46 protein-coding genes and 1 riboswitch (2 of these 47 only partly in view) are annotated in these 57,671 nt (G+C 45.5%); of the genes, 20 read left to right on the forward strand and 26 right to left on the reverse strand.

Annotated elements, in window-relative coordinates; genetic code table 11:
• The 3 genes in view from ONT18_RS08870 to ONT18_RS08880 are tightly spaced (at most 35 nt apart) and all read left to right on the forward strand, a layout consistent with a single transcriptional unit that may run on beyond the window.
• Positions 1–520: the 3' portion of an electron transfer flavoprotein subunit beta/FixA family protein gene (locus tag ONT18_RS08870; protein ID WP_006847063.1), read on the forward strand. It extends 350 nt beyond the left edge of the window; 520 of the gene's 870 nt are visible here — the last part of the coding sequence; its start codon lies beyond the left edge, outside the window; the stop codon is at positions 518–520.
• Positions 521–533: 13 nt separating this feature from the next.
• Positions 534–1,556, forward strand: coding sequence for an electron transfer flavoprotein subunit alpha/FixB family protein (locus ONT18_RS08875; protein ID WP_006847062.1), 1,023 nt, complete (start codon positions 534–536; stop codon positions 1,554–1,556).
• Between the two features lie 35 nt (positions 1,557–1,591).
• Positions 1,592–3,295, forward strand: a complete 1,704-nt coding sequence (locus ONT18_RS08880; RefSeq protein ID WP_118190113.1) for an acyl-CoA dehydrogenase family protein — start codon at positions 1,592–1,594, stop codon at positions 3,293–3,295.
• A 759-nt stretch (positions 3,296–4,054) separates the two neighbouring features.
• Here ONT18_RS08880 and ONT18_RS08885 read toward each other — a convergent pair.
• On the reverse strand, positions 4,055–5,101 hold the full coding sequence (locus ONT18_RS08885) for an IS110 family transposase (protein WP_007896893.1): 1,047 nt from the start codon (positions 5,099–5,101) through the stop codon (positions 4,055–4,057).
• A 266-nt stretch (positions 5,102–5,367) separates the two neighbouring features.
• Complete coding sequence (locus ONT18_RS08890) at positions 5,368–6,420, reverse strand: IS110 family transposase (RefSeq protein WP_007896891.1); 1,053 nt, start codon at positions 6,418–6,420, stop codon at positions 5,368–5,370.
• Positions 6,421–6,715: 295 nt separating this feature from the next.
• On the opposite strand from ONT18_RS08890, the gene ONT18_RS08895 reads away from it, so the two are divergent.
• The 7 genes from ONT18_RS08895 (at position 6,716) to ONT18_RS08925 (ending at position 14,180) form a co-directional block, all read left to right on the forward strand.
• On the forward strand, positions 6,716–7,378 hold the full coding sequence (locus ONT18_RS08895; protein WP_264905030.1) for a DUF4476 domain-containing protein: 663 nt from the start codon (positions 6,716–6,718) through the stop codon (positions 7,376–7,378).
• Between the two features lie 86 nt (positions 7,379–7,464).
• A complete protein-coding gene (locus tag ONT18_RS08900) occupies positions 7,465–7,902 on the forward strand; it encodes a transposase (protein ID WP_089543290.1) in 438 nt (145 codons plus the stop codon).
• Positions 7,903–7,904: 2 nt separating this feature from the next.
• Complete coding sequence (locus tag ONT18_RS08905) at positions 7,905–8,807, forward strand: IS3 family transposase (RefSeq protein ID WP_264905033.1); 903 nt, start codon at positions 7,905–7,907, stop codon at positions 8,805–8,807.
• Positions 8,808–9,126: 319 nt separating this feature from the next.
• Positions 9,127–10,407: an ATP-binding protein gene (locus ONT18_RS08910; RefSeq protein WP_264905034.1), complete on the forward strand. Its 1,281-nt coding sequence runs from the start codon at positions 9,127–9,129 to the stop codon at positions 10,405–10,407.
• Positions 10,408–11,133, forward strand: a complete 726-nt coding sequence (locus ONT18_RS08915; protein WP_264905036.1) for a class I SAM-dependent methyltransferase — start codon at positions 10,408–10,410, stop codon at positions 11,131–11,133.
• A gap of 409 nt (positions 11,134–11,542) precedes the next feature.
• A complete protein-coding gene (locus ONT18_RS08920) occupies positions 11,543–13,636 on the forward strand; it encodes an outer membrane beta-barrel protein (protein ID WP_264905037.1) in 2,094 nt (697 codons plus the stop codon).
• A gap of 10 nt (positions 13,637–13,646) precedes the next feature.
• A complete protein-coding gene (locus tag ONT18_RS08925; RefSeq protein ID WP_264905038.1) occupies positions 13,647–14,180 on the forward strand; it encodes a hypothetical protein in 534 nt (177 codons plus the stop codon).
• A gap of 672 nt (positions 14,181–14,852) precedes the next feature.
• On the opposite strand, the gene ONT18_RS08930 is transcribed toward ONT18_RS08925, so the two are convergent.
• The 5 genes from ONT18_RS08930 to ONT18_RS08950 form a co-directional block, all read right to left on the reverse strand.
• Positions 14,853–15,899 (reverse strand): IS110 family transposase, encoded by a 1,047-nt coding sequence (locus ONT18_RS08930; protein ID WP_007896893.1) that lies wholly within the window; start codon positions 15,897–15,899, stop codon positions 14,853–14,855.
• 266 nt (positions 15,900–16,165) lie between these two features.
• The gene (locus ONT18_RS08935; RefSeq protein ID WP_007896891.1) at positions 16,166–17,218 is read right to left on the reverse strand and encodes an IS110 family transposase; all 1,053 of its coding nucleotides are present in this window, start codon (positions 17,216–17,218) and stop codon (positions 16,166–16,168) included.
• 672 nt (positions 17,219–17,890) lie between these two features.
• Complete coding sequence (locus tag ONT18_RS08940; RefSeq protein ID WP_038606222.1) at positions 17,891–18,265, reverse strand: hypothetical protein; 375 nt, start codon at positions 18,263–18,265, stop codon at positions 17,891–17,893.
• Positions 18,262–19,485, reverse strand: a complete 1,224-nt coding sequence (locus ONT18_RS08945) for a site-specific integrase (RefSeq protein WP_022459668.1) — start codon at positions 19,483–19,485, stop codon at positions 18,262–18,264. The genes ONT18_RS08940 and ONT18_RS08945 overlap by 4 nt, the downstream gene beginning before the upstream one ends.
• A gap of 353 nt (positions 19,486–19,838) precedes the next feature.
• A complete protein-coding gene (locus tag ONT18_RS08950) occupies positions 19,839–20,492 on the reverse strand; it encodes an MgtC/SapB family protein (RefSeq protein ID WP_118154115.1) in 654 nt (217 codons plus the stop codon).
• Positions 20,493–20,654: 162 nt separating this feature from the next.
• On the opposite strand from ONT18_RS08950, the gene ettA reads away from it, so the two are divergent.
• Positions 20,655–22,352 (forward strand): energy-dependent translational throttle protein EttA, encoded by a 1,698-nt coding sequence (gene ettA / locus ONT18_RS08955; RefSeq protein WP_022120190.1) that lies wholly within the window; start codon positions 20,655–20,657, stop codon positions 22,350–22,352.
• A gap of 586 nt (positions 22,353–22,938) precedes the next feature.
• On the opposite strand, the gene ONT18_RS08960 is transcribed toward ettA, so the two are convergent.
• The 7 genes from ONT18_RS08960 to xyl3A form a co-directional block, all read right to left on the reverse strand.
• Complete coding sequence (locus ONT18_RS08960; protein WP_264905039.1) at positions 22,939–24,096, reverse strand: YncE family protein; 1,158 nt, start codon at positions 24,094–24,096, stop codon at positions 22,939–22,941.
• A gap of 40 nt (positions 24,097–24,136) precedes the next feature.
• Positions 24,137–26,182, reverse strand: coding sequence for a TonB-dependent receptor plug domain-containing protein (locus ONT18_RS08965; RefSeq protein WP_264905040.1), 2,046 nt, complete (start codon positions 26,180–26,182; stop codon positions 24,137–24,139).
• A 166-nt stretch (positions 26,183–26,348) separates the two neighbouring features.
• Positions 26,349–26,568: riboswitch (cobalamin riboswitch) on the reverse strand.
• 85 nt (positions 26,569–26,653) lie between these two features.
• Positions 26,654–27,292, reverse strand: a complete 639-nt coding sequence (locus ONT18_RS08970) for an HAD family hydrolase (RefSeq protein WP_264905041.1) — start codon at positions 27,290–27,292, stop codon at positions 26,654–26,656.
• A gap of 51 nt (positions 27,293–27,343) precedes the next feature.
• The gene (locus ONT18_RS08975) at positions 27,344–28,432 is read right to left on the reverse strand and encodes a glycerate kinase family protein (protein WP_264905043.1); all 1,089 of its coding nucleotides are present in this window, start codon (positions 28,430–28,432) and stop codon (positions 27,344–27,346) included.
• 172 nt (positions 28,433–28,604) lie between these two features.
• Positions 28,605–30,287 carry a RagB/SusD family nutrient uptake outer membrane protein gene (locus tag ONT18_RS08980; RefSeq protein WP_264905045.1) on the reverse strand — a complete coding sequence of 561 codons (1,683 nt, stop codon included), beginning with the start codon at positions 30,285–30,287 and terminating at the stop codon, positions 28,605–28,607.
• A 12-nt stretch (positions 30,288–30,299) separates the two neighbouring features.
• Positions 30,300–32,954 carry a SusC/RagA family TonB-linked outer membrane protein gene (locus ONT18_RS08985; protein WP_264906843.1) on the reverse strand — a complete coding sequence of 885 codons (2,655 nt, stop codon included), beginning with the start codon at positions 32,952–32,954 and terminating at the stop codon, positions 30,300–30,302.
• Positions 32,955–33,182: 228 nt separating this feature from the next.
• Positions 33,183–35,849: a xylan 1,4-beta-xylosidase gene (gene xyl3A / locus ONT18_RS08990; RefSeq protein ID WP_264905047.1), complete on the reverse strand. Its 2,667-nt coding sequence runs from the start codon at positions 35,847–35,849 to the stop codon at positions 33,183–33,185.
• Positions 35,850–36,173: 324 nt separating this feature from the next.
• Here xyl3A and ONT18_RS08995 point away from each other — a divergent pair, with 324 nt between their 5' ends.
• Positions 36,174–36,611, forward strand: a complete 438-nt coding sequence (locus ONT18_RS08995; protein WP_264905049.1) for an Hsp20/alpha crystallin family protein — start codon at positions 36,174–36,176, stop codon at positions 36,609–36,611.
• Here the strand turns inward: ONT18_RS08995 and ONT18_RS09000 are convergent, their stop codons facing one another.
• Positions 36,612–36,767, reverse strand: a complete 156-nt coding sequence (locus tag ONT18_RS09000; RefSeq protein WP_264905051.1) for a hypothetical protein — start codon at positions 36,765–36,767, stop codon at positions 36,612–36,614.
• Positions 36,768–36,849: 82 nt separating this feature from the next.
• Between ONT18_RS09000 and ONT18_RS09005 the strand changes: the two genes are divergently transcribed.
• Both ONT18_RS09005 and ONT18_RS09010 read left to right on the forward strand, forming a co-directional pair.
• The gene (locus tag ONT18_RS09005) at positions 36,850–38,835 is read left to right on the forward strand and encodes a heavy metal translocating P-type ATPase (protein WP_264905053.1); all 1,986 of its coding nucleotides are present in this window, start codon (positions 36,850–36,852) and stop codon (positions 38,833–38,835) included.
• A gap of 1,074 nt (positions 38,836–39,909) precedes the next feature.
• Positions 39,910–40,749, forward strand: a complete 840-nt coding sequence (locus ONT18_RS09010) for a CPBP family intramembrane glutamic endopeptidase (RefSeq protein ID WP_264905055.1) — start codon at positions 39,910–39,912, stop codon at positions 40,747–40,749.
• 69 nt (positions 40,750–40,818) lie between these two features.
• On the opposite strand, the gene ONT18_RS09015 is transcribed toward ONT18_RS09010, so the two are convergent.
• On the reverse strand, positions 40,819–41,292 hold the full coding sequence (locus ONT18_RS09015; RefSeq protein WP_006848268.1) for a PaaI family thioesterase: 474 nt from the start codon (positions 41,290–41,292) through the stop codon (positions 40,819–40,821).
• Between the two features lie 311 nt (positions 41,293–41,603).
• Here ONT18_RS09015 and ONT18_RS09020 point away from each other — a divergent pair, with 311 nt between their 5' ends.
• On the forward strand, positions 41,604–42,644 hold the full coding sequence (locus ONT18_RS09020) for a carbohydrate porin (RefSeq protein ID WP_264905058.1): 1,041 nt from the start codon (positions 41,604–41,606) through the stop codon (positions 42,642–42,644).
• Here ONT18_RS09020 and ONT18_RS09025 read toward each other — a convergent pair.
• Entirely contained in the window at positions 42,634–43,659 is a 1,026-nt protein-coding gene (locus ONT18_RS09025) for a lysylphosphatidylglycerol synthase transmembrane domain-containing protein (protein ID WP_153113373.1), read from the reverse strand. The genes ONT18_RS09020 and ONT18_RS09025 overlap by 11 nt on opposite strands.
• A gap of 434 nt (positions 43,660–44,093) precedes the next feature.
• Between ONT18_RS09025 and ONT18_RS09030 the strand changes: the two genes are divergently transcribed.
• The 4 genes from ONT18_RS09030 (at position 44,094) to ONT18_RS09045 (ending at position 47,998) form a co-directional block, all read left to right on the forward strand.
• Positions 44,094–45,749, forward strand: a complete 1,656-nt coding sequence (locus ONT18_RS09030; RefSeq protein ID WP_264905060.1) for a carboxylesterase/lipase family protein — start codon at positions 44,094–44,096, stop codon at positions 45,747–45,749.
• A gap of 34 nt (positions 45,750–45,783) precedes the next feature.
• Complete coding sequence (locus tag ONT18_RS09035; protein WP_264905062.1) at positions 45,784–46,038, forward strand: hypothetical protein; 255 nt, start codon at positions 45,784–45,786, stop codon at positions 46,036–46,038.
• Between the two features lie 188 nt (positions 46,039–46,226).
• Complete coding sequence (locus tag ONT18_RS09040; RefSeq protein ID WP_006848274.1) at positions 46,227–46,691, forward strand: copper resistance protein NlpE; 465 nt, start codon at positions 46,227–46,229, stop codon at positions 46,689–46,691.
• A gap of 302 nt (positions 46,692–46,993) precedes the next feature.
• The gene (locus tag ONT18_RS09045) at positions 46,994–47,998 is read left to right on the forward strand and encodes a TerC family protein (RefSeq protein ID WP_006848275.1); all 1,005 of its coding nucleotides are present in this window, start codon (positions 46,994–46,996) and stop codon (positions 47,996–47,998) included.
• A gap of 168 nt (positions 47,999–48,166) precedes the next feature.
• Here the strand turns inward: ONT18_RS09045 and ONT18_RS09050 are convergent, their stop codons facing one another.
• From ONT18_RS09050 to ONT18_RS09085, 8 genes are all read right to left on the reverse strand, one after another.
• Positions 48,167–49,645 (reverse strand): L-fucose/L-arabinose isomerase family protein, encoded by a 1,479-nt coding sequence (locus ONT18_RS09050; protein ID WP_264905065.1) that lies wholly within the window; start codon positions 49,643–49,645, stop codon positions 48,167–48,169.
• A 267-nt stretch (positions 49,646–49,912) separates the two neighbouring features.
• Complete coding sequence (locus tag ONT18_RS09055; protein WP_264905067.1) at positions 49,913–51,562, reverse strand: vWA domain-containing protein; 1,650 nt, start codon at positions 51,560–51,562, stop codon at positions 49,913–49,915.
• A gap of 12 nt (positions 51,563–51,574) precedes the next feature.
• Entirely contained in the window at positions 51,575–52,069 is a 495-nt protein-coding gene (locus ONT18_RS09060) for a C-GCAxxG-C-C family protein (RefSeq protein ID WP_264905069.1), read from the reverse strand.
• Between the two features lie 40 nt (positions 52,070–52,109).
• Positions 52,110–53,318: an AAA family ATPase gene (locus tag ONT18_RS09065; RefSeq protein WP_264905071.1), complete on the reverse strand. Its 1,209-nt coding sequence runs from the start codon at positions 53,316–53,318 to the stop codon at positions 52,110–52,112.
• A gap of 106 nt (positions 53,319–53,424) precedes the next feature.
• Positions 53,425–54,438, reverse strand: coding sequence for an aspartate-semialdehyde dehydrogenase (locus ONT18_RS09070; protein ID WP_006848280.1), 1,014 nt, complete (start codon positions 54,436–54,438; stop codon positions 53,425–53,427).
• A 413-nt stretch (positions 54,439–54,851) separates the two neighbouring features.
• The gene (locus tag ONT18_RS09075; RefSeq protein WP_264905075.1) at positions 54,852–55,538 is read right to left on the reverse strand and encodes a hypothetical protein; all 687 of its coding nucleotides are present in this window, start codon (positions 55,536–55,538) and stop codon (positions 54,852–54,854) included.
• Positions 55,539–55,550: 12 nt separating this feature from the next.
• Positions 55,551–56,201, reverse strand: a complete 651-nt coding sequence (locus ONT18_RS09080) for a murein L,D-transpeptidase catalytic domain-containing protein (RefSeq protein WP_118080578.1) — start codon at positions 56,199–56,201, stop codon at positions 55,551–55,553.
• 95 nt (positions 56,202–56,296) lie between these two features.
• Positions 56,297–57,079: a glycoside hydrolase family 25 protein gene (locus ONT18_RS09085; protein WP_264905078.1), complete on the reverse strand. Its 783-nt coding sequence runs from the start codon at positions 57,077–57,079 to the stop codon at positions 56,297–56,299.
• Positions 57,080–57,302: 223 nt separating this feature from the next.
• Here ONT18_RS09085 and ONT18_RS09090 point away from each other — a divergent pair, with 223 nt between their 5' ends.
• Positions 57,303–57,581, forward strand: coding sequence for a hypothetical protein (locus ONT18_RS09090; protein ID WP_147381980.1), 279 nt, complete (start codon positions 57,303–57,305; stop codon positions 57,579–57,581).
• A 20-nt stretch (positions 57,582–57,601) separates the two neighbouring features.
• Here the strand turns inward: ONT18_RS09090 and ONT18_RS09095 are convergent, their stop codons facing one another.
• Positions 57,602–57,671: the end of a caspase family protein gene (locus tag ONT18_RS09095; RefSeq protein ID WP_264905081.1), read on the reverse strand. 650 nt of this gene lie beyond the right edge of the window; the window shows 70 of its 720 coding nt (coding positions 651–720); the start codon falls outside the window, past its right edge; the stop codon is at positions 57,602–57,604.

A 57,671-nucleotide genomic window follows, 5' to 3' on the forward strand; every position in this document is an offset into this window, starting at 1 on the left:
CATCGTGATCGGTGGTCGCCAGGCTATCGATGGTGATACAGCCCAGGTAGGTCCGCAGGTGGCTCAGAAGTTGGGATTGAACCAGGTAACCTACGCAGAGGAAATCCTCAAGGTAGAGGATGGCAAGGCTACTATACGCCGCCTCATTGATGGTGGTGTGGAGACTGTTGAGGCTCCATTGCCATTGGTTATCACCGTAAACGGAAGTGCTGCTCCATGTCGCCCATGCAACGTGAAGCTCGTAATGAAATATAAATACGCTACCTGCCCTATGGAGCGCAAGGGTGATGAACCTTGGGCCAACCTCTATGAGGAGCGCCCTTACCTCACTCTGAACCAGTGGAGCGTTGCCGATGTTGACGGCGACCCTGCACAGTGCGGTTTGAGTGGTTCACCTACCAAGGTGAAGGCCGTGAAGAACATCGTGTTCCAGGCTAAGGAAAGCAAGACCTTGACCAGCAGCGATGAAGACATCGACGGACTGATGAAGGAATTGTTGAACGAAAGTATTATCGGATAATTTTGAAAAGACAATGAACAACGTATTTGTATATTGCGAGGTAGAAGGCACAACCGTTGCCGAAGTATCTCAGGAATTGCTCACCAAGGGTCGTAAGCTCGCTAACCAGCAGGGCGTGGAGCTCCATGCCATCGTGGCTGGTACCGGCATCAAGGGTCAGGTAGAGGATCAGATTCTCCCTTATGGTGTAGATAAATTATTTGTTTTCGATGCTGAGGGATTGTTCCCATACACTTCAGCTCCTCATACAGACATTCTCGTCAACCTCTTCAAGGAGGAGAAGCCTCAGATTGCGCTGATGGGTGCTACCGTTATCGGTCGCGACCTCGGTCCTCGTGTTTCTTCTTCATTGACCAGCGGTCTTACCGCCGACTGTACAGAACTTGAGATTGGTGATTACGACGACAAGAAGAGCGGCAAGCACTATGAGGGTCTGCTCTATCAGATTCGTCCTGCCTTCGGTGGTAACATCGTGGCTACTATCGTAAACCCAGACCACCGTCCACAGATGGCTACAGTCCGCTCTGGCGTGATGCAGAAGAGCATCTACGAGGGTGAGTGCAAGAAGGAAGTAGTTTACCCTGAGGTAAGCAAGTATGTTCCTGCTGAGGACTTCGTTGTAAAGGTACTCGACCACCACGTAGAGGCTGCAAAGCACAACCTGAAGGGTTCTGCCATCGTCGTAGCCGGCGGTTATGGCGTAGGAAGCAAGGAAGGCTTCGACCAGCTCTTCGAATTGGCTCATCTCCTCCATGGTGAGGTAGGTGCTTCTCGTGCTGCAGTAGATGCAGGTTGGGTAGATCACGATCGTCAGATTGGTCAGACTGGTGTTACCGTTCATCCTAAGGTATATATCGCCTGCGGAATCTCTGGTCAGATTCAGCACATCGCCGGTATGCAGGATTCAGGCATCATCATCTCTGTAAACAATGATCCTGATGCTCCAATCAACAAGATTGCCGACTACGTTATCAACGGCAATGTTGAGGATGTGGTTCCTAAACTCATCAAGTACTACAAGCAGAATTCCAAGTAATCTGCATTACACATTATTTAAATAAGAAAAGCAAAATGGCTAATTATTATACAGACCATCCTGAAATAGAGTTCCACTTGAATCATCCGCTTATGAAGCGTGTTGTGGACTTGAAGGAAAGAAATTATGTAGAAAAAGACCAGTTTGAAGATGCTCCTGTCAACTACGAGGATGCCATCGAGAACTACAAGCGATTGCTGGATATTACCGGCGATGTAGCTGCTAACATCATCGAACCAAACTCTGAGGATGTTGACCTCGAAGGTCCACACCTGGAGAACGGCCGCATGATTTATGCCAGCAAGACATTCGAGAACCTCGATGCTACCCGCAAGGCTGGCCTCTGGGGCTTGTCAATGCCTCGTCGTTACGGCGGCTTGAACTTGCCTAACGCCATCTTCTCTATGGCTTCTGAAATCATAGCTGCTGCCGATGCCGGTTTCCAGAACATCTGGTCGCTCCAGAGCTGTATCGATACACTCTATGAGTTCGGTTCTGAGGAGCAGCGCCAGAAGTACATCCCTCGCATCTGCGCAGGCGAGACCATGAGTATGGACTTGACTGAGCCTGATGCAGGTTCTGACTTGCAGCGCGTAATGCTGAAGGCTACACAGGATGAGGACGGCACATGGCGTCTGAATGGTGTGAAGCGTTTCATCACCAATGGTGACTCAGACATCCACCTGGTTCTGGCTCGTTCTGAAGAAGGCACCAAGGATGGTCGTGGTCTTTCTATGTTCATCTACGACAAGCGTGATGGTGGCGTAACCGTTCGTCACATCGAGCACAAGTTGGGTATTCATGGTTCTCCAACCTGCGAGTTGGTTTACAAGAATGCCAAGGCTGAGCTTTGCGGTAACACCCGTCTCGGTTTGATTAAGTACGTGATGGCTCTGATGAACGGTGCCCGTCTGGGTATTGCAGCTCAGAGTGTAGGTGTTGAGCAGGAGGCTTACAACGAGGGTTTGGCTTATGCCAAGGAGCGTGCTCAGTTTGGTGAGAAGATCATCAACTTCCCAGCCGTTTACGACATGCTTTCTAGAATGAAGGCTAAGTTGGATGCAGGCCGTTCACTCCTCTACTGCTGTGCTCGCTACGTAGATATCTACAAGGCGTTGGAAGACATCGCCCGCGACACTAAGCTCACTCCAGAGGAGCGTCAGGAGATGAAGAAATACACCCGCTTGGCTGATGCGTTCACTCCATTGGCAAAGGGTATGAACTCAGAGTATGCCAACCAGAATGCATACGATGCCATCAGCATTCACGGTGGTTCTGGTTTCATCATGGAGTACAAGTGCCAGCGCCTGTTCCGTGATGCCCGCATCTTCTCTATCTACGAGGGAACCACCCAGCTTCAGGTAGTAGCAGCTATCCGCTACATCACCAACGGCACTTATCTCAGCATCATCAAGGAGATGTTGGAGAATGAGGTATCAGATGACTTGAAGCCATTGAAGGAGCGTGTAGCTAAGCTCGTAGAACTTTACGAGGCAGCCATCAACAAGGTGAAGGAGGCTAACGATCAGGCTGTTCACGACTTCCTGGCTCGCCGTCTCTACAACATGACTGGCGACATCGTGATGTCTCTCCTCATCCTCGACGATGCAACCAAGGCACCAGAGATGTTTGCCAAGAGTGCAAATGTTTATGTACGCATGGCAGAGGAGGAAGTTCTCGGCCATTCAGCATACATCCAGAACTTCAAGGCAGAAGACTTGGAGAGCTTCAAGGCATAAGACATTTATAAAAATCAGATAATTTAAAAAGTCCGTGGGCAATGAATGCTCACGGACTTTTTTTATTACAAACTTTCTTCTTTACTTACCTGATATACTCCCAAAAATTTTGGGGGAATCGGATATTATTAGGGTAAGAAATTCGGGGGAATCGGATACCACATATCTATCTTTCTCATTTTCTTTGAATTAGCAAAAATATCAAGTTTTGTACAGCAAAGCACAAGATTAAAAGGAACTTTCTGCAAAAAAATGCAACAAGCATCTACCTCAATCGGAGCAAAAGAAGTGTACACCTCATAAATATACTTTATAAGCAGATTTCTTCGTAATTACTCAGTCCCCATTGAAGCCCCCTATGGACATGAGTAGTTACCTATAATCTTATTGACGTATACTTAATATATTAGTTCATTGAATCTGATTAAACGCCTTTCGTTACTTACCCAGTCGTCTCGGTGCGTTTATTCAGTCATATTAGGCTTTAGCAGTAAATAATAATCTCTTTTTATAATCACAGCCATTCCCGATTCCTAAGACATCACCAAATTTTTGAGAGCTTTTTTGTGTTAAAATAAGCAAAATAGCCCCCAGAAAGCATATAGTCATACCTACCCCTGTAGCAGAAGAAGACATTTTTTGACTTTTCTGTTACAAAAAAAACGATACGGAACTCTTTCTTTTAATAGCTTTTTGCTCGATTCCTAATTAGTTATCCGTATCTGTCCTCACAAGACTATAAGAGACAATGGTACATTGTCATAGTTCACTTGCTTTGGACTTTTCAATATGTAAGTTCTTTCTGTCGTCAGAGGTGTTCAACACTTCCCATTTTCTCTTTTGCTTGCCTATGGCAAACATTCTGCAAATGAGCTTAAACTTGACGGCATTCAATGCCTTACGCTTAGTATCAGAATCTTTTCTGCCTCCTAACTTTCGATTATAAAACATTTGCATTTCCACATCGTACTCAACAGCTCTCAATGCCGCCATAGACAGGTCAGCTTTCACTTGACCGTTACAGTGTGCGGAAGGTCGGGCACGCCATTTCACACTGGTACCAGAAGTGTGACTGCATGGAGCTACGCCAACATATCTCGCATATTGCCGAGCTGTGTCAAAAGCGGTAAAGTTTCGTGTGATGGCAATTATGTTTGTTGCATTGACAAAACCAATTCCTGGTATCGTCAACAGATTCTGAAAAGTGTCAAAGACATCTTCCTCCTTGGACATTAATTCACACTCTTCCTGATCTATCTTCTCAATGTCATGATTGAGCTTTTTAATGTAGCTCTCATACATGGCAGAATCCTCTTTCGTTTCAAACATCTGCATTCGGTTCATAAAGTTTGTCCGTTGCTCCACAAGGAACTTACGCTCATTGACAAGTTGCTTCAATTGTTGCATAGCCTTGCTTGGCAACTTGTATGGCTTGGCACATTCCGTGCCATCATAACGATAGAGGAAGTCAGCTATCTTTGCAGAGTCATTCTTGTCTCGCTTATCTATTGTCCCCATAGGATGATGTTTTACTATACGTGTACTAAGCATACAGAAAGAGTAATTCTTGGACGTGAGGAATTTTTCCAAGTCCAAGGAGTAGCAACCTGTAAATTCCATGCCAAACAGGGCTTGGGAAAGTACCACACGGCTCTTTTTGAGCCATGAGCACATATCGCCAAATCCCTTGCGAGTGTTGTTGAACACCTCATGAGGGAACATTTTGATGTTGGTGTCCTCACGAAATATAGATACATCTATGACATTTTTAGAGATGTCAATGCCTACAAATGATTTATTTTTCATATCTTTGCACCGCTTTACGAAAGGAACTCTCTATGTCAGGATAAGCCAAATCTTTTAAAAGCTGGGACGGACAGCTAATTCCCTAAAAGGCACTGAGTCTGACATTTCGGGCAGAGGAGACTATATCAAGGGAAAGGGCTTTGCCTAAGATTAAAAAGTTCACTACCTCTGTCTGGAGTTCCTTCCTTTTGAGGATTCCTCGCAAAGGTAGTGCCAAAAGCAACCAAGAGACTCTATCATGGTATAGTGATGGTCTTAAAACACTGTTAGTTCACTCCTGGTTGCTTGTTTTTCCCATTTCGATAATTGTCCGTCTCCACATACGGAGTACCTCGTTTTATAACGGCAAACATACGGAGTATCATCTTAAACTTGATTGCATTAAACACTATTCCACTGCATTTCTCCTTTCTCTTGCGTTCCCAGTAATCTCTGATGTTCGGAATGTGCTGCATGCAAACCAAACAGGCAATGGACAAATCTGCCTTTGCCTGTTTAAAACCTTTCTTAGAGACTGACGAGCCTTTTCTCACAGATGTACCAGATTCTTTCTTGAAAGGAGCGACACCAATATAGCAAGCGTATTTACGTGGGTTATCTATTGCCATGAAGTTTTCGGTCAAGACAATGGTTTCAAGTGCGACAACACGCCCAATACCAGGTATTGATGTCAGCAGGGAAAAGTTCTTGCTGATGTCCGCATCTTCTTTTATGTACATGTCAATTTCATTGTCTATGCCTTTAAGTGCATCATTGAGCGTTTTAAGTTGCCCATTCTTACGTTCCACAGACAAATCTGTGTCATACGCACATATATCATGAAGCTGCTGCTTGTAAAGGACTGACTGCTTGACTGTCTGCTTGCGTTCCGCCAAAAGCCTCTTCAACTTAAAATATACAGGAGAAGGAAGTTTTGATGGGTTGCGAAGAATCTTTCTGTGGTTCTGCTCACAGTAAATGGCTATGCGGAAAGAATCAAGCTCGTCAGTCTTGATGCGGTCGAGCGAACGCAGTCCATCATCCAAGTCTGGCTCAAAGCGATGCATCTTGCGAGGTTCCACCATCCTATAAATATAATGTTTCTCTTCCAACCACAGTCTAAAGTTTTGGGTGTAAAGTCCTGTATATTCCATACAGAACAAGACTATATCAAACCCCTTGCTTACCTTTGCCACCCATGAACCAATTTTCTTGAAACCTGCATTGTTGTTGCTCACCTTTATATGGGCTTTCTTCCAATCAATGCTTTCTCCGTCATAATAAGCAAGGTCGAGAGTCTGCTTTGAGACATCCACGCCTATGTAAAGTTCTTTATCCATAATTTTGACATTTAATAGTTAAATGGAATCAAGAAAGTTGGCTGGATTATATAAGGACTATGACATGAGAAAGGGCATACCTTGAAAGAAAGATAGTTCACCTTAACACCCATTAACCAAATATCCTAACTTGATTCCTGGGTGCAAAGGTAAAAGAAAAGTGAAACAAATAACAAAAATCAGGAATAGGGATTTTCCCTTCTACTTTAGGGAATCCTTCTCTTTTTATTTCAAAAGAAAGCTGTACTTTTGCAACCATAAAACAATATAATAACTTATAAAAACAGTTTAGCTTATGAAAAGAAATGATTGGATGGCGCTCATCGCCACAACCATATTGATGTTTGCCGTATGCCTCTCGGCTTCGGCTAAAGGAAAAAGAAACGTGGAGCGAGGAATGACCAAGCAGGAAGTAATAGCCATTCTTGGAGAACCTAAGCTCACCAGTTTCGACATGTATGGGGACAAATGGGAATATGCCAAATATAATAATCTGTTTGGAGATTCCAAGTACATCACGGTCTTCTTCGACAGAAACGGAAAGGTTGTGCAGTACGATACAAGAATCATAGAACCCAACAGCCAGACGTCGAATGTACAGCAACCACACCCAACTCCACCCATCTACGATGGAAGATGTGAACCAGATGGCAGAATGGATTACGGCTATTGTCTCGATGATGCTTCCTTCTCCAAACTATATAATAAGGTGAAGAAGGCAAGCTTTGATGACAACAAGTTCGATCTGATAGAAGTGGCCAGCCTCGGCTGTTACTATTCTTGTGCCCAAGCCGTCAGCATGATGAATATATTCACTTTTGGTGACAGCAAACTGAAAGCCCTCAGACTGATGGCTCCTCATATCATAGATTTGCAGAATGCCATTATCATCTATCAGCAATTCAGTTTTGAAAGCGAAAAGCAAAAGGTAGGAGAAATATTAAGAAGCAGCAGATAATTATCTGGTATCTTTAAAAAATGATATCATCTATGATATGTACTTCCCTGAAAAAGGTTGTCACTTAGGAACAAACAGAAGTGACAATGAAACGTAAGACAAGAATTGAACGTGTGTATAATGAGGACACTGGTTGGTTTGAGACCCGTGAGGTAGAGTTGAATAGCTACTCTTTTACAGATGATGATCGTATCATGATAGTTCGAGAGTATATGGAGAGTGGGCTCCCAGCAGAAGAAATCATCAAGAAATACTATATAAGCAGTCGTACAGTGCTATTTTCTTGGATGGATAAGTTCTTAAATGAAAAAGATTTGTTATCTTTGCCGCCAGAAGACCAAAACCGTGACGATATGGCAAAGACAACAAATGAACAGTTGAAAGAGAAAGATGCAGAGATTAAGCGTCTCCGCAAGGCTTTGGAGTTAGAGAAGCTTCGCTCTAAGGCATTCTCCACCATGATTGACCTCGCAGAAGAAACCTTCAATATTCCTGTGAGAAAAAAATCTGGTACCAAACAGTAAGCTTGCTCCGCACAGAGTGCCAGAGCCAAGGTTTAGGCACTCTATGTGGGCTGTTTGGTTTCACCCGGCAAGCATATAATAAGCGCAATGTCTCTGACGGCTTTGCTGAAGATGTCATTGAGTCTATCATCATTGAAAAGGCACGTGAGTATCGTAAGTCAAATCCTGGCTTAGGAGCTGTAAAGTTGCATGCCATATTGAAACAGATGTTTGAGGATACAGGCTGTTTCCCTGGTCGTGACGCATTTATTGAGATGCTGCGTAAGCATGGGCTCATGGTGCGTATAAAGCGCCGTAGGCGCTATAAGACAACAGATTCCGACCATAATTACCGCAAATATCCAAACTTGATTAAGGGAGTAGTTCCTACCCGTCCGAACCAGATTTGGGCAAGTGACATCACCTATGTTGAAACCAATGAAGGTGTGTGCTACCTCTCGCTTATAACAGACCTGTATTCCCATAAAATCGTTGGATGGGCTGTTGGTCCAACATTAGAAACTGTATATCCATTAGAAGCGCTTAAAATGGCATATAAAAGCATTGATGAAGAAACTGCAAAAGGACTCATCCATCACTCTGACAGAGGAAGCCAGTATTGCAGTCAGAATTATGTGTCTATCCTAAAAAGTCATGGCTCACAAATAAGTATGACTCAAACAGGAGATCCTTTGGAGAATGCCATAGCAGAACGTGCAAACGGCATTTTAAAAACGGAATGGCTTTATAGGATGACAATTCCTACTCGTAAAGTATGTAAGAAGGAACTGACCAGGATTATTGCGTTTTATAACGACGAAAGACCGCATATGAGTATCGGTAATCAAACACCATCTGTTGCACATACTCAAGCGGGGCCACAGCAGAAAATGTGGAAAAATCCTTGGGAAAATTCTTCTAATTAGTTGAAAATGTGTATCTTTGCATTTGAAAGAATATCATCACCGTAACCTTTCTAGGGATAGCTCCTTAAAAAGAGTAACCTAGTTAGGTATAATGGGGATTCGCTGACAACCCATATAGTGATAAAATTAAAAATGCGTAACTCATTTAGTGATAAGAAAAATAGATAGTAACATATTTAGTTTAACCATCCTAAAGGTGACAACTTTTTCACGTATAAGACAATATAAAGAGAACTTTTTATGTTAAATTATACATATTGTTTAGTCGATTTAACAAAATAATTGTATTTTTGCAAAGTCAATTAAACAATATTGAGCTATGATACAAAAAGAAGTAATCAGAGAAATACTCTTGGAGAACAGAAAAGAAGTAGAATTACAACATGTCGTTCCAAGAAACTTTCAGATGGAAGATTTTGCCAACTATGTTCTGATTGGCGTCAGACGAGCTGGCAAATCTTTCATGCTCTATCAGCAGATTCAACAAAACCTGAAACGGGGAATCACCTGGGACTCCATGCTCTACATCAATTTTGAGGATGAACGTCTGATGGGGATGACTGCACAAGAACTTAATCTTATCCTTGAAGTTCATGGTATGATGTCAAAAGAACGTCCTATTCTATTTCTTGATGAAATACAAAACATCAACGGTTGGGAAAAATTCGCACGCCGATTGGCAGACAACAAATACAGAGTCTATATTACAGGCAGCAATGCAAAGATGCTTGGCAGTGATGTAGCAACAACTTTAGGAGGACGCTATATCACCAAACACATCATGCCATATAGTTTTCCCGAATTTCTCCAAGCCAATGAAGTGTCTTATGATTCAAATACTCTCGCAACCACCTTTGGAAGAGCTGAAGTACAACGACATTTTACTAATTATTTCCGTTTTGGCGGTTTCCCAGAAGGAGCAAGACTAGCATCAAAAAGAGATTATATCAATAGTGTATATCAAAAGATTTACCTAGGAGACATTGCTTCTCGTAACAAAATTGAAAATCAATTTTCTCTTCGAGTTCTATTCAGAAAATTGGCAGAAAGTGTAAAGCAACCGATTTCTTTTACACGTCTCACAAATATAATAGCATCTACAGGTGCAAAACTAAGCAAACCTACACTCATTAACTATCTTGAGTACTCTAAAGATGCATTCTTGGTTTATCCCATCAAGAATATTGCCGACAATCTCACTCAACGTGAGACCAATCCCAAATACTATTTTGTGGACAACGGCATCATCAGTATACTTGCCATGGATGTTGACACATCATTATTGGAGAATATGGTTGCGATGGAGCTACTTCGAAGATATGGACTGGAAGAGCAAGTGTTCTTTTACAACAAGAACGTGGAAGTAGATTTTTACATACCAGATGCCGCAACTGCCATACAGGTAAGCTACAACCCCAAAAAGTCTGTTGAAACTTGGGAAAGAGAATCAACTGCACTTATCAAACTATCAAAAGTACTTGATTGCAAAAGACTTATCATTCTTACATATGAATTAGAAGAAAATATAGAACTAAAAGGATTGAATATCGAAGTAATACCTGTATGGAAATGGTTACTCGATACAAAAATTGCAAAATAAATGAATACAAAGATATTATCAAAAGACAAAGACCCGATGGGTGCCGCTATCCTTGATTATCAGAAATCGGGAAGAGCAGGAAGATTACGTGTGCTCTCTTCTATGTTCGAAGAGGACGAAATGCCGGTGAAACATCTCTTCAGAAAAGTTGAGGAGATGCCGATGCTGGAGCAGAAGGCCTTGCAACTCACAAAAGGACGTGTACTGGATATCGGAGCCGGCAGCGGCTGCCATACGCTCGCCTTGCAGGAGAAGGGCTTGGAGGTAAAAGCCATTGATATTTCTCCTCTGAGCTGCGAAGCGATGGAACTGAGAGGAGTAAAGGATGCGGAATGCATCAATCTTTTCGATGAACATCTGGAAACAGGGTTCGATACCATCCTCCTCCTGATGAACGGAACGGGTATCGCCGGAAAGATAGAACATCTCCCTGCCCTCTTCCAGCGCCTGAAGGCGTTGCTGAATCCAGGCGGACAGATTCTTATCGATTCCTCCGACCTCAAATATATCTACGAAAATGAAGACGGAAGTTTCGACATCAATCTGAATGGTGCCTACTATGGTGAAGTGGATTATCAGATGATTTACAAAGACATTAAGGGAGACTGTTTCGACTGGCTCTACGTAGATTTTCCATTGCTCAAATCCATCGCCGAAACCTGCGGTATGCATGGCGAACTCGTGGCAGAAGGCGAACACTACGACTATCTGGCGAGGTTTTTCTAAAAAATTCTGCTAAAATCTTCTGAATAGCTTAAAATGAGCGATTTATGAGTGTCTTTCCTCAATAGAGGTAATGACTTGGCAATAGTTTTAACTTCTACATTCTACATAAGTTTGCCTTGCTTGCCAAACAACTCTTTTCGGATGCAAAGTTAAACCTAAAATCTGAAAAACGACACTTTTTGCTTTGTTTTTATAGATTATTAATTTTGGGTTGGAAGTGTGCTTATTCCAAATGTAGCAACACATTGTCTATGCAGCATAGATAAATTTCATATACGGCATTAAAAGTAAGAGAAATGTTAAATGTCGTCCTCATTCCTACAATACAAAGCAAAACGTTCTCGTTTATGGATTTTTTTTCGTACTTTTGAAAGTTATAGAAAGAGAATGTAGATTAGAAAGGTAAAATATGGACAATAAAGTATTCCTTTTAGGATTATTTCTGCTTTCAGTTGCTAACGTGAAAGCTCAAACTCAGACGCAGAATGATTCGCTCACAATGGAGAACATGATGCACAACCTTCCCGAAATAATGGTCAAAGGTTCGCGCCCTATCGTCAAGGCTGAGCGAGGTATGTTATCCTATAACATGCCGTTACTCATGAAGCAACTACCTGCCGACAATGCCTATGAGGCTCTTACACGTATTCCTGGTGTTAGTGATGCTGATGGTGGCATCAAGTTTTCCGGCAACGAGGTGACGCTTATCATCAACGGACAGGCGACCACTTTAACGCAAGAACAGCTTGCAGACAGATTGAAAGCGATGCCTGCTGCACAGTTGGCTAAAGCAGAGGTGATGCTTGCTGCTCCTGCACGTTATCATGTTCGTGGCATGGCTATAAATATCGTCACGAAAGATTATGCAGGGAAAAATCAGTTGTCGGGACAGATAAATGGAGGATTACAGCAAAACAAATATTCCAGAGAGTTTGGAGATTTCTATCTTTCCATGCAGAGGGGCAAATTTGGAATGGATGCACAATATCAATTTATTGACGGCAATTCATATGGTGAATCTTCACGCATAGCCAACCATCCATTGGATAACGGGCGTATTCACTACAACGATGAAACGTGGCAGAAATCATTTGGTATTGCTCATGACTACCGACTTGGTATGAATTATGCATTTAGCAAGAACCATCGACTTGACATTGCCTATACGGGAAAATGGCAAAAGTCTTGCTCCAACAATCACACTACAGGTTCAAGTGTAAGCGGAATGCATTACGACACTCATGTGTATCTGCACAATGTTGATGTAAACTACTCACTTCCTTTTGGACTTAACATTAGTGGTTCGTACACTAACTATCGTACCCCTCAACAACAAAAACTTGACGGTACGATGTATGCAGATGAAAATACGACAGAAACGGAACGCAACCTTACAAGTGGCAGTGAACAGACTATCAGCAAATGGATGTTCGCAGCCGACCAAAACCATTCTTTTACACATGGTTGGGGATTGTCGTATGGTGTAAAGGGACAATTCACAAGCAACAAGAGTTATCAGAACACCATCGACAAAGAGGGTAACATTCTGCCTAATGCAACAAGCAGTGTGGACATCAACGAACGTATTTGGAATATATACGCAGGTTTCAGCAAACAGATAAACAAGGCAATTAGTCTTGAAGTATCCGCAGCAGCCGAACAATACCATTCACCGATATGGGACAAATGGCGCATATATCCGTCACTCAATGCCCTGTGGAATATCAACGAGAACCATTTACTCAACTTGTCATTCAGTTCCAATTCTGAATTTCCGAGCTATTGGTCAACAATGAGCAGTGTATTTTACTCATCGGCATATACCGAGATACATGGCAATCCTGATTTGAAACCATACTCTTATTACAATGTCAACCTTATGTGGCAGATTAAAAGACGTTATACGCTGATGGCTTTTGCAAGTCTGAAACCTGATTATTCTGTGCAGTTACCGTACCAACCAACAGACCGTATGGCGGTAATATTGAAGGAAACCAACTTCAACTATGAGAATAGCTTTGGATTGCAAGCCTCTGCAATATTCAGTGCTGGCAAATGGCTCAACGGTAATGTGTTTGCTGTAGGAATCTATAAACATGCCAAAAGTGACCATTTCTTCGATTTGCCATTCAACCGCAAGAAGCTGACGGCAGCACTTGGAGGTACTGCATCTATAAAACTTTGCAGCACACAAGACTTACGCCTTATACTCAACCCTTTCTTTCAGTCAAAAGTAATACAAGGTGTTTATGATGTAAGTCCTATCTTTAGAATGAATGCCAAGTTACAATGGACTTCACATGATGGGAAATGGGGATTGCGCATAAATGGCAGCAACATCTTCAACAACAAGGCAGACACTCGTTCCGTACAAGGTAATCAAGATTACCGTATGAAAATTAACAACAATTGGGCTACTGCTACTTTTGCTGTTATTTATAAGTTCGGTGGCTATAAAGAAAAAAAAGTAAAAGCAGTTGATACATCAAGAATGGGACACTAAGCCGCATGATATGAAACAAAAACTAATTGGTAGAATTAGCATGGATAACATCCATGAGCTATGCTTTCTCACCCAAGGCGAAGAGAACAATCACCGAAAGGAAGAACTCTATCGGCTCACTTTCGATGAGGACAACCGAGTAGCATTCAATGCACTGCATGTTCTATCAAATTTCGACTTAGCCAATAATGAGTGGCTTTATTGCAAACATGACGAGCTGATTGACCGAGTGATGAAGGAAGAGCATGTTGGGAAACGCCGTCTAATGCTCAATCTTCTCTTACGCCAACCGTTTGAAGAAGAATTCCTCCGCTCGGATTTCATAGACTTCTGTGTAAGCAAGATTACCGCTTGCGCTCAACCCTATGCTATACGAGCCTATTGCATGAAGCTTGCTTATGGGCAAATGAAGTATTATCCCGAACTTCTCAGCGAGTTAAAGATGGCATTGGACATGTTGGAACAAGAGGCCCTATCCCCAGGATTAGCTTCCGCAAAAAGGCAGATATTGATGAAAATAAAAAGGAAGCATTCTTTGTCTTAATGTAGCATTTCCGCAAAGAATAGTCTTGTTTCTGTATGTTTGCCATTCGATATACTGCTTACAGTTGGTACACTCACTTTCTGCGACCATCGGGAGCAAAATTTCTCCGCCCTCATGGTGGAGCGAGGAGTTTTGGGGTTTCCAAAACATAACCTCGCTCCCTCCTCTAAGAACAAAAGACGAGATATTTGCCTTTCGGCTTTCCATGCCCAAGGTTGCAGACCTTAATTCTCTCAATTTACGCCAAACATCAAAGCTGCCACATTGAAAGAACAAGGTCACAGACACAAGCTACTTTGTACATGGAGTTTGCAAAGGAAAAGGTGATATTTTCAGTGTGAAACTTGCCAAGTGTTTCAGTTGTGTGTTGTTGATTTCCTTTGTGAACTATGCCGAGTGTGCTGTGTGTCCTCGGTATAGTCTGCATAAATCTAATGCCATGATTCCTAAGACATCACCAAATTTTTGAGAGCTTTTTTGTGTTAAAATAAGCAAAATAGCCCCCAGAAAGCATATAGTCATACCTACCCCTGTAGCAGAAGAAGACATTTTTTGACTTTTCTGTTACAAAAAAAACGATACGGAACTCTTTCTTTTAATAGCTTTTTGCTCGATTCCTAATTAGTTATCCGTATCTGTCCTCACAAGACTATAAGAGACAATGGTACATTGTCATAGTTCACTTGCTTTGGACTTTTCAATATGTAAGTTCTTTCTGTCGTCAGAGGTGTTCAACACTTCCCATTTTCTCTTTTGCTTGCCTATGGCAAACATTCTGCAAATGAGCTTAAACTTGACGGCATTCAATGCCTTACGCTTAGTATCAGAATCTTTTCTGCCTCCTAACTTTCGATTATAAAACATTTGCATTTCCACATCGTACTCAACAGCTCTCAATGCCGCCATAGACAGGTCAGCTTTCACTTGACCGTTACAGTGTGCGGAAGGTCGGGCACGCCATTTCACACTGGTACCAGAAGTGTGACTGCATGGAGCTACGCCAACATATCTCGCATATTGCCGAGCTGTGTCAAAAGCGGTAAAGTTTCGTGTGATGGCAATTATGTTTGTTGCATTGACAAAACCAATTCCTGGTATCGTCAACAGATTCTGAAAAGTGTCAAAGACATCTTCCTCCTTGGACATTAATTCACACTCTTCCTGATCTATCTTCTCAATGTCATGATTGAGCTTTTTAATGTAGCTCTCATACATGGCAGAATCCTCTTTCGTTTCAAACATCTGCATTCGGTTCATAAAGTTTGTCCGTTGCTCCACAAGGAACTTACGCTCATTGACAAGTTGCTTCAATTGTTGCATAGCCTTGCTTGGCAACTTGTATGGCTTGGCACATTCCGTGCCATCATAACGATAGAGGAAGTCAGCTATCTTTGCAGAGTCATTCTTGTCTCGCTTATCTATTGTCCCCATAGGATGATGTTTTACTATACGTGTACTAAGCATACAGAAAGAGTAATTCTTGGACGTGAGGAATTTTTCCAAGTCCAAGGAGTAGCAACCTGTAAATTCCATGCCAAACAGGGCTTGGGAAAGTACCACACGGCTCTTTTTGAGCCATGAGCACATATCGCCAAATCCCTTGCGAGTGTTGTTGAACACCTCATGAGGGAACATTTTGATGTTGGTGTCCTCACGAAATATAGATACATCTATGACATTTTTAGAGATGTCAATGCCTACAAATGATTTATTTTTCATATCTTTGCACCGCTTTACGAAAGGAACTCTCTATGTCAGGATAAGCCAAATCTTTTAAAAGCTGGGACGGACAGCTAATTCCCTAAAAGGCACTGAGTCTGACATTTCGGGCAGAGGAGACTATATCAAGGGAAAGGGCTTTGCCTAAGATTAAAAAGTTCACTACCTCTGTCTGGAGTTCCTTCCTTTTGAGGATTCCTCGCAAAGGTAGTGCCAAAAGCAACCAAGAGACTCTATCATGGTATAGTGATGGTCTTAAAACACTGTTAGTTCACTCCTGGTTGCTTGTTTTTCCCATTTCGATAATTGTCCGTCTCCACATACGGAGTACCTCGTTTTATAACGGCAAACATACGGAGTATCATCTTAAACTTGATTGCATTAAACACTATTCCACTGCATTTCTCCTTTCTCTTGCGTTCCCAGTAATCTCTGATGTTCGGAATGTGCTGCATGCAAACCAAACAGGCAATGGACAAATCTGCCTTTGCCTGTTTAAAACCTTTCTTAGAGACTGACGAGCCTTTTCTCACAGATGTACCAGATTCTTTCTTGAAAGGAGCGACACCAATATAGCAAGCGTATTTACGTGGGTTATCTATTGCCATGAAGTTTTCGGTCAAGACAATGGTTTCAAGTGCGACAACACGCCCAATACCAGGTATTGATGTCAGCAGGGAAAAGTTCTTGCTGATGTCCGCATCTTCTTTTATGTACATGTCAATTTCATTGTCTATGCCTTTAAGTGCATCATTGAGCGTTTTAAGTTGCCCATTCTTACGTTCCACAGACAAATCTGTGTCATACGCACATATATCATGAAGCTGCTGCTTGTAAAGGACTGACTGCTTGACTGTCTGCTTGCGTTCCGCCAAAAGCCTCTTCAACTTAAAATATACAGGAGAAGGAAGTTTTGATGGGTTGCGAAGAATCTTTCTGTGGTTCTGCTCACAGTAAATGGCTATGCGGAAAGAATCAAGCTCGTCAGTCTTGATGCGGTCGAGCGAACGCAGTCCATCATCCAAGTCTGGCTCAAAGCGATGCATCTTGCGAGGTTCCACCATCCTATAAATATAATGTTTCTCTTCCAACCACAGTCTAAAGTTTTGGGTGTAAAGTCCTGTATATTCCATACAGAACAAGACTATATCAAACCCCTTGCTTACCTTTGCCACCCATGAACCAATTTTCTTGAAACCTGCATTGTTGTTGCTCACCTTTATATGGGCTTTCTTCCAATCAATGCTTTCTCCGTCATAATAAGCAAGGTCGAGAGTCTGCTTTGAGACATCCACGCCTATGTAAAGTTCTTTATCCATAATTTTGACATTTAATAGTTAAATGGAATCAAGAAAGTTGGCTGGATTATATAAGGACTATGACATGAGAAAGGGCATACCTTGAAAGAAAGATAGTTCACCTTAACACCCATTAACCAAATATCCTAACTTGATTCCTGGGTGCAAAGGTAAAAGCTAAAACACTGCGGAGGTTCGCCCAAGTGGCTGGAGGCGCAAAGCCTCCAAGAAACGTTGCTGCAACCATTTCGGAGAATAGAGCGGTTGCCAATTAATCCACAAGCACATTTTACAGCGTACCAAGTGAGGGCATGTAAAACGTTGAATTGTTGAAGATAGGTGTTATCTTTATGAGAACCAACCACTTATACCCTCAACAAACTCTCAACAAATAGCTCTACACAACAAATTACTGGGCAAAAAAGAAAGAAAGGAATGGTGTTCATGGTTTTCTCTTTTCAACATTATCTTTCTTTTGTTGAGAGATTTGTTGAGAATATGTTGAGCCGTAAATGCCTGATGTTCAATACTTCTTTCATCATATTCAACAATTCAACAAAAATAAGGGGTGTTTTGTCCGTCATTTTTATGAACAGAACTCATCCCCCTACAAGTAAGAATGTCATGCTTATGCTTCAGTACTTATTCACGACAGTACGACAGCGCCAAGCCAACAAACAAGCAAGAGGACATTCAACTAAAGGCGGTTGTTCTTCTATTGAGTTGTAGGATAATGACACTACTTTTCTCTTTTGCCCCGTACAATCTCTTGAAGATGGTGGCACGAAACCGAGCTGCCCCGTATGAGTTTATACGGAAGCAAAGGGCAACAATCATCGGAAAGCCATACAACGTTTGCCAAATGCCATTGGAAGTTTCCTGTTTCTGTTGGACTTCCGACACCGTCAATAAACCATCCTTGTATATTGACCTTATCACAGCATGGAGTTTCATGGCGGTGACATGAAGCATATCAACCAATTCACCCTCACTCATCCACAAGTCTTGCAAGTTGGACGGAATGGATAACATTCCATTTCCGTCCACGGTGATTACAGTCCTTTTCATGCCATTCCCCCCATTGTCGGCATATGCCCCTTGATTCGACTTTCAAAAGCTGATATGTCATGCTCCAATTTAGTACTTGTCACCTTTGCGTAAATTTGTGTTGTGGCGATGTCCGTATGTCCCAGTATCTTGCTTACACTCTCTATCGGCATACCGTAGTTTAAAGCCAAAACTGCGAACGAATGCCGGGAGACATGAAATGAAATTCGCTTCTTGATGCCACACATTTTTGCCACTTTCTTTATACGCTTGTTTACCATGTCAAGTGAGCCAATATTAAACAAGTGCATATCTTTTCTCAATGGCTTGTAACGTTCAATTATCTGTATGGCTGCATCTATCAGTTTAATTTTGAATGGTACGCCTGTCTTTTGACGCTGAGAAACTATCCATGGAGACCCACTTATAATGGCAACATTGTCCTCTGTAAGATTCTTGATGTCAACGAAAGAGATACCTGTCCAACAACCAAACATAAACAAGTCTCTCGCAAAAGCAAAGTTGGGATTTTCCAACTCTATTCCTGCAAATATGTCCAATTCTTCCTCTGTCAAGAACTCACGCTCCTTGTGGTCTGGGTCAACGTGGTACATGGCAAACGGATTTCTCTGTATCTTGCCGTTGTAGTGTGCTGCCGTGACGATATGCTTCAATGGTATGGAGTATATCCAAATGGTAGATTGCGTGAGTCCAATGACATTCTTCAAATACAGACAAAAATCACGGATGAACTCCTCGGTAAGCTCATTCATGGACATATCGCTGCGCTTGTACTGAAATTTGATGAACTCGGCAACGTACTTTCTTACCGTCAGATACTTGCGGTAGGTTCGGACAGCTCGGTCTTTTCCCACGCGTTGGGCAAAGGCTGCGTTCTCCTTGTCAAAAGCTCTGAGTAATGTCTCATACTCCGTACCTATGCCTTGATATGCGTTTCTCACCATTTCAGCGGTAACGAACGCCTCACGGTCGGAAAGCCGTTGGTAATGCTTAGCGATTTGAGCCTTGATGTTATCAAGCGCAAAGTTCACCTCATTGGCTTCCTTGCTTCTGCCTTTGGCTCTGTTGCCCTTGGCATCCCATATCGCCTTGGTCACGCTCAGCTTGCAACTGAACTGTGCGATAGTTCCGTTGATTGTCACACGTCCCATGATAGGGACAATTCCGTTTCTCTCCTTGCTTCCGTTTACATAGAAGACTGTCTTGAATGTACTTCTCATAATTCCTTGCTTTTTGTTCTGTGCAAAATTAAATCATGAGAGTTGCATGGCAAATTCACAACCTGTGCAGAATTGAGAAGTAAAAACCGAAGCCGTTAAAAATGCTTATTAGAGCGTTTCTTTGAGGTAATGACTTGAAAGCGTTTCTACTTCTCAAATCCGCCATTTTCGCATTTCCTCACGAATGCCACAAAAAGCCAACGACTGCCACAACCACTTGAAACTCAAAACAAAAGCTCAAATCTGCTATTTTTTGCTTTTTTAGTCATTCTTTTTCCGAAAAACATCATAAAAAAGTGAAGGAGCTAAGACAAATGTTCTTGGCTCCTTCACTTTTTTCCTCCTAACCTATTTTATCTTATCGTTGAAATCGTGACATCTGAGAACTCGTTCATGTAATCAAGAATCTCCATGGTGTGGAAATCGCGCTTCGCCTTGATTTCTATGTTCGCTTCCAGGAATTCCTCCTTCGAGTAGCGGCGCTCTTTCAACTCATAGGAATGAACTTCCAGACCTTTCTGCTTGATTTGCCTGATAAATTCCTTCACGCTTTCACGAGATGGCGCGGTGAAGGTCAAGTCGATGGTAGTTGTTCCCAACTGTGGAATCCAGTAGTTCAATACTTCCAGTCCCAGCAACACCATCGCCGTGGTAATAGCTGCAGCCACATACATTCCCGTACCGCACGCCAGACCGATGGCTGCCGTCACCCACAAGCCTGCAGCAGTAGTCAATCCTCTCACCACGTTCTTCTGGAAGATAATCGTTCCGGCGCCCAGAAATCCAATGCCCGAAACCACCTGCGCAGCCACACGCGAAGAATCCTTTAAGTCAATTCCGAATCCATACTGGGAAACGACACAGAAAAGCGCACTTCCCAATGCCACGAGAAAGTGAGTACGGAAACCTGCCTCCTTGGCACGATATTCTCGCTCAATGCCTATCGCACCTCCTAAAAGCAGGGCGAGAGACAGACGAATGGTAAGATCAATATAGGTTGCATCCATATTATTGTCCTTTCTTTAATTAATCAACAAAAAAATCATTTAATTGCAAATATACAACTTTTCTTGGAAAGAAAGGCGAGAATTTCAAAAAAATAATGTATCTTTGCAACTGTTAGTGCCTATTTCGGCAATTTATTCACAAATACACATTTATTTATATACATGGCAACAGTTGACGACAAGAAGATCATCTTCTCAATGGTGGGCGTATCTAAGATTATCCCACAAAACCAGAAGCAGATTCTGAAGAACATCTACCTATCGTTCTTCTACGGAGCAAAAATCGGTATCATCGGTTTGAACGGTGCCGGTAAATCTACGTTGATGAAAATCATCGCAGGACTTGAGCAACCTACCCAGGGTGAGGTGGTTTGGAGCCCAGGCTACTCTGTGGGCTACTTGCCTCAGGATCCTCCGCTCGACGAGAACAAGACCGTGAAGGAAAACGTGATGGAGGGTGTGCAGAAAATCTATGATGCACTCGCTGAATACGAGGACATCAACAACAAATTCGGTCTCGAAGAATATTACGGAGACCCTGATAAGATGGACAAGCTGATGCAGCGTCAGGCAGAGGTGCAGGATATCATTGATGCAACCGATGCCTGGAACATCGACTCCAAGCTGGAGCGTGCGATGGCTGCCCTGCATTGTCCTCCTGGTGATTGGTCTGTTACCAATCTCTCGGGTGGTGAGCGCCGCCGCGTGGCTCTCTGCCGCCTGCTCCTGCAGAAGCCGGATGTACTCCTGCTCGATGAGCCTACCAACCACCTGGATGCTGAGAGCATCGACTGGCTGGAGCAGCACCTGCAGCAGTATGAGGGTACCGTAATCGCCGTAACCCACGACCGCTACTTCCTCGACGACGTGAGCGAGTGGATTCTGGAGTTGGACCGTGGCGAGGGTATTCCATGGAAGGGCAACTATTCTTCATGGCTCGACCAGAAGACCAAGCGAATGATTCAGGAGGAGAAGACTGCCTCTAAGCGCCGCAAGACATTGGAGCGCGAGTTGGAATGGGTTCGCATGGCACCTAAGGCCCGTCAGGCTAAGGGTAAGGCTCGTCTGAACTCTTACGAGCAGATGCTCAACCAGGAGCAGAAGGAGCGCGAGGAGAAGCTGGAAATCTTCATCCCTAACGGTCCTCGTCTGGGTAACAAGGTGATTGAGGCTCAGCATGTGAAGAAGGCGTTCGGCGAGAAAGTTCTCTTCAACGATCTCAACTTCATGCTTCCTCCTAACGGCATCGTAGGTGTGATTGGTCCTAACGGAGCCGGCAAGACTACCCTCTTCCGCCTCATTATGGGCTTGGATCAGGCTGATGGCGGTACATTCGAGGTTGGTGAGACCGTGAAGCTGGCTTATGTTGACCAGCAGCACAAGGACATCGACCCACAAAAGACCGTTTACGAGGTGATTTCTCAGGGCAACGAGACCTTGCGTCTGGGTGGCAGAGATGTGAATGCACGTGCTTACATCAGCCGCTTCAATTTCTCGGGCACCGACCAGAGCAAGCTCTGCAGCGTACTCTCGGGTGGTGAGCGCAACCGTCTGCAGTTGGCATTGGCATTGAAGCAGGAAGGCAACGTATTGCTCCTCGATGAGCCTACCAACGATATCGACGTGAACACGCTGCGTGCCTTGGAGGAAGGTTTGGAGGCATTTGCCGGTTGTGCGGTGGTTATCAGCCACGACCGCTGGTTCCTCGACCGTATCTGTACCCACATTCTTGCCTTCGAGGGCAATGGGGAGGTCTTCTTCTTTGAGGGCAGCTATTCTGAGTATGAAATCAACAAGGCGCGCCGTCTTGGAGATACAGAGATCAAGAAGGGTCGCTATCGCAAGTTGATGGAGGAATAAAGTTTCGAAAAAGATAAGAAGGACTCGGTTCTGAAACAATAAAAAACAAAAGAAAAGGTGTGTCTTTGCCTTAAGACACACCTTTTTTGTTTCTATGCAGCCGTTTTCAAAAGCTTTACCAGATGCAACCAGGACGTTCAGAAAACTGCGTCGCGACGTATCTGGCTGTACGTCGGGACATAACGATTATTACGTCGGGACGTATCAGATGCTACGTCGGGACGTAATTTCTTCTATGTCGTCAGTTAAATTGCAAAAAAACAAATGAAAAAGCCAAGCATTGAACCGAAAAAAAGGATTTTTGCTCAATGCTCTCTTAGTTTTCACCCCAAAATCCCTCTAAGACACCTATATTTCGCTGGTTTTTATGGCAATATATGGCAGATAAAACCGAAGAACAGAGAATTGCCATACACATAACACATTCGTAATCAAAGAAATAACCTATCTATATGGCAATATGGCAATTCTTTGACGCAAAAAAATATATATAAAACAGCATGCCCGACACAAAAAAAAGGGAAGCGCCGAAACGACACTTCCCCATGGATTGGATGAATCATATAATCATCGGTCTCGCGACATTTTATTCTGTGTATGCAGTCTTGTAGGCAGAGTCAAAGAACATAGCGCAAGAACCTACGCCAGTCTCATACTCATGCTGCTTCTGACCAGCTCTGTCATACTCCACTACATAGCCGTTACCATTATAGTCGGGATTGCCTTTATCGCCCAATCTATAAGAGAGCACGAAGATATGACCATTCAATGGGTCGGCGAAGATACCGCATGGGCTCACAGGCATCTCTGAGAGCGTCATCGTCTGTGCTTGCGTACTTCCTACTACGAGCACACTCACGCTAGGAGTTCCGCCATAAGGTGCATTGAGCACGAAGAAATGAGGACGAACCACCTCCACATCGCGTGTTGTTGCAGCACCAGTGGTTACGCATACAGCATAGTTGCCATCTGCCACCTTCTGTGACTTGCCCTCGGCGAAACTCACTGCACGTAGGGCATTCTCGCCATAAGCATTATAAGAAGCATCATAATACTGGTTGTCGAGAACATACAAAAGACCAGCAGCATAATAGATGCTGGTAGGATTGTTCACGCCCTCGATATTCTTAGTCTCTACATTGTCGTTGGAAAGATTGATGCAAGAGATGTTGCCACCACCAGCAGCATAGTTACTGTTGGCAACGTAGAGATTGCCATTGCCGAAGACCAAGCCCTCAGGATAGTTGCCCACCTTCCACTTCTTCTGAAGAGCAAAATCTGTGGTGTCCACGGCAGCTACATAGCCACCGTATGTGGTGAAATAAACCTTGCCACCGTCAGCGATGATATGGCGAGGCTCAGCACCCTCGGCTTTGCCCAGCAGGTCTGTAGTCTTGATTTGCTTGATACTCTGCTTGGTTTTCTTGTCGATTACCTCGATGGTGTTGCTCTGATCTACGGCGAGATAAATCTTGTTGCCATATACGATGCCATCATTGGCAGTATTACCGAGCGAACGACCGTTAGCAGCCTTGAATACTTTCTGTGTGGCTGTGCTTGAAGCATAGTCGATAGCTGTGAGAGAGCTCTCAATTTTGTTATACATGTTACCTGAATTCACGACATAAGCGCCCGTGCTGTACTCCTGGAGATAAGTCTTAGGACCATCGTTGTCGTCGCTACATGATGTCATCACTGCAGTACCCATCAAGAGCACCGCCAAACCTAATAAATACTTTTTCATTTTCTTTTTCTGTTTATATTTGAATCTAATTTGTTACTATCTAGAAGTTATACCCGATGCTTAACATCCAACTGCGGCGAGGCATCGGATAATGCCCTACGAGTTCATACTGCTCCGACAGCAGGTTCTTCACATCCATCCTGACCTTCACACCTCTCAGGGATTTCCCCAAAAGAGTCAGTCCGTCCAGCTGACGATAGAGCGTCAACCCCATGTCCCAGTAACCATCCACTTCGGTGCCGTCATAGTGCTCGTTGTTGGCCCATCGCTTGCTCATTCCTTGTCCATGGAGCGAGACATTCACCCAGGGATTCTCCCACCCCAAGGCAATACTGCCCGAGTGCAAAGGGATATAGGCTACTTGATTGCCATAATATTTGGACGAGCGGTCGGTATGGTTCACCACGTGCTGGTAGCTATACGACCCTTGCAGCGAGAGTTGCTGCCCCGGAGCCATCTGCCAGATACCACGCAAAGAGGCATCCGCGCCAACGACATCAACCCGTGCCAAGTTCACAGTACGCCAAACGAACATATTGTAAGGAACGCCCACAATCTTGTCGGTCACCCGATTGTAGTAGCCGTCCAGCGTTGCTTGAACATTCCATTCCTTGTAACGTAGGGATTCACCGTTTCCCCCACCTCCTGAAGAAGTTTTTTTCCACGTAAGCCCGACATTCAACTGTCGGGTTTTCTCAGGCTTCAGATCTGAACTTCCATAATGGAAGAAATAGTTCTCGTTGAAAGTAGGAACCCGGAAGATGTCCTTGTACGAAGCCCTGAGATAAAGCTCATCGCTGGCAGTACCATTTCCCAGGAGCCGATAAGAAAGCGAAAGCGATGGAGAAAGCCGGCGTGCATCCTTGGCAGCCTGTCCTGCTTTGGTAGGATTGGCGCTGCCTTGCTGAGTCTCTATCTTGCGCCCCACGCTGTTGAGGTAAACCGAAGCCAGCATTCTGGTAAGAGCCACCCATCTTCCCTTCGCATATCGGGCGGAGAGCGACTGCAGGATGCCATGTCGATGAGGTCGCAGGTCGGTGGCGAGAGTGCTGTTGAGCGAGTTCATCATCCAGTCGGCAGAGTAATCCACCGCCCAGCCGTCCCCCGGCATCCACATCAGTGCTGCCGAAGTATAATATTCCCTCTGCCAGTAGGTAGCATCATTGCGCCGATTTGCCACGAGCGTGTCCTGATAGGCAGAGCTCGCCCAGTTCATCTTGGCTTGCACCTTCAGCATCCAATGGTCATCAAAACTTCTGGCTTGCCATCTTGCCTGAGCAAAGGCGTTGCGGTCGTGCAACTGTTCGGCTGTTACATTGGTATAATATCTCACGATGCCAGGCAACTGTCGGTCGTTGTCATAATAGTAGAGCTTTGCCCACAATTGGTTCCGGCTCACACCATCGGCTCGTCTGCCCATCATCCAGTGCATATTCAGTTCGCCATGCCCCGAGTTCATACGACTGTTGGTTCTTCGCTCATGGGTAGTATATTTACCATTGTGCAAAATGAAAGGATAGTCGTTTTCGGCATAGGTGTACTCACCCATCGCCTGGAGAGTGAACCTATCTGACAATCTCTGCACATAGCGCAGATAAGGCGAGACATATCCGAAGGACCCCACCTGCAACTGAGTAGAGAGGTGAGGCTGTTTGTCGATGGGAATCTCGCTCATAGTCTCGATGGCAAGCAAAGCTGCCACCGAGGCTTGCCGAGCCGAAATGAAAATATCGTCGTTGTCACCAATGGTGAGTCGCAAAGTCTGCACCTGGTCGAGCGAATAACGGGACACATCAATTTCGCCGCCCTGACATTCACTGAGCAGCACACCATCGTAACTCACGCCCGTGTGTCCCGCTCCGAATCCACGCACAGCTACCGTCTTCATTCCTCCAGCTCCACCATAGTCGCGCAGATTGATGCCTGGCATTCGGTGCAAGGCGTCGGCCATATCCGTAACGCCGAGCCTTAACATATCCCCCTTGTCCAAAAGTTGGAGAGGCGATGTGCTCGTAAGTATCCGGTGCTGCCGAGCATTCACTTTTACTTCCTGCAAATGCTCGGTACGAATGGAATCTTGCCCCATACCCACTTGTGCATACAACAGTAGCAAGCCACCGAGACAAAATATCCTCAATGCCTTCATTCATTCTATCTTTTATATTATTATCTGTGTCTCCATCACGAACCCATCCCACGGGGTTGGATAGAATCATCGGAATCTCTTATCCTAAAGACACTCTTTCATCATATTGTTTCCGATGGCAACGGCAGGTCTTCTGACTTGCGTCCTCAAACTCATGGCAAGCGGTCTTCCCGAAAAATTGTCAGTGACCATGGTGCTTGCCGCAATAAGACGCTTACAGCAGCGGGACTGTCCGGGCTTCTCACCCGATTCCCTTTTAATCACTACGCACTCATCCTGCCTGAGGCGGCAGAAGGTGGCAGCGAACCAATTGCGGGTGCAAAGGTACTATAAAAAAATGAATAAAAAGATAACTTTATCCGCTTTTTTATTCCAGCAAGGATAAAATTATCTTTTTATTCAGAGTTCAGTTTATTCTTTTACGATTTCCAGGAGTTCTGCGAAATCATCGATGATCCATTCAGCAGAGGCGAGCTGCTGGCGGGTTCCGTTGCCATAAGTCACGGCACAGGCCTTGCAGCCGGCATGATGCGCCATATCTACATCGAAGGTCATATCGCCCACTACAAGGGTTTCATCTGCCGTTCCCTTCATCTCCTGCAATGCCTTGAAGACCATATCGGGTGCCGGCTTCACGTGCTTCACATCATCGCCTGCAACGATGGAAGAGAATATATCCTCCAGCTGCATCTGATGCACGTATCCATCCAGCGAGCAATGATTTCGACTGCTGGCCATACCCAATACAAACCCACAGCGATGCAACTCTCTCAGGGTTTCTATCACATGAGGAAACGGCTTTACGATCATCGTATTCTTGTTCTCCAGGAAAATCTCGCGATAGGTTGCTGCACATTCCATTCCCTCCTCAGCACTCATTCCAAAGAGCGAAACGAAGGCCTCATCCAATCGAAGACCGATGGTCTTGGCACAAGCCTCCTCCGATTTCACTTCCAGCTTTCTTGCACGCATCGTATCCTGCAAGGTCTTCACGATGAGACTCTGCGAATCGCCGATGGTTCCATCAAAATCAAAAATTATATACTTCATTATTCTTACCTTATTTGAAAACGGTCACAAAGGTACAGATTATAACTGAAACTACAAAGCAAATTGCTCACGAATTGCCTTTATTATATTATTACGAGCCACTTCTGGCTTCATCGCCTCATCCAATGGCATTTCTTCAGGAGTAACCTGAACAACTCTATCAAATCCTGCATCCAGCATAGCCTTTCTATCGCTAACTCCGCCCGATACTAGCCATATTTTCTGATTGGTAACATGCTCAAGAATTCTTTGCGGCAACTTCCCCATCAAGGTCTGACGGTCGCTATGACCTTCGCCCGTAATCACGAGATCAGCATCCTGAATGAACACATCAACCTCTATTTTCTCTAAAAGCAGTTCAGCCCCTGGACGAGCCTCTGCATTGAAATATTGCAGGAAAGCATAACCCAGTCCTCCGGCCGCACCAGCCCCAGGAACCATACTTCTATCATATCCGAAATGCTTGGCACTTACCTCGGCAAACTTCCTTGCCCTATCATCCAACATCTGCACCATCTTAGCATCAGCTCCCTTCTGAGGCGCAAAGACATGAGCCGCCCCATTTTCGCCGCAAAGCGAGTTGGTAACATCCGAAGCCAGCACAAAGCTGCATTCCTGTCGGATTTTCTTCCAGTCGTCGCCCATCGCCTTGAGCATTCCGATGCCGCAATCGGATGTGGCGCTGCCGCCCAAGCCCACGATGAAACGTCGCACGCCCCGGCGATAAGCATTCATTATCATCTCGCCCACGCCCCAGGAAGTAGCCTTCATCGGGTTGCGCTGTTCAGGCTCAATCAGAGCCAGTCCGGCGGTCTGCGCAATCTCGATAATCGCCGTATCATCCACGATTCCGTATTCCGCCTCAATCCATCTCATCAGCGCATCATGGGTATGAATCTTCACTCGATCTCCCTTCATTGCCGAGAGGAAAGCATCGAGCATTCCCTCTCCCCCATCACTCATTTCCAGGGTAATGATTTCGGGAGAAGCATCATCTGCATTCCATTCCTTCACTCCCGAAGCAATCGCCTCATTTACCTCTCTGCTCGAAAGGCAGCCCTTATAAGAGTCGCAAGCAATTATTATCTTCTTATATCCAGCCCCATCCATCAGTCTGAGACCATCATTTTTCCTATCCATATCCTATTTATATTATATCATTCCAAGAATCATCGCCTATCAAGCGATTCCCCTTTCAGCCCGCAAAATTAGCCATTATTCCTGAAACCACAAACCTTTTTTGGAAAAACTTTTAAAAACAGATGCTTCTGATAAGAGCTGATCTCTTTTCATATACTCTATTCAAGTTTCTTTACTTCAAAATATTGACATATCCCTTATTCTGTACCAATTCAGAATTTAAATCGATGCATTTCTGAGGAATCGGGAAGACAGTGGTGTAGCCGGAGGATTCACCCTGAAGAGGCGTACGGAGATCGTAGGCACCGGTAAATTTGCCGAAACGGATGAGATCCTGACGACGCCATCCTTCCCATACCAACTCCAGCAACCGCTCTTCCAGAATGTTATCGAGCGTAGCCTTACGGTAAGGCATTCCCACACGGGCACGAATCCTATTCAACTCCTCATCGCCATTCTCTCCGTTTCGGACCTTTGCCTCTGCCTTCATCAATAAAGCATCTGCATAGCGGAAAAGAACTATGTCGTTACTCTGCAACTTGCCGTCCATATAAGAGGTTCTATCCACTTCATACTTCGCCATCCTCGCTCCAGCCGTCTTGACAAACTTACTGTTGGTCAGGTTTTGAGCCACTTCAAAAGGCTGATACTCCAACGGCTTTCCATTATCCATCAGCAGTTCATGACCATCTACCTTTACCACTCCCGCCACAAAGTTCATCTTGCAACGGGCATCTTCATCAGCCTCGCCATAATGATTGGCTTTCATCGTAGAAATCGTGGCACAGGTACCATTCTCACTTCCCCATCCCAAGACACCGCCATGCGTATAATGGTAAGAGCGGAAGAGATAATGGAACTGGTTGGTATAGATATTCTTATCCATCGGAATCGTGAAGATATTCTCCTTCGATGTCTCATTATGCGTAGAGAAATTGAATGAATCATCCGACTCCAGGACATAGCCTTCTTCTGCCAGTTTATCACAATAATAAATGCAGGTTTCCCAGGCATTCAACTTCCTGCAGTCCGCCTTATCGCCATTACGCAAAGAGGCATCAGAAGCCGGCACAGAGAAATGAATGCCACTTCCCTTCGGACGGCTCGCATAACCCTGGGTCCAGTCATCATACATATAGATTTCTGCATTCAAAGCCAACTTCGCCAACAGAAAGTTGACTACCGGCTGGGTGATGCGACCATAATAATTGCCTTCCTTATTGCTGTGCTGGTCGGGAAGTGAAGGCAATACCTGCTGCAACTCCTGAAAGACAAACTGGAAGATAGAACTGCGATTTGTCTGACCTTGGAACAGGCTGGAATGGAGCTGTTCTGCACTGGAAAGGACCAATGGAACCCGACCGAACATGTCCATAGCATAGTAATAGAACATAGCCCGGATGGCTCTTATCTCAGCCCGATATTCCTCCTGCTGTGCGGCAGAAAGCAGGGCCGACTTGTTACTGATAATATCCAAAGACTTATTAGCCAGCACGATAACCTTATAAAGGTACTTCCACGTATCATAAAGAGACTGGTCATCGGCACTCCACCGATGCTGGTACATGGCATTCCAGAGGCCACCATCATACCAGTCGCCGCCTCGAATCGGAATCATCGCCTCATCGGTGGTCAGCGTATTATAATCGTAAATGCCACGGCAGGTGCCCTGGATGCCCTCACTCTCGTTAGCTCCACCTATATAATTATAGAGAGAAGCCACGGCATTGATATAAATATCAGATGCAGAGCCATAGATGGCATCCTCGTCCAACTGATCCTTAGGATGTTCGTCCAGGCAGGATGTCATAGACAATGCCGCCAGCAGCAGAAATAAAAATCTATATCGTTTCATAACTTTCTGATTTTAGAATTGAACACTTAAACCCAATGAGAAGGTTCTGTAAACAGGATAAGTCCGCTTATCATCAATACCCATCGTACTGTTCACCACGTAGCTGTTAATCATCGGAGTCAAGCCGCTGTAACTGCTGATGGTGGCAAGATTGTTGACACTCGCCGAAACTCTGAGCGACTGCACCACGCCCTTTCGGATAGGGATATCATAGCCCAGCGTGAGATTCTCTAAGTTGAGATAATCGCCCTTCTCCAGCCAATAATCAGAAACATTCTGGTCAACGATATTCTTCTCAGGAGCTCCCTTCAGCACATTATAATCCGGGAAACTCGACATATTGGTGTAGGCTAAGCCCGTACCATTGAATATCTTATGTCCGAAGGCTCCGTTCATCTGCAATGAAAGATACCAGTCGCGATAACGGAAACTGATATTGGAACCCAACGTTACCTTAGGAGTAGCCTGACCGGCAATATATCTGTCACCGCCATCACTCAAATCTACGGTTCCGTTCTTGTCCAAATCTTCGATATCATAGCGGTAATGCCCATTTCCATCTTCTATAATTCCCTTGCAATGAGGAAGATAGAATACCCCCAAAGGCTGACCAACTATCTGATAGACCACATTGTTGTAACCACCATGCTGACCGGCACCCGACAAGGCACCCATCGCAGTAATATCGGCTGCCGACATCTGCATTCCGTCATATTCACCACTCAGCGAGAGGAGTTTGTTCTTCTGCCAGGAGAGATTCATATTGATATTCAGTTCCATGTCCTTCTTCTGGATAGGAGTGAAGGAAACGCCGACCTCCAAACCCTGGTTGCTCATAGAACCCAGGTTTGCCAACAGTTTATCATAGGCAAAAGGCGGAACCGGCACAACATAGGCATAGAGCATGTCGGTGGTCTTGGAATAGTAATATTCTGCCGTCAGAACCAGCCGGTTGTTCCACAATCCCAAATCAGCTCCGATATTCCAGGTAGCGCGGGTTTCCCACTTCAGATCAGGATTGTTATTGCTAATCATTCCCATCGTAACCGTAGGAGAACTGTTCACCGAAACAATACCATTCTGCCGCACCGTATTCAAAGTGGTATAAGAAGATATTCCGCCAAGATTACCTGAGCGTCCATAGCCCGTACGCAGTTTCAGCATAGTAATTTTCTGGAGAGAACGGAGCCATTTCTCCTGCTTCATATCCCAGGAAAGAGAGACGGATGGGAAGAAACCCCAGGTATGGTCATTGCCCACCATCGAAGAACCATCGCCACGCATGGAAACCGAAAGACTATACTTATTATATAAGGTGTAGTCGACATTGCCCATCACAGAAGCCAGGGTCGGATCTTCGTACTTGCTGTCTGTCCCACCGAAAGGCCGTGATGCTGCAGCACCTATGTTATGGTAATACATGTCGTTGTTGGTGATTCCCTTCGCAGAAGTCCAGAATCCCGTTCGGATATCCTTCTGATATTCTGCACCCGCCATTGCCTTCAGATTGTGGATTCCCCACGAATGCTGATAGTTAAACGATACATTGGCAAGCCAGTCCTCGCTCTTGAACTCCCCACGATAGAGATTGCCCTGCGCCCAAAACCAGGTAGGACAGAACTGGTTGTTCTCGTTGGAAGCATAACTGTATGCTCCGAAGGCAGAAACACTCAGAGAATTTGTCATATCATAGTTCAACTTCAGATGAGCATTGAAGTTCATGTTCTTCGTATCATTAAGCTCCTTGAGCAAGGCACCGGGAGGATTCACCTGAGATGCAGCCCCATTCTTCACCCAACTGCCGTTCAGCTTATCATAAGGATAAGTAGGATTCATGGCATCGGCAGAATAGAAAAGCGCCTGACTGTCGAAGATATCATTGTTCTTGAAAGACGAACCGAACACGCCGAAATCTCCCGTCAGTTTATCGCCAAATGCCTTTTGGGTGACATCAATCTTAGCCACCAGATTACGATAGCCCTTGCTCCGAATAATCGTGTTATGGTCGATATAGCCAAAAGAAGCGCGGTAGTTGCTCTGCGGAGTGCCACCGCTGAAGGCCAGATAATGGTTCTGGATATTTCCGGTTCGGGTAATCGCCTTGCGGAAATTGGTATCATATCCCTTATTGTTATACTCCAGCCCATACTTCTGTGCAGCAGCTATGTATTCGGCGGCATTGAGCATCTCCATACTTTTGTACATCGCCTCTATACCATAGTTTCCCTCGTAAGAAATCTGAAATCCCTTACCCGTACCCTTCTTGGTCTTTACCTGGATAACGCCCGAAGCACCACGGGAACCATAGAGTGCCGTTTCGCTGGCATTCTTCAGTACTGTAAAGTTCTCTATATCGGCGGGATAGATTGTAGCAAGCGTCGCCACATCAGAAGTAACACCATCAATAATCACCAGAGGATCATTGCCGCCCATGATAGAAGTTGTACCGCGAACCCGGACGGAGTTCAACATAGCAATACGGTCAAGACCATTGGTAGTGACGTTAACACCTGCCGTCTGTCCGCTCAAGGCATCCAGGGCATTATTAAACACACCCTTCTTCAGAAGTTCAGGCTCCACTACACCCACCGAACCTGATAAGCGCAAGGAATCTAAGCCTTCGATGTTCACAGACTGAGCACAGAGGGTTTGGGGTGCAAGAATCATCGCACCCATCGCATAAAATATGGTTTTTAACTTCTGTTCCATAACTATTTCATCGTTTAGTCAAGGTTCAAATCGATTTTCGATTGCAAATATAATAAAAAAGAGTGATTCAAAGTCCATTTCCTTGAAAAAACTTCAAAAAAACAGCAGGCTTAAGAGTTAAGACAGAAGAAAAGCTCGCCAAGACGTTCAAAATCTTAGCGAGCTTTCTCTTTTTATATCAGCATTTTATTTCACTTTCACTTCTATCACATTCTTCGCAGCATCAGCACTCGAACCACCTACGAATATCTGATATTTGCCGGGAACCACACGCATGGTATTGGTCTGGGAATCCCAACCCTCGAAACTTTGGCGAGGCAGACTGATGGTTACCTGCTGCTTCTCGCCCGCCTTCAAAGTAATGCGCTTGAAGGCTTTCAGGGTCTTGATAGGACCCTCAGCATCATCCATTCTACGGATGTAAACCTGCGTCACTTCCGTTCCTTCCCTATTACCTTTATTAGATAAAGAGAAACTCAAGGAATAAGCCGAAGAATTCTTCACTCTTCGTTCTTCACTCTTCACTTTCTTCAATGTCGGCTTTCCATATTCATAAGATGTATAGCTCAATCCATGACCGAATGGGAAGAGAGCCTCACCCTTGAAGTAACGGTAGGTACGATTCTTCATCGTATAATCAAGGAAATCAGGAAGATCGGAAGTACTCTTATAGAAGGTTACCGGAAGCTTGCCCGATGGATTCACCTCGCCGAAAAGAACCTTTGCCACGGCTTCTCCACCCCGTTCGCCCGGATACCAAGCCTGAAGGATAGACTCCGCATTCTCTGTTTCAGGAACCATGGCAATGGCACTGCCCGAACAGTTGACGAACACCACTCGCTTGCCAGCCCGATGCAATATCTCCATCACCTTGCGTTGAGCCTGAGGCAATTCGATGTCGGTTCTGTCGCCACCCTTGAATCCCGGCTCAGAAACTTTCATCTCCTCACCCTCAAGACTAGGAGAAATACCGCCTACAAATACCACCACGTCAGCATCGCCAACCTCAGCCAGAAGCTGAGACTCGGTTGGCGTATAGTTCTTCACTATGTCAAACTGCATCACCGCCATATCGGTCTTCTGGAAATAATCCACCTGAATTATCACCGGCTTTCCAGCCTTTACGGAGATTGGCTTGTTGAGCATCTGTACACGGGCACGTCCCTTCCATACATCCGCCACCGTATCGCCATCAATGATGAGCCGGTAACCATCATCGCACCCCATTTTGATATTCAAGGTTTCATCCTTTTCCGGAGTAAATACGCCCTCGTATCGGGCAGAGAAATTGGTAAGGTTCACTCCCGGAGCAAAGACGGTATTTCCACCATTGCTCTGGTTGATAGGCGAAGTCATCATGGCTGTAGCCACCGGCTCGCCCTTCATCTCAGAATTGTTCCAATAAGTAGCCTTCATGCCTTTGCTGCCATCGGTAGAAGTCAGGAGATTGAACTTACTTTCCGTCACCTCATTTCTGGTCAACGTGCAGGCAGGAATATACTTGGCGTCCTTCACATATTTTCTGATGCCCTGCAGGATGGTTGTGGTAGAAGTAGGATAACCCGAATAGTTGCCCCACTGCATGATGGAATCGTTGGCATTCGGTCCCATCACGACTATCTTCATTCCTGCTGATTTCAGCGGCAGGAGATTGTTTCGGTTCTGAAGAAGCACGATTCCCTCTTCTGCCATCTTCTCTGCCAAATCCTTATGCGCCTTGCTGGCGATGACGGAAGATGGAATCTGAGTCCAAGGCACGTTCTCGTCCTTATCGAAATCACCCAGACGAAAACGGGCTACCAACAGGCGCTTCAAACTCTCGTTCACCTTTTCCTCGCTGATCATTCCTGTCTTCACCGCCTCAGGAAGCGAACGGTAAACGCTTCCGCATTCCACGTCGGTTCCGGCACCAATTGCCTGCGCCGTAGCCTCAGCCGGAGTCTTCGCAGTACCATGTCGGCCAGGCACATAAAAGTCGTTGATGGCTCCGCAATCGGAAGTAATCAATCCCTTGAATCCCCATTCATCACGAAGAATCTGTCGTTCATACCTGGCATTGCTGCAACATGGCGCTCCGTCAATCCGCTGATAGGCGCACATCACCTCTGCCACATTTCCATCCTGCACCAGCGATTTGAAGGCAGGCAGATAAGTCTCCCACAAATCCCGCTCAGGCAAATCCTCTACATTGAAACTGTGTCTGTTCCATTCCGGACCGCTATGTACGGCAAAATGCTTGGCACAGGCTAGGAGCTTGACGTATTGGGGAGCCTGTGAGGAAGGCGTAGCCAGAACTCCCGGAGCCGACATAGGTTTGCCATCAAAGGTCTGTCCCTGCAATCCATTCACCACTGCAAGTCCCATTCTTGTGGTCAGATAAGGGTCCTCGCCATAAGTTTCCTGTCCACGCCCCCATCGTGGGTCGCGGAAGATATTGATGTTCGGAGTCCAGAAACTCAGACTCTGGTAGCGCTTGATGTTGCCGCTTTTCTTCGCCTCCTGCGCCTTGGCTCTTGCCTCATCGCTCACGGCAGTAAACACCTTATATAATAAGGTATCGTCCCACGAAGCCGCCATGTGCATCGTGATAGGAAAAACAGTAACAAATCCGTTTCGCCCCACTCCGTGCAGCGCCTCGTTCCACCATTGAAACTGCGGAATGCCCAATCGTGCGATAGCCGGAGAAGTATCCATCATCAACTTCGTCTTCTCCTCCAGGGTAAGACGGGAAAGCAAATCGTTGGCTCTAGCCTCAGCAGAAAGGTTGGCATTCTGATAAGGAAGAAGCTGCTGTGCGCTGACAGAAAGCGACATCGCCATCAGCATCGCCATAGAAAATAGTTGTTTCTTCATTGATCTTATATTATTTATTCGATTTATGCTTTGATTTTTAAGTTGGTGACAAAGTTACACTTTTTTGTTGAGATAACCGCATCATCTGGCAGAAAAGTTTAAAATATTTATCCTTTCGTGCCAACATTACCACTTTCAGTCCGCTGGCACATAAGTTGCAAAAACAGAGAGTGAAAGCTGAAGCTAAAAGATAAAGGAGTTCGGAAGAATGACGGAGTTTCGAGGCGAAAGCAAAAAAATAACAAGAATATTAACAAGCAGAAATCCCGACGGAGCCGTAAGGAACCGAGAGGACGAGTAAAATAAAATTTGGAGGTTTTAATTATGTTGTTAGCACGTAGAAATAATGATTCAGATTGGTTGAGTAACTTCTTTGATGATACTTTATTCAATACCGAAGTAATGCCACGTATGAATGCTACTGCTCCTGCCATTAACATCAAGGAGACAGATAAGAATTACATCATGGAGGTTGCAGCTCCTGGTTTGAAGAAAGAGTGGGTTCGTGTAAACATCGATAACGATGGTAATCTGAACATCGCCATCGAGAACAAGATGGAACACAAGGATGAAGACAAGCACGAGCACTATCTGCGCCGCGAATTCTCTTACGGCAACTACCAGCAGTGTTATACTCTGCCTGAGGATGCTGATCGTGAGAAGATTTCAGCAAAGGTAGCTGATGGTATACTCGAGGTCGAGATTCCAAAGCTTACTCCTAAGGAGGAGGCTAAGACTACAAAGAACATCGAAGTCAAATAATCATCTCCCATAAATGATGGAGGCAGATTCCAAAGCAATTTGGAACCTGCCTTTTTTTGTGCCCTTACCTGAACCATCGCATTTTTCATCTACCTTATTATTATGATTTTCATGGAGCAGCCAAGAGTTTTTCACCATAAATCTTTTTTCTTCCATAATTAATATGTAATTTTGCAGGCAGAAAAGCAGACATGAAAACTTCTGCTTATAGATTTCAGAATATTAATATAAGAAACAGATGAAGAAAACAATTCCAGTAATAGGCATGGCTTGCAGCGTATGCTCTGCCAATGTTGAAAAGAAGCTGCAGTCGCTCGAGGGCATTAACTCCGCCTCGGTTTCCCTGGCAAGCCGAACTGCCCTGGTAGATTATGACCCCGACATTATCTCTCTGGAAGATATGAAACGGGAAATCAGCAACGCCGGATACGACCTCGTTATCGAAAACGACAGAAGCGTGGAGGAAATCAACCGCCGTGAGTTCACCCTCCTGCGCCGCCGAACCCTCGCTTCCTGGCTCTTCGCCATCCTGACCATGTGTTTCTCCATGGGCTGGATTTCCCTGGGTATGGAGCAGAATATGATTTCAGATGGCGTTGCCTCGGCTCATCACTCGAGTTCCTTCGCCAACCAGATTTGTCTGCTCCTGGCACTCGCAAACCTGCTCTACTGCGGCAAACAGTTTTATGTTTCCGCCTGGAAGCAGCTCCTGCATCATACGGCAAACATGGATTCGCTCGTAGCACTCAGCACCCTCATCGCCTTCCTCTTCAGCACCTTCAACACCTTCTTCGGAGAAATGGTATGGGGAGCGAGAGGCATAGAATGGCACACTTATTTTGATGCTTCCGTGATGATTATCACCTTTGTGCTGACCGGCAGATGCCTGGAAGAAAAGGCAAAGGACAGTACGGCGAGCAGCATCCGACAACTGATGGGAATGCAGCCGAAAACCGCCCGACTGGTGACTTACGAGAAGATAGAAGGCACCAACGACTACAAGATGGAGGAAGTTCCAATTTCCACCATTCAGATAGGCGACATGATAGAGGTAAGAGCCGGCGAGAAGATTCCGGTGGATGGCGTGGTTACCCAGGCAGAGAGTTTCATGACTCCCGATGCTGCCTATGTAGATGAAGCGATGATCAGCGGCGAACCGACTCCGGCGATGAAAAAGGCAGGCGACAACGTGCTGGCCGGCACCATTCCGAGTCAGGGAAAGCTCCGCATGAGAGCCAAGCAGATTGGCGAGAACACCGCCCTGGCACACATCATCCGCATGGTTCAGGAGGCGCAGGGCAGTAAGGCACCCGTGCAGCGCATCGTGGATAAGGCGGCTCTGATTTTCGTTCCAGCCGTGGCAGCCATCGCCCTCATCACCTTTTTAACATGGTGGCTGATAGGCGGCAACGCAGCACTTCCGCAGGCCATTCTTTCAGCCGTAGCCGTATTGGTCATCGCTTGTCCATGTGCCATGGGCTTAGCTACTCCTACCGCCCTGATGGTGGGCATCGGCAAGGCGGCGCAGAAGCAGATTCTCATCAAGGATGCGTCGGCGCTGGAGAATCTCCACAAGATCAACGCCCTCGTCATCGACAAGACCGGCACCCTCACCATTCCTAACCAGAACATCGATTTCACCAAGCAGGAGGATTTGGATCTGGAGACGAGAGAGACCCTCAAGCCTCATGCCCAGGAAGCAATGAAGCAGTTGCAGGAAAAGGGAATAGAGGTTTATATGATGAGTGGCGACAAGGAGGAAGCGGCTCACTACTGGGCAGAGAAAGCCGGCATCAAGCATTACCAGAGCAAGGTGCTGCCTGGCGACAAGCAGGCTTTGGTAAAGAAACTTCAGGACGAAGGCAAGCAGGTAGCGATGGTGGGCGACGGAATCAACGACACCCAGGCTTTGGCCCTTGCCAACGTGAGCATGGCGATAGGAAAGGGAACGGATGTGGCGATGGATGTGGCGCAGATTACGCTGATGAGCGACGACCTCTTGGCACTTCCGGAAGCCGTAAAACTGAGTCAGAAGACGGTTCACATGATTTGGCAGAATCTCTTCTGGGCGTTCATCTACAACATCATCTGCATCCCGTTGGCAGCCGGAGCCCTTCATATCTTCGGCATTGATTTCCAGATAACCCCAATGTGGGCAAGTGCCCTGATGGCCTTCTCCAGCGTAAGCGTAGTGCTTAATTCGCTGAGGTTGAGATTGGCGTAAAATGATAGAAAATGGCAGGTTCCCGATGCATCAATTTGGAACCTGCCATTATATTTTTCCCCTTTTTCAAGCATACCCCAATACACTTTTCCTACGAAATAACCAAATAAAAAACACACTTTTCCAATGAAAACAAGGGCTAAAAGCTACACTTTTCCGAAAAAAGCTGGATTTTAGCCTTATAAAACATGGATTTTACCCCATAAACCACCCTTTTTTGCAAAGGCGATTTTCATAGCAAATCGTAAAGGACTTTTAAGGGATTGGAAAACCTTAATGACCGATAATGACCTTGACCTTAATGACCGGAAAATGCTCTTAAAAGCAAGAAAAAGTGGCTCCGATGGCACTTTTCACCTCCTCAGAAGGCAAAAATAAGAGGGGTAAAAGGCTGAATGAAAGGGGGAAAACGAGGAATTTCTTGATATATTTTGTCAAGATTCTCGTAAAAAGAGCAAGAAAATTTGGGTTGAGAGAAGGGGAACATATACTGTTTTAGGTGTATAAAGCACGATGCTCGGCGAAAGTACAACACTAACTATTTCATTGACTATCATTATCTTACAAACAAATATCATCCTTTTCTGAATAACTTTCAGAAGCCTAATCCGGTCATTTTGGTCACGGTCATTTTCGGTCATTTTCGTTTTCGGGGGCGCAAATCTCCCCTATAGTATTATATAAATATATTTATATATACTATAGACCCAAATGACCGAATCATTTTTGAAAATGACCGAAAATGACCGTGACCGAAAATGACCGCTTTTTCAAATATCAAAAAACGATTCCAAAGGCGGCTTTTGCAATCAGATGCAAAAAACGCAAATGCTTATATCACTACATATCAGTCACTTACAGCATATTTTTCAACATTCTACGGGAAAAAGCTTGCTTTCTGGTTAGAATTTTTGTATCTTTGCACCGGCAATCGAAAGAACAGCCTTCTTGTGCCAAAAGTCGGTCATCTATGAAGACCGAGGCTGGTCTTAATAGATGGCAAGCGCTGGTCATCAATGAAGACCACAAAATGGGCAGGAATAAGATTTCAGTAACAAACAAAACTACAGCTTTATGGAAAAAGAAAAACTTTCAGCAATCCTGTCAAAGGGAAGAAACGGAACCAAGGGATGGTTTCTGTATCGTGCATGGCCTGGCATCAGAAGTGCCATCTACGTCTATCTGATGTCCATGCTTGCAGCCTTTCCGATTGGCATTGCAGCAGCTTTTTGCTGCGAATTTATCGAATTTCTAACGAAGACAACCATCAATAGTTCTGCATGGGCCATGGCAATTTATATGCTGGCTGCAGAGCTATATATGATTCATAAATGCCGGAAGAAATTCCATCTGCGTGTTCGCCTGGAAAAGATTCAGCAGATGCCTAAGACCATCATCTTCTTGCTGGCCTTTATAGTGGGATTGTTCCAGGCCATTCCGATATCTGCATTAGAAAGTTTCATGGATTTGCCTGATTACATAGAGCAGGAAATTGTTAACCTGGAACATAATCCGATTGGAATCCTGGTGCTCTGCATCATTGCTCCTATAGCCGAAGAATACCTCTTCCGCGGATTGATGATGCGAAAGATGCTGAGATGGAACATCAGTCCCTGGTATGCTATCATCGCTTCAAGCATCATGTTCGGCCTCATTCATGTCAACCCGGCACAGATTCCAGGAGCCATCATTCTGGGAATCGTCATGGCGTGGATGTGTTACAGAACCAGGAGTTTGATTCCGGGCATCATCATCCACATCACCAACAATACGCTCTGCCTGATTCCTGAAGAATGCTACGATACTTACATCGCCAGCACTCCGATGATGGAAGCAAGCCTCAGCCTGATAAGCATCGCAATCGTCATTCTGTCGATTTGGCTCTTCAACAAGAAGACTGCTGCTGCATCGTAAAGAGACTTCATAAAAGGAAGTCTTCATAAGAAAGGCTTCCTTATCAAATTCCTCACCATAAGGGGAGAGTTATTCCTCCCCCTCTACCTTGCAGCAGTCGAATCCCATCTCTTTGGCTTTATCAGGACCAAAGGTAAAGTAGATGGCTTCGCCCTCATCACAAACCTCGCCTTTGGAATTCTCCAGAGTCAGGTGGATGGTGACGATGTTGCGGCGCTGACTGGCGATGTGACCACGCACCGTAATCTGCGAATCGGTGGTCATCACAGGCTTCTTGTACTTCACGTTGAGCTGCATCGTCACACCCGTGGTCTGCAGTTTGCGGTTGATAACCCAGCCTGCCACTTCATCCATTAGCATACTGATGATTCCGCCATGCAGGGTGTTGATCCAGCCCTGGTAATTCTCGCCGGGATTCCAGATGGTAAGCACATCCTCACCCTCTTCCCAAAACTCAAGATGCAATCCTACAGGATTGTTTGGGGCACAGCAAACGCAGTTGTAACCCTCCTTGTTCAAATATGGATTTAATATCTTCTTCATTTTCTAACTTTTTTAAACAATGCAAAGGTACGAATAATATCTGATAAGACAAAGTTTTTAAAAAATATTATTGTTGGTAGCCATTTAATACCTAAAAATAAGGACAGAACAGAACCTTCCATCCATATAAGAGAACCACAATACCTAGAAATGAGGATAACAAAGAGTACTTATCTATTTAGACTAAATAAAAAATACTAATTATTAAGTATTGCAGGATTTTAAAATATCAAGTATCTTTGCAGCGTGAATTAGAAAGATGCTCGCAGACGGCGGGCAAGTGAACAAGAAATTATACAAAACATTAAGAAATGAAGAGAATTATTTTTATTATTTTAGGCTGCATCAATATTTGCCTTGCTTATGCTCAGAGCTTTAACGGACAATATATTTCTGAATGGCAATGGGACATGAACAAGAATACCAATCTGACTAACCAGCTGAGATTGGAACTGAGTGTTCCGATAGGAAAAGGAAAGGATTCGTTCGAGGCGGCTACGCTGCATGTGGCAAAGACCAACGATGGCATTATTGATGACTGGCAGGGATTTTCTAACATAGATGCTGACAATAACTTCGCCATGCTTGCCGTGCTGGGCTACATGCACGAGTGGAATTCGGGCCATCTGTTTGTGGGTGTGAGAAACGTGAACGAGGATTTCTTTACCTCTGATGTTACGGCACTTTTCCAAAACAGTTCTGAGGGAATCTTCCCTACCGTTGCATCCAGCTATCCGATAGCCAACTATCCGTATTCGGGCTTGACCCTTTATTTTGATGTAACCAAGGGTGGATGGACTTTCAGAAACAGTCTGTATAATGGTGCAGGATATAATGGTTGGAAAGCCCACGACAATCCCTTCCTGGTCCGCCCGAAGAAGGATGGAATCTTCAACATGTCGCAGTTGGAGTATGAACATAAAGGTGGAAAGTATTTTGCGGGTGCTGCCGTCCATACCCGTCAATATCCGATTAACGAGGATGGCGAAATGGTTCCTGCCGATGAATCCAAGGGCAAGGCAACCTGTGCCTGGTGGGTTTACGGAGAGCAAAGTGTATGGAAGGCTGGCGACAAGAACATTTCGTGCATGGTGCAATATTCCGAGAATACCAGTCATCAGAATGCTTGCTACCGATACGCAGAACTGGGCGGTGCCTATCAGGACGATAAGAACAAGTGCGGCCTGTCAGGTCAGTACGCCCGCTTCCAGCAGGGTTCAGAATATTCGCTGGAAGTAACATGGAAAAGACAGCTGACGGAATCCATCTCCCTTCAGCCATCGTTCCAATACATCAAAAACGACAATGGAGATTTCACGGCGCTCAGTGCCCGACTCTATGTCAGTTTCTAGCAATCCATTTCGGCAAGACCAGGGTGCCCATCACCAGGAAAGGGTAATAGAAGATGGCGCGCCAGAGCATGGCGGCAAGGATGGCTACTGAGGCATCGGGCAGGAAATCAGCATAATAAAGGCGGAACATCAACTCTGCCACGCCACTTCCGCCAGGCGTAGGACTCAGAATGGAAATCATCCACATCACCCATTGGCGGCACCAAGCCACCAGCATGTTGCCCTGACAATGGAAGGCAATGAGAATAGCTACCACGATGGCGAATCTCGACAGCCACGCCAAGGAAGTATAACCCATCAGCTGCAGCCAGAATCTTCCGCCCTCCAGCTTTGCCTCCTCCGAAGCCATCGTCATCTCCTCGGAAAACTTCTCTACCTTGGGCAGGAATCTGCGAAGGAAAGGAATCTTGCAGCATCCCTTCAATACCCAGCCCAGAATCTGAGGACGATGCAACAACAAGAGGTAGAGGATGGCCGTCCAGACAGCAACGATAAGGGTGCTGACGATGAAGATAACCTGCACTCCGCCCTTAATCCATTCGTTCGTAGCATCCACAGAAATCCCCACTCCATCAGCCAAGCTGAACAAGAGATGCGATGGAACACAGAAATAGAGCAACACGCAACTGATGGCAAGAAAAGCCTCATCAGCCAGCAGGGCTGCAAACATGGTGAAGATACTTCTGCCCATAGAAACTCCCTCGCGATTGAGATAGACAAAAGCCAATCCACTTCCCCCCACCGCCGAAGGAGTGACGGCAGAAGTAAACTCGCAAAGTACATTGATGCGGAACGCCTCGGCTACGGATAACTTACGCTGGCAGAGATGACGGAAACGGAGGGTGAGCATCAGATTCTGGACCGCAAAGAGCAACACGCCCATTACTACCCCCAGAAAGAACCTGGGAGACAAATCTATCCTGCTCAGAACTTCCACATCAAACTCCCGAATCATCATTCCAACGATGACCACCAGTCCGATGGAAGCCGCCAACCATAAATGCCATTTTTTCATATTACTCTCAAAATAAAACTATACCTTAATTATATATAGTAATATAACGATTAAATGGCTAATCTATTTTGTTGTCTGTCAATTAAATATTAATATCTATCCAAAACTTCTACAGCAATGTCCTCCCAAGAGCGCACCAGAGTCTCCGCGGCTACCGTATAGTTCATCTGCACCCAACTGCTCGCCGTCTATCGTCGCCTTTGCCAAATCAATCGTCAGCGAATTGCCGAAAGGAGTTTTGCGGATAATGCTGTAATACTTTTTACCGCTGCAAAGGTATTTAAAGGATGTTACTTGCGTGTTACAAAGAAATGAAAGAAGAGTGAAAGCATTGCCTTTTTACAAAAAGATTTAAAAAATGGGACTGAATAAAACAAGGTAACGATATTTTGATTATATTTGCAGTATTATTGCAAAACTAACAGATTTACGATATGAAAAAACTACTCTTATCCATCGCCTTTCTGCTCCCTGGTATGGGAATGATGGCGCAGACTCAGGTAACGACTGCCGAAGGTATCCTCGAAGGAAAAGACCTCTCAGGCATCACAGTATTCAAGGGTATTCCGTTCGCTGCCCCTCCGGTAGGAAATCTCCGCTGGAAGGCTCCGCAGCCTGTACAGAAATGGCAGGGCGTTCGCGAGGCCAAGGAGTTCGGACCTAACCCGATGCAGGAACCTCTCTTCGGCGATATGAACTTCGGTACAAAGACCAACAGCGAGGATTGCCTCTACCTTAATATATGGACACCGGCAAAGACCATGAAGGAGCATCTGCCGGTACTCATTTATTTCAACGGCGGAGGACTGATGGCGGGTAGCGGAAGCGAACCTCGATATGCGGGCGATGCGATGGCACGCAAGGGCATCATCTCCATCACAGCCAACTATCGTGAGGGCATCTTCGGATTCTTCGCCCACCCACAGCTCTCTAAGGAAACATCCTACAAGGGTTCCGGCAACTATGGATTCATGGACCAGGTGGCTGCCATCCAGTGGGTAAAGGATAACATCGAGGCTTTCGGCGGCGACCCTAACCGCATCACCATCGTAGGCGAATCGGCAGGTTCCATGTCGGTCAGCGCCCTGATGGCTTCCCCTCTCTGTCAGGGACTCTTTGCCCAGGCAATGGGTTCCAGTGGTTCGGTGATGGGATTCAAGAAGGTGGCTACGCTGAAGGAGGCCGAGGAGGAAGGCGTGCAGCTTGCCCAGAAAATAGCCGAGAAGATGGGTAAGAAAAACGGCAAGAAGGTGGGAAAGAAGGTCGGAATGAAGAACCTCAACGAACTTCGTGCCCTCCCTGCCGAGGAACTGATGAAGCTGGCGGGCGTAAGAGCGGTTCCGGTCTATAATATCGACGGATATTTTATGAAAGAACAGCCTGTAGAGGTATTTGCCAAGGGCGAGCAGACCAAGGTGCCTCTGCTCATTGGCGGCAACAACCAGGAGATGACTCCATTGGCGGTATTGATGGGCAAGCAGCCAACCGTTGAGAATCTGAAAGCTGGCGCCAAGGCTACTTTCGGAGAAGAGAACATCGAAGAACTCTTCCGCCTCTACGGCATCAACAGAGATAAGGATGTATTGGAGCAGCCGGGCGTGAACCTAGCTTCGGATATCTTCCTCGATTATTCTACATGGAAATGGGGCAACATGCACAAGCTGACCGGCGGACAGCCTGTTTACCGCTACCGCTATTGCCATCCTCGTCCTGCAATGGCCATCAAGGGTAAGGTGGCTGCATTGGCAGGTGGCGTGGTAGATGCCAAGGAAGATGCGGCTCCTGCGCCACAAGACAAGGGAGCCGTTCATTCTGCCGACATCGAGTATGCAATGGGTACATTGCCAACCAACCGCGTGTTCAACTGGCAGCCGGAGGATTATATGATCAGCGACATCTTCAGCCAGTATTACGTCAATTTCGTAAAGACCGGCAATCCGAATGGTCTGGGTCTGCCCGAGTGGCCATCCACCAACGGCAAGGCAGTAGCCCCTGTGCTTCAGATAGACGTGAATACCGTCGTAAAAACTGATGCCCAGATGGAGAAGCGCTATGATTTCATAGACAAACTGTTTTGGAAGAAGAAATAATTCTCTCATTACATTGAATAAACTAGAAATAGAGATGTTTCAGAAATTCATTATCAACAGAGACGGAGTACTGAAGTTCGGGCGTGTCTACCTGCACCGTGACATGCTGTCACCCGGCGAGCAATGCACCTACGGGGGCGGTTTGTGGAAGATAGATGAAGGCAGAGGCGCCATCGTGCTCTACGGCAGAAGTTTCGACTTCGGCCCTCCCGATTTCGACTTTGTGAAACAGATAGACTGGACGGGCTTGGGCGGCACCCCTCGCCCGCTCTTCTATCTGCCTCATTGACCTAGCGAAGAAGAGATTGTGCCAGTCATCATCAATTAAGAAAATAGTATAATATTCTATAATTTTCTGTGTAAAACTTGCGGATATCAGAATAAAACACTATTTTTGCGAAGAGAAATCCTTCTCGGGGAAGTGCTCTCTAAGAGAAGAGATTCCGTAAATAAGTAACAATTAAAAAGCAGTATAGTATGAAAAAGAAATTAGTTTTGACAGCAGCCGTCATCGCTGCATTGTCAGTTGTCTCCTGCAATGGCAAGAAGACAAATAGCCAGGGGGCTGACCAAGATAGCCTCAGTTATGCTGAAAATGATTCGCTCAATTCCAACGATGTCATTCTCGATTCCATCGCCGGCACCTACGAGGGAACTCTCCCTGCTGCCGACTGTCCGGGCATCAAGACCGTTTTGACGCTCAACGCCGACAGCACCTACCAGTACTCAGCCGACTATCTGGAGCGCAAGGATGGTCACGACGAAGCGAGCGGTATCTTCAAGGTATTGGCTAACAACGTGGTAGAAATCACTCGTCCATCGAGCGGCGAGACATCTTACTATAAGGTAAAGGATGCCAACAGTCTCATCATGACCGATTCGCTGGGCAATGAGCCTGAAGGCGCCATGGCTAAGCACTATGTGCTGACTAAGAAAAGGTAAAAGGATAAAAAGGTAAAAGGGTAAAAAGAGCCCCCTAGCTTAACATTCCGCTAGGCTCTTTTTACCTTTTTACTTTTTTACCTTTTTACCCTTTTATCTTTAAAACGCCTTTTTGCCGGTTCTCACAGCGCCATTATTACAAACCTGTTACATTCCTGCCTTTCAAGTTAAAATCAATTAAGTTTTGCACCGGAACCTTCGCTATTCCAGATATTTTTCCTAATTTTGCGCCCACGTTTCTAACAGATGAAATGATTTTAAGATTCAATGGTATATACTAAATAGATTAAGGATAAAGAAAAATGGAACATGTTTTTACTGAATCGATGTTTTTGGTGGGATTCGTGATTTTCATCGCCGCCATACTCGTATTAGACATGCTGGTCATCGACCGAAAGGCACATGTGGTGTCTATCAAGGAAGCCGGTTCATGGACGGCTGTATGGATTATTCTCGCGCTCGCCTTCGCCGTATTCATCTATTTCCATGGTGACATGGTACACGGCATAGAGAACTTCGACGACCTGAAGCTGATAGCCTCGCGCTATGCTTCGCATCTCAAACTGGACCCGAACGACTATGAGGGGAGTCTGCAGCAATACCGGCACTATATGACTATCTCCTACATCTCGGGTTATCTGATAGAGAAAACGCTCTCGGTAGATAATCTCTTCGTGATGATGATGATTTTCACCTCGTTCGGAGTAGACAAGAAAGATTACCAGCACGTACTGAACTGGGGTATCCTGGGAGCCATCGTGCTGCGCTTCGTCTTCATCTTCGCGGGTGCTGCGCTCATCAGCCGGTTCGCCTGGATATTGCTCGTATTCGGAGGATTCCTGGTTTACAGCGGTGCCAAGATGTTCCTCAACAGAAACAAGAAGGAGGAAATCAATGCCTTGGAGCATCCGGTAGTGAAGTTCATGCAGAAGCGCCTGCATCTGGGTCCGCTGGTGATGACGGTGGTGTTCATCGAGTTCTGCGACTTGATTTTCGCCTTCGACAGCATCCCAGCCGTATTCTCGGTATCGCTCGACCCGTTCGTGGTGTTCTTCTCGAATATCTTCGCCATCCTGGGCTTGCGTGCCCTCTTCTTCCTGCTGGCAGCGATAGCCGATAAGTTCCGCTATCTGAAGGTGGGTGTGAGTGTGCTGCTGGTGTTCATCGGTGTGAAGATGCTCATCCACGATTTCTTCGAGATTGATGCAGTCAGTTCGCTGGTATTCATCATCCTCGTACTGCTCGTCAGCATCGGGGCTTCGGTGGTGATTCCGCAGAAACAGGAAGCGTTGGAAAATACGAAATAAGCAAACCATTCGTAAAGGAGATTATCATCAGGTAATCTCCTTCCAGGAAAACATAAAAAGGGCGATTGCTATTCCCTACGCAAGGGATAAGCAATCGCCCTTATCTTTTATGAACTCAGTTTAGAAAGAAGAGCAAATGATTTCTTCACTCTTCTCTCTTCACTCAATTTACTTCCAAGGATTCTCTGTTGGGTAAGGCAGACTAGCTGGCTGGTTGTAAGCGATGTCCTGGATGCCGAGATACTTGAATACCTCGAACAAGGTCTTACCTACGTGAGAGAATGCTACGGCTCCGTGGTGTGGATAACCCTTCTGAATCAGTACGTGACGATAGAAGCGGCCCATCTCGTTGATGGCGAAGATACCGATACCACCAAATGAACGGGTAGGAACATCGAGAACCTCACCCTCTGCGATGTAGCTGCGGAGGTTACCCTCAGAATCGCACTGCAGACGGTAGAATGTGATGTCAGAAGCTGCGATATCACCCTCCAAAGTACCACGGGTGAAGTCTGGTTTACCACCATTCTCCAACAAACGGTTCTGGATGAGCTGATACTTAATCTTACGGCTAGAGCACATCTTGCACTGTGGAGTGTTACCGCAGTGGAAGCCCATGAAGGTATCAGTCAACTTATAATCGTACTTGCCCTTGATGTCCTCATCATAGATATACTGAGGAACTGAGTTGTTGATATCGAGCAATGTAACGGTATCGTCAGAAGCACACATACCGATGTACTCAGAGAGTGCACCATAGATATCTACCTCGCAAGCTACAGGAATGCCACGGCTAACGAGACGGCTGTTTACATAGCAAGGCTCGAAACCGAACTGGCTTGGGAATGCAGGCCAGCACTTGTCTGCGAATGCTACATACTGGCGAGAACCCTTGTGAGCCTCTGCCCAGTCGAGCAATGTCAACTCAAACTGTGCCATTCTGCGGCTGAGGTCAGGATAGTAGCAGCCTTCGCCCATCTCCTTGGCCATATCAGCGCAAACCTCATCGATACGTGGGTCGTTCTCGTGCTCCTTGTAAGCTACGAGAAGGTCGAGCTCTGAGTTCTCCTCAATCTCAACACCGAGTTCGTACAAGCCCTTGATAGGAGCGTTGCAAGCGAAGAAATCCTGTGGACGTGGACCGAAGGTGATAATCTTCAAGCCCTTCAAACCGATGATAACGCGAGCTACTGGTACGAAGTCCTGAATCATCTTAGCTACGTCCTCTGCTGTACCTACAGGATACTCAGGGATGTAACCCTTTAGGTGGCGCATGCCGAGGTTGTAAGAGCAGTTGAGCATACCGCAGTAAGCGTCGCCACGACCGTTGATCATGTCGCCGTCACCCTCTGCAGCTGCAACAAACATACAAGGACCATCGAAGTTCTTTGCAATCAAAGTCTCAGGAGTCTCAGGACCGAAGTTACCGAGGAATACAACCAAAGCGTTGCAGCCCTGCCCTTTCACTTCGCCCAAAGCCTTGAGCATATCTTTCTCGTTCTCAACTGTAGTCTGGCAGTTGAAAATTTCACCCTTGTACTCTTTTACGATGTTCTCACGGCGCTGAGTAGAAAGCGCGATTGGAAAACAGTCACGGCTAACGGCAATAATACCGAGCTTTACTTGTGGAATGTTGTTGCTTACCATAATTTTAGTTTATTACTTAAGTTTTTGTATAAATTGCTTATATTTATTGATTCTTTTCTAATTTGTTTGGCTGACAATTATTCATTGTTCCGAGCACAAAGGTACAAATATATTTTGTATCACCAAGCGTTTTAAGGAATTTTTAATTCAAAAAAATGGCGCAAAACCGAAATTCTGCGCCAAATGTAACATATGATAAAGTTCTTGATACATTTCATACATGTCTCTATTATCATCAGATACCCCTTTTCTGCCTTAACATCTTCTTTAATATCTTCGCAGCGGGCGGTACCGGATGGTATAAATCTGATTGAAGTACTCCTTCCAGCTGTTCGGCTCCTTGTCATCATCACGCACGATGCGGATGCCATAGAATCGGGTACCCGTCTCCTTGCATTCCCGGAATCTCGACAACAGCTGCTGTGGCGGATCTGGAATCAGGAAGTCGGTAATCCAAAGCACATCGGCATTCACGTAATGGAGTCCGTCGTTGTCGAGAAGGTCGAACATCTGGGTCATCATCTTCTTTGCCGATGTTCCGCCTCCGATAAATGGAAGGTGGGTTGTGGTAGGCTGCCGCCGGATGCCTCGCCCGGTATGCGCCTGCCCGTCTCCGTCGGACGGAGCTGCATCTGCTTCGGCTGATTCCATCATAGTGATTCCTATTCTCTTCAGGCGCTCTGCCTTGCGCTTCGCCATCAGGTCGATGGCACGGGTACTGACGGAGAAATCTATCAGGAAGCAGTCTCGCTCCAGTTCTTCTGCCGTTTCTTCCAGCAGAGAGATGAGTGTTGAGGATATCCTTTCGGGCGTGCCATACATACTGGCTGAGGTGTCCAGACAGACGATCATCGGACCCTTGCGGGAGGCATGGGTAAAGCCGAGTTTGCGGGATGGTTTCGACATTTCGCTCTTATAACGGAAGGTCTGGAGTCTTCGCGTGCGATACTTATAGATAAAGAGGCCCTCCATATCCTCGTCACTGTACTGTGCCAGTTCGAGGGGGAGAAGGGAGTTGAGATCATCGCCCACGGTAATGCCCTCGATATCGCTACCCGCTGAATGCTCCATCTTCATCTCTACGCCCGATGCAATGGTGAGCCGGTCTTTGCCGTTGGCATCGGCTACTCGTCCCATCTTCGCCACAATTTCCTTGATTTCGGGGTATTTATCCTGAATCTTCACCTGGTTCAGACGGCGTTCAAACTCCGTTTCAGTCCATCCGTTCGTCATCAGTTCCCAGGCTTGTACGGCGCGCTGTTCTGAAACGCCCTTCGTCTTCATGTTGCGGGTTATCTGGTCCATCATGCGCACCAGTCCTGTTTCGAAGTTGTTCTGACGGAGCGAGATGAAGTCCTTCAGCTTGTTCAATACCTGATGTTCGATGCAGACCTTCCAGTCTCTTACCAGCCTTTCCCAGTTTTCGGGTTTCGAAGCCCCGTCTCCTGTCATCAGCTTGAGGAAGAAAGGCTTATCGAACCCATCTTCAGCATGTTCCTGTTCCAGCTGGTCGAGCAAAGGGAGCCACACCTGTTCATCCATCCGCTTGAAGGGAGCCCAATCGAGCACATCATCTGCCCGATGACTCTCGGTCCAGGCACGCTGGCGCTGGAACCGCATGTGATGGACGCATTCCACGATGAATTTTCCCACACTATCATAGAACACCTTGCTCTTAATCTTGCTGTTCACCACCTGTCGCACGAATTTCTGCACCTCTTCGCCAGTTTCTTCCATGGTTACTTTCAGGGTAAAGAGATGAATGAGATAATCCTTCAGCGGGTCTTCCTTCAAATTCCAAGGCATGGCGGTGCCTGTCGGATCAGGAATCTTCACCTGTCCCGACTTGCAGAAGTCATCCAGCATTTTCAGATAATACTGTGCCTCCGCCAAGTCCTTGTTATTCTGGTATTTCATAGGAGTAAATCCTTATTTTTTCTCCATCAGATATTCTGCGAAGATTCTTGCAGCACTCTCTACTTTGGCTGCGCAAGGGCGAGACTTGTAATATTCTGCCGTTCTTGCCGAAGCCACATAGCTGGACTGCGCTTTCTCGTGGCCCTTCAAACCGAGGATTTCGGCACAGATGATGCTGCCGTTCTGTTCCTTCGATTTGGCGAGCAAATCCTGCACCACCTTATAGCATGCCGACTTGCCCTCACGGTCATCCCCCTCGGTCTGTCCGCAATCCAAGCCAACGAGCACCACGATGCCCGAAACAGCACCGCACATCATTCTCATTCTGCCTACTCCACCACCGAAGCCGGCACCAATGCGCTTCGCCATCTCATCATCAAGACCATATAAATCGGCAAAGGCTGCCACTACCGACTGGCAGCAGCCATAGCCCTGCATAAAGTTATCCACAGCCTGGTGAACACGCACCTCCAACTCTGGAGTCAATATTTTCTGTTCATTCATCATGTTTAGAGTCTTCTATATATAATAATGTAATAGGAGGCGATTAAACCTCATAAAGTTTCATCGTATCCTGACGGGTAAATGCCAGCTCCTTATAGAAATCACGGAGATAAGCCGATATTTCCGCCTTATCATCAGCAGATGCGAAGAGATTCTCGCCCAACTGCCTTTCCAGCGAGCTCAAGCCATCCGAAAGGTTTTCTATCTCTCCCTCGTAATCCCTTCCATCCTCCGGATTCCTGCGTACACGATGATATTTGATGTCCTCAGCAAGCGCATTCTTCATCTCCACGAGTTTGTCTGCAAAAGGAGAAAAGAGGGCACGAATCACGATGTTTCGGATAGCATCCCGCTCTTCCGGTTCCTGCCACAGACAATGGTAGATAGGCAGCAAATCGCAGATATCCACCTCTTCCCTATCCTGCATAAAGGCTGAAGTGCGAAGCAGGCGGACAATATTCTTCCATCGGCGGTCACTCACATAGATGTTTCTGCGCTCGGCAGCCTCATCCACATTCACGGCTCTCAGAGATTTACGGATAGCGGAAATTGCATCGAGCACCTCGATTTTCACGCCAATCTTATCGATACGCTCCGTCCATTCTGCATACTCCTCAGCAGTAATAGCATTTGAATTCGCTTTTCCTTCGGCCGCCGAACTTTGTTTTTTCACTCCTCGTTCTTCACTCTTCACTTCCAAGAGCATCGCCCGGAAATTCTTCTCCAGTTTTATCGGTCTACTCTCTATTCTGATGACGAATCGGTCCCAGAGCGCCTCCAGTCCTTCTCCCTTAGCCGGCAACTCATTGCTTGCAGCCACGAGAAGTTTCAGAGGAAGATGCATTTCCCGATTGCCGTTTCTGAAGATTTTCTCGTTAATCACCGTAAGGAGCGTGTTCTGGATAGCAGGACCCGCCTTCCAGATTTCATCCAGGAAAACCACATCGGCAGTAGGCAGATAACCCTCCACCGCACGCTCGTAAGTATCCGAAGTCTTCAGTTTCTGAATGCTCACCGGACCGAAGATTTCATCGGGTGTAGAGAATCGCGACATCAGATACTCAAAGCTCTGAGCCTCCCAGAATGCCGTCTTCAACTGTCTGGCCACCATACTCTTTGCCACACCCGGAGGTCCCAGCAGGATGATACTCTCACCTGCCAGAGCAGCCAGGAGCGAGAGCGATATCTCCGTCTCCTTCTCATAAATGCCCCGGTTCATCTCACCGAGTAATTGTTTGAATCTTTCAAGCATATTCTTACTTTTCTATTCAGAATCGTATAAAGACGAAAAGAAGTTAAGAGATAAAATTCATTATCCCTTAACTTCCTCATATTCTTTTATATAAATAAGGTATGGCTTACTTTACGTTGCCCACCTTAATCAAGTACTCAGCAATCTGAACAGCGTTCAGGGCAGCACCCTTACGAATCTGGTCGCCAGTCAACCACAATGTGTTACCATTGTCATCAGCCAAATCCTTGCGGATACGACCTACATATACATCGTCCTTACCGGCACTCTCCAATGGCATTGGATAAACGTAGTTCTGGGCATCATCCTTTACAGTTACGCCTGGAGCAGCCTCCAAAGCCTTGCGGATGTCCTCTACAGCCAATGGCTTCTCTGTCTCGAACCAAACACTCTCTGAGTGAGAACGGAGTGAAGAAACGCGAACGCAGGTAGCACTGGTGCGAACATCAGAGTGCATAATCTTGCGGGTCTCGTTATACATCTTCATCTCCTCCTTGGTGTAATCGTTAGGAGTCATCTTGTCAATCTGTGGAATGACATTATATGCCAACTGATGAGGGAACTTATTGATATGCTCAGTCTTACCAGTCTCGATGATATCCTTATACTGCTGCTCAAGTTCAGCCATGGCAGCAGCACCAGCACCTGAAGCACTCTGGTAAGAAGAGATATGAATCTTCTTGATATGGCTCAAGTTATCGATAGGCTTCAACACTACTACCATCATGATGGTGGTACAGTTAGGGTTGGCGATGATGTTGCGAGGGCGGTTCAGGGCATCCTCAGCATTTACCTCAGGCACAACCAGAGGCACGTCGTCGCACATACGGAATGCGCTAGAGTTATCAATCATCACGGCACCATACTTGGTGATAGTCTCGGCAAACTCCTCTGAAGTGCCGCCACCAGCAGATGTGAAAGCAATATCGACATCTTTAAAGTCATCGTTATGCTGCAAAAGTTTGACCTCATAGTCCTTTCCCTTGAAGTTGTATTTTCGTCCGGCAGAACGCTCAGAACCAAACAACACCAAATCATCCATAGGGAAATTTCTCTCAGCAAGGATACGCAGGAATTCCTGTCCTACTGCGCCACTTGCACCAACAATTGCTACTTTCATAATCGAATCTTTTAATTTATAAAGTTGTTATAAGTGTAAACTGTGGAAGAGAAAGCCAGCCTCCTTTTCATCTTCATGATTCCTCATTTTCTGATAGCTTCATGATTCCTCATTTTCTGATAGCTTCATGATTCCTATTTTCTGATAGCCGGAAACTGCTTATTTTCTCAAATCCGCTGCAAAGTTAAGACTTTTTCTACAATATCAAGCATAAATTCCCAAAAATTATTGCTTTTTGCTGCAAATTTATCATTTTTGCTTACTTTTCTGCAAGAATATGCAGAAAATTGGAGAAAAATAGTTGCTATTGCGTTTGGCAGTTCAAAAGAAGAATGCAAGCATCCTCATAAAAAATATCAGGAAATCGTGCCTTGGATTATATTTAAGGCACGATAGAGTACTGGAAAATTGAATTATCTCTCTTGATGAGTCATAATCATCCTCAAAGAGTTCTTGCAATCCTCGCACAACCCATGTTTCATGTAGAAGGTATTCTTGCCATGGGCATCCTGCATCAGGCACTTAGGGGCATTCGTCTTACAATGCGGCAAACCGCGAGAATGCAGGAATTCATGGATTGTTACTTTCCATAAGTCATCCTTTCGTTTCAATCGGAAGGTTGAAACCACACAGGCGTCACCTGGTCGGAAACTCAATCCCATGATTCCATAGTTGTATTGCCCATGAATAGAAGTAGAGATGTCTCGATGCGTCAAACCTATCGTTACGATTTCATCATTACCTCCATGCTCTTCATGCAACATTTTCAGGATTTTCCCAGCCCAATACCTGTTTCTTGTTTTATAGAGACATGAAGCAGGTATTTCTTTCTTGTCTCCAACAAATACAGATGCCTCCACCCAAGCCTTTGGTTTCGTATTGAAAATGATACCCAACTGCTTCACGAGTTCTTCTCTCAACTGTTCTGCCTCCTGATGTGAGAAATTTCCCAAAGGCTTTAACTCTATGACATAACCCAATGGAGGATCAGCAGGGAGGCTGTCTCCCATTCCCTCATTGCCATGACTCTGATTTTCATTGGAACAACCTGCTAAAAACAGGATTAAGATTCCAGCTATAAACAGCAATAACTTCTTCATAGAATATTCTTTTTATTTGTATTTTGCATAAATCAATATAGGTCTTCTCTTGGAAGATTCCTTGTATATCTGCATCACTTTCTCCACGCAGCTCCTTGATACAGTAAAGCAGCCACGGCTCTCTGTCCCCAGCGGAATATACTCCTTTTCACCGGAGAACCTTGTCACCTTGCCTGCAGAATGAATCAGGATACCACGGGCTTCTGCCAGATAATTGCTCTTGTCGAGCCCTCGAAGGCGAACGCAGTTCTTGAACTTCATTCCACCTTTTCCTATCATGACATATCTTCCAAGACTCGTGCATCCACTTCCAGGGTTATTGCTAAACTTTGGTTGGGCTGCTGTATTTCCCTTACCACTTCCATGCATGCAATAGCTGCTCATCAGTCTTTTGCCACGCTGCAAATCATAGATAAAGAATCTCTTTTTGCCAGATGGAATGGAGAAATCCACCAGAATATAGTAATCCGTACTGTATCCCCGTCTATCACAATAGTCTCTTACTTGTGTCAGGTTCTCACAATCCACCTGATGATACCACTCTTTAGCATCCACCGTATTCTTTAAAAACGGTTTTGTGAACCTATTATAAATAGGTGGAACGAAAAGAACACCGATGACAAGCAGAACCAGTATTCCCAATATAATCAATAACTTCTTCATAATAATGCAAAAGTAGAAAAAAATAAGCAAGTAATGATGCTATCCATACGTGGATTGTATCAAATACTCGCTTATGTGTATGAAATCATCAATGCCTACAACATCAAATCCTTGATGGTTGTACCATTCATGAATCTGCTTAAATCTACCCTTTCTCCAATACCATGCAAATGTCCGGTTTCTGAATACTGCCAGATATTGCACTTTCCTCTGCCGTCGATAGAGGGTTGTCGGGAGTTATAATTGGCGATGAAGAGATAATAACGATTGAACTTCGCCCCCATCTCCTTATTATAGAAGTTCTCGTTGCTATAGATGATAGGATACTTGCCATAGTGTTTCTTCACCAAGTCAGCAAACACCTGTATGCTATCCTGCAGCTGTCGTCCCTTCCATCTTCCCTGAATGCCTTTCTCCTCCACATCCAATACAGGAATCAAGTCCTGCTCACTCTTCTTCACCATCTTTTGGAAATCCCGGAACTGAGCAGTTGCTGAAGAGCCGGCAGACATCAGATGATAAGATCCTACCTTCAACCCATATTTACGAGCCAGTCTGATATTTCGGCGATAATGTCGATCCACATATCCCTTACCATGTGTAGCTCTGATATAAACGAACTTGATTCGCTTGTTCTTCGCTATTTCCTTCCACTTGATAACTCCATTGTGTTTCGACACATCAATGCCGTCATACCCGCCATAAGTATAAGGTTGCCCTTTCAATCTATCAACGAACACATCAGAATAAGATGAAGCGATGCCCAACCATCGCTTCACCTTATATGGCGACACCACATACATGATTCCCAGACCAATACCAGCCAAAACGACCAGGCTGCCTAAGGAAACCAAAGTATATTTTAATCCTTTCTTCATTACATTTTATCTTTTAATTGTTTTCAGGGGGACAAAGATAGTGAATTTATCCGAAACAGCATAGAAAGTTGGGGGATAATTGTATGAAATGGGGGGCTGAAAGTACGAAACTCAAATTCTTTAGGATTATTCATAAGAAAAGCGAAAAAAACTTTGGTACTTTCAAATATTAATCGTAATTTTGCAACAAATAAGAGTAACCAAAATTAAGGAGGATTACAATATGACTAAAATAATGTCAAACTCAAAAGAACGACTAAACGATAAAGCCCAACGCTTTTTCGAGGATAGCTGTACTGTTCAAGAACCTACAGTTGCCTATCGTCACGAATATGCAACAGAGGCTCATAACGAATCCGAAGAATATCCTTTTATGACATCATGCAATAATGACGAGTTGGCGAATCATGTCTTAGCTCGTGAAGAAGAATATGCAAGAACAGGCAACGCCGTTGACTTTCTAGAAATGATGGCTGATTTCAAAAACGAATTCGAATGGTAAAGATACGAGTATTTTATCTTTTACCACTTCATCACCGCCATATTCCCATCAAACTTACCCCACATTACTGGATGTTGACGATTCCCTGAT

The sequence above is a fragment of the Segatella copri genome (genome assembly GCF_026015295.1).
GTDB classification, from domain to species: Bacteria; Bacteroidota; Bacteroidia; order Bacteroidales; family Bacteroidaceae; genus Prevotella; species Prevotella copri_C.

What these genes read in the sequence shown, in the direction of transcription:
- ONT18_RS08950 (WP_118154115.1), bottom strand. Translation starts at nt 20,492, where the DNA reads ATGGATGCAACCTATATTGATCTTACCATTCGTCTGTCTCTCGCCCTG.
- ONT18_RS08880 (WP_118190113.1), top strand. Translation starts at nt 1,592, where the DNA reads ATGGCTAATTATTATACAGACCATCCTGAAATAGAGTTCCACTTGAAT.
- ONT18_RS08975 (WP_264905043.1), bottom strand. Translation starts at nt 28,432, where the DNA reads ATGGATAGGAAAAATGATGGTCTCAGACTGATGGATGGGGCTGGATAT.
- ONT18_RS08965 (WP_264905040.1), bottom strand. Translation starts at nt 26,182, where the DNA reads ATGGGGCAAGATTCCATTCGTACCGAGCATTTGCAGGAAGTAAAAGTG.
- ONT18_RS09015 (WP_006848268.1), bottom strand. Translation starts at nt 41,292, where the DNA reads ATGAAGAAGATATTAAATCCATATTTGAACAAGGAGGGTTACAACTGC.
- ONT18_RS09055 (WP_264905067.1), bottom strand. Translation starts at nt 51,562, where the DNA reads ATGAAATACCAGAATAACAAGGACTTGGCGGAGGCACAGTATTATCTG.
- ONT18_RS08930 (WP_007896893.1), bottom strand. Translation starts at nt 15,899, where the DNA reads ATGAAAAATAAATCATTTGTAGGCATTGACATCTCTAAAAATGTCATA.
- ONT18_RS08970 (WP_264905041.1), bottom strand. Translation starts at nt 27,292, where the DNA reads ATGAAGTATATAATTTTTGATTTTGATGGAACCATCGGCGATTCGCAG.
- ONT18_RS09060 (WP_264905069.1), bottom strand. Translation starts at nt 52,069, where the DNA reads ATGATGAATGAACAGAAAATATTGACTCCAGAGTTGGAGGTGCGTGTT.
- ettA (WP_022120190.1), top strand. Translation starts at nt 20,655, where the DNA reads ATGGCAACAGTTGACGACAAGAAGATCATCTTCTCAATGGTGGGCGTA.
- ONT18_RS09000 (WP_264905051.1), bottom strand. Translation starts at nt 36,767, where the DNA reads ATGGAAGAAAAAAGATTTATGGTGAAAAACTCTTGGCTGCTCCATGAA.
- ONT18_RS08980 (WP_264905045.1), bottom strand. Translation starts at nt 30,287, where the DNA reads ATGAAACGATATAGATTTTTATTTCTGCTGCTGGCGGCATTGTCTATG.
- ONT18_RS08895 (WP_264905030.1), top strand. Translation starts at nt 6,716, where the DNA reads ATGAAAAGAAATGATTGGATGGCGCTCATCGCCACAACCATATTGATG.
- ONT18_RS08915 (WP_264905036.1), top strand. Translation starts at nt 10,408, where the DNA reads ATGAATACAAAGATATTATCAAAAGACAAAGACCCGATGGGTGCCGCT.
- ONT18_RS09010 (WP_264905055.1), top strand. Translation starts at nt 39,910, where the DNA reads ATGGAAAAAGAAAAACTTTCAGCAATCCTGTCAAAGGGAAGAAACGGA.
- ONT18_RS08875 (WP_006847062.1), top strand. Translation starts at nt 534, where the DNA reads ATGAACAACGTATTTGTATATTGCGAGGTAGAAGGCACAACCGTTGCC.
- ONT18_RS08935 (WP_007896891.1), bottom strand. Translation starts at nt 17,218, where the DNA reads ATGGATAAAGAACTTTACATAGGCGTGGATGTCTCAAAGCAGACTCTC.
- ONT18_RS09070 (WP_006848280.1), bottom strand. Translation starts at nt 54,438, where the DNA reads ATGAAAGTAGCAATTGTTGGTGCAAGTGGCGCAGTAGGACAGGAATTC.
- ONT18_RS09085 (WP_264905078.1), bottom strand. Translation starts at nt 57,079, where the DNA reads ATGAAGAAAGGATTAAAATATACTTTGGTTTCCTTAGGCAGCCTGGTC.
- ONT18_RS08890 (WP_007896891.1), bottom strand. Translation starts at nt 6,420, where the DNA reads ATGGATAAAGAACTTTACATAGGCGTGGATGTCTCAAAGCAGACTCTC.
- ONT18_RS09030 (WP_264905060.1), top strand. Translation starts at nt 44,094, where the DNA reads ATGAAAAAACTACTCTTATCCATCGCCTTTCTGCTCCCTGGTATGGGA.
- ONT18_RS09050 (WP_264905065.1), bottom strand. Translation starts at nt 49,645, where the DNA reads ATGGTAAGCAACAACATTCCACAAGTAAAGCTCGGTATTATTGCCGTT.
- ONT18_RS09040 (WP_006848274.1), top strand. Translation starts at nt 46,227, where the DNA reads ATGAAAAAGAAATTAGTTTTGACAGCAGCCGTCATCGCTGCATTGTCA.
- ONT18_RS08985 (WP_264906843.1), bottom strand. Translation starts at nt 32,954, where the DNA reads ATGATTCTTGCACCCCAAACCCTCTGTGCTCAGTCTGTGAACATCGAA.
- ONT18_RS09020 (WP_264905058.1), top strand. Translation starts at nt 41,604, where the DNA reads ATGAAGAGAATTATTTTTATTATTTTAGGCTGCATCAATATTTGCCTT.
- ONT18_RS09075 (WP_264905075.1), bottom strand. Translation starts at nt 55,538, where the DNA reads ATGAAGAAGTTATTGCTGTTTATAGCTGGAATCTTAATCCTGTTTTTA.
- ONT18_RS09065 (WP_264905071.1), bottom strand. Translation starts at nt 53,318, where the DNA reads ATGCTTGAAAGATTCAAACAATTACTCGGTGAGATGAACCGGGGCATT.
- ONT18_RS09005 (WP_264905053.1), top strand. Translation starts at nt 36,850, where the DNA reads ATGAAGAAAACAATTCCAGTAATAGGCATGGCTTGCAGCGTATGCTCT.
- ONT18_RS08885 (WP_007896893.1), bottom strand. Translation starts at nt 5,101, where the DNA reads ATGAAAAATAAATCATTTGTAGGCATTGACATCTCTAAAAATGTCATA.
- ONT18_RS08940 (WP_038606222.1), bottom strand. Translation starts at nt 18,265, where the DNA reads ATGAAAAGGACTGTAATCACCGTGGACGGAAATGGAATGTTATCCATT.
- xyl3A (WP_264905047.1), bottom strand. Translation starts at nt 35,849, where the DNA reads ATGAAGAAACAACTATTTTCTATGGCGATGCTGATGGCGATGTCGCTT.
- ONT18_RS08995 (WP_264905049.1), top strand. Translation starts at nt 36,174, where the DNA reads ATGTTGTTAGCACGTAGAAATAATGATTCAGATTGGTTGAGTAACTTC.
- ONT18_RS08945 (WP_022459668.1), bottom strand. Translation starts at nt 19,485, where the DNA reads ATGAGAAGTACATTCAAGACAGTCTTCTATGTAAACGGAAGCAAGGAG.
- ONT18_RS08920 (WP_264905037.1), top strand. Translation starts at nt 11,543, where the DNA reads ATGGACAATAAAGTATTCCTTTTAGGATTATTTCTGCTTTCAGTTGCT.
- ONT18_RS08960 (WP_264905039.1), bottom strand. Translation starts at nt 24,096, where the DNA reads ATGAAAAAGTATTTATTAGGTTTGGCGGTGCTCTTGATGGGTACTGCA.
- ONT18_RS09090 (WP_147381980.1), top strand. Translation starts at nt 57,303, where the DNA reads ATGACTAAAATAATGTCAAACTCAAAAGAACGACTAAACGATAAAGCC.
- ONT18_RS09035 (WP_264905062.1), top strand. Translation starts at nt 45,784, where the DNA reads ATGTTTCAGAAATTCATTATCAACAGAGACGGAGTACTGAAGTTCGGG.
- ONT18_RS09025 (WP_153113373.1), bottom strand. Translation starts at nt 43,659, where the DNA reads ATGAAAAAATGGCATTTATGGTTGGCGGCTTCCATCGGACTGGTGGTC.
- ONT18_RS08925 (WP_264905038.1), top strand. Translation starts at nt 13,647, where the DNA reads ATGAAACAAAAACTAATTGGTAGAATTAGCATGGATAACATCCATGAG.
- ONT18_RS08910 (WP_264905034.1), top strand. Translation starts at nt 9,127, where the DNA reads ATGATACAAAAAGAAGTAATCAGAGAAATACTCTTGGAGAACAGAAAA.
- ONT18_RS08900 (WP_089543290.1), top strand. Translation starts at nt 7,465, where the DNA reads ATGAAACGTAAGACAAGAATTGAACGTGTGTATAATGAGGACACTGGT.
- ONT18_RS09080 (WP_118080578.1), bottom strand. Translation starts at nt 56,201, where the DNA reads ATGAAGAAGTTATTGATTATATTGGGAATACTGGTTCTGCTTGTCATC.
- ONT18_RS09045 (WP_006848275.1), top strand. Translation starts at nt 46,994, where the DNA reads ATGGAACATGTTTTTACTGAATCGATGTTTTTGGTGGGATTCGTGATT.